This window comes from Thermobaculum sp. T2p, from assembly GCF_059335935.1.
On the sequence record NZ_JANZYQ010000006.1, the window covers coordinates 57,672 to 107,159 of the forward strand.

At 46.7% G+C, this 49,488-nt stretch carries 42 protein-coding genes, 1 other RNA gene and 2 pseudogenes; 27 read left to right on the forward strand and 18 right to left on the reverse strand.

Annotated features, from left to right (window positions below):
- The first annotated feature begins 30 nt into the window (after positions 1 to 30).
- The 4 genes from leuB to leuD are packed head-to-tail and all read left to right on the forward strand — an operon-like array spanning position 31 to position 4,812.
- A complete protein-coding gene (gene leuB / locus N2245_RS03175; protein WP_494535282.1) occupies positions 31 to 1,152 on the forward strand; it encodes a 3-isopropylmalate dehydrogenase in 1,122 nt (373 codons plus the stop codon).
- A gap of 23 nt (positions 1,153 to 1,175) precedes the next feature.
- Positions 1,176 to 2,774 (forward strand): citramalate synthase, encoded by a 1,599-nt coding sequence (cimA, locus tag N2245_RS03180; RefSeq protein WP_494535283.1) that lies wholly within the window; start codon positions 1,176 to 1,178, stop codon positions 2,772 to 2,774.
- A 31-nt stretch (positions 2,775 to 2,805) separates the two neighbouring features.
- Entirely contained in the window at positions 2,806 to 4,215 is a 1,410-nt protein-coding gene (leuC, locus tag N2245_RS03185; RefSeq protein WP_494535284.1) for a 3-isopropylmalate dehydratase large subunit, read from the forward strand.
- 3 nt (positions 4,216 to 4,218) lie between these two features.
- A complete protein-coding gene (gene leuD, locus N2245_RS03190) occupies positions 4,219 to 4,812 on the forward strand; it encodes a 3-isopropylmalate dehydratase small subunit (RefSeq protein ID WP_494535285.1) in 594 nt (197 codons plus the stop codon).
- A 75-nt stretch (positions 4,813 to 4,887) separates the two neighbouring features.
- On the opposite strand, the gene ilvD is transcribed toward leuD, so the two are convergent.
- On the reverse strand, positions 4,888 to 6,588 hold the full coding sequence (gene ilvD / locus N2245_RS03195; protein ID WP_494535286.1) for a dihydroxy-acid dehydratase: 1,701 nt from the start codon (positions 6,586 to 6,588) through the stop codon (positions 4,888 to 4,890).
- Positions 6,589 to 6,750: 162 nt separating this feature from the next.
- Here ilvD and N2245_RS03200 point away from each other — a divergent pair, with 162 nt between their 5' ends.
- The 10 genes and pseudogenes from N2245_RS03200 (at position 6,751) to N2245_RS03245 (ending at position 15,277) form a co-directional block, all read left to right on the forward strand.
- Positions 6,751 to 7,269: a hypothetical protein gene (locus tag N2245_RS03200; RefSeq protein WP_494535287.1), complete on the forward strand. Its 519-nt coding sequence runs from the start codon at positions 6,751 to 6,753 to the stop codon at positions 7,267 to 7,269.
- Between the two features lies 1 nt (position 7,270).
- On the forward strand, positions 7,271 to 7,765 hold the full coding sequence (locus N2245_RS03205; protein ID WP_494535288.1) for a DUF421 domain-containing protein: 495 nt from the start codon (positions 7,271 to 7,273) through the stop codon (positions 7,763 to 7,765).
- Positions 7,766 to 7,785: 20 nt separating this feature from the next.
- Positions 7,786 to 8,121, forward strand: coding sequence for a cupin domain-containing protein (locus N2245_RS03210; RefSeq protein WP_494535289.1), 336 nt, complete (start codon positions 7,786 to 7,788; stop codon positions 8,119 to 8,121).
- A 2-nt stretch (positions 8,122 to 8,123) separates the two neighbouring features.
- Entirely contained in the window at positions 8,124 to 8,309 is a 186-nt protein-coding gene (locus N2245_RS03215) for a C2H2-type zinc finger protein (protein WP_494535290.1), read from the forward strand.
- A gap of 81 nt (positions 8,310 to 8,390) precedes the next feature.
- Positions 8,391 to 9,364: pseudogene (locus tag N2245_RS03220) on the forward strand (acetylxylan esterase).
- Between the two features lie 17 nt (positions 9,365 to 9,381).
- On the forward strand, positions 9,382 to 10,326 hold the full coding sequence (locus N2245_RS03225; protein ID WP_494535291.1) for an LLM class flavin-dependent oxidoreductase: 945 nt from the start codon (positions 9,382 to 9,384) through the stop codon (positions 10,324 to 10,326).
- A 150-nt stretch (positions 10,327 to 10,476) separates the two neighbouring features.
- Positions 10,477 to 10,881: pseudogene (locus N2245_RS03230) on the forward strand (PAS domain-containing protein); the annotation flags it as partial.
- A 72-nt stretch (positions 10,882 to 10,953) separates the two neighbouring features.
- A complete protein-coding gene (locus tag N2245_RS03235; RefSeq protein WP_494535324.1) occupies positions 10,954 to 12,633 on the forward strand; it encodes a putative bifunctional diguanylate cyclase/phosphodiesterase in 1,680 nt (559 codons plus the stop codon).
- A gap of 110 nt (positions 12,634 to 12,743) precedes the next feature.
- Entirely contained in the window at positions 12,744 to 13,805 is a 1,062-nt protein-coding gene (locus tag N2245_RS03240; protein ID WP_494535292.1) for a glycoside hydrolase family 130 protein, read from the forward strand.
- 38 nt (positions 13,806 to 13,843) lie between these two features.
- Positions 13,844 to 15,277 (forward strand): MptA/MptB family glycosyltransferase, encoded by a 1,434-nt coding sequence (locus N2245_RS03245; RefSeq protein WP_494535293.1) that lies wholly within the window; start codon positions 13,844 to 13,846, stop codon positions 15,275 to 15,277.
- Here the strand turns inward: N2245_RS03245 and N2245_RS03250 are convergent.
- From N2245_RS03250 to N2245_RS03300, 11 genes are all read right to left on the reverse strand, one after another.
- The gene (locus N2245_RS03250; protein WP_494535294.1) at positions 15,257 to 16,102 is read right to left on the reverse strand and encodes a carbohydrate ABC transporter permease; all 846 of its coding nucleotides are present in this window, start codon (positions 16,100 to 16,102) and stop codon (positions 15,257 to 15,259) included. The two genes, N2245_RS03245 and N2245_RS03250, sit on opposite strands and share 21 nt — an antisense overlap.
- Positions 16,099 to 17,106, reverse strand: coding sequence for a carbohydrate ABC transporter permease (locus tag N2245_RS03255; protein ID WP_494535295.1), 1,008 nt, complete (start codon positions 17,104 to 17,106; stop codon positions 16,099 to 16,101). The genes N2245_RS03250 and N2245_RS03255 overlap by 4 nt, the downstream gene beginning before the upstream one ends.
- 52 nt (positions 17,107 to 17,158) lie before the next feature.
- Positions 17,159 to 18,523 (reverse strand): ABC transporter substrate-binding protein, encoded by a 1,365-nt coding sequence (locus N2245_RS03260; RefSeq protein ID WP_494535296.1) that lies wholly within the window; start codon positions 18,521 to 18,523, stop codon positions 17,159 to 17,161.
- A 220-nt stretch (positions 18,524 to 18,743) separates the two neighbouring features.
- Entirely contained in the window at positions 18,744 to 19,691 is a 948-nt protein-coding gene (locus N2245_RS03265; protein ID WP_494535297.1) for a U32 family peptidase, read from the reverse strand.
- Positions 19,688 to 20,539, reverse strand: a complete 852-nt coding sequence (locus N2245_RS03270) for an MBL fold metallo-hydrolase (protein ID WP_494535298.1) — start codon at positions 20,537 to 20,539, stop codon at positions 19,688 to 19,690. Before N2245_RS03270 ends, N2245_RS03265 begins: the two co-directional genes overlap by 4 nt.
- An 18-nt stretch (positions 20,540 to 20,557) precedes the next feature.
- Positions 20,558 to 22,993, reverse strand: coding sequence for a GH116 family glycosyl-hydrolase (locus tag N2245_RS03275; RefSeq protein WP_494535299.1), 2,436 nt, complete (start codon positions 22,991 to 22,993; stop codon positions 20,558 to 20,560).
- Between the two features lie 6 nt (positions 22,994 to 22,999).
- Positions 23,000 to 24,454, reverse strand: a complete 1,455-nt coding sequence (locus N2245_RS03280) for an aldehyde dehydrogenase family protein (RefSeq protein WP_494535300.1) — start codon at positions 24,452 to 24,454, stop codon at positions 23,000 to 23,002.
- Positions 24,455 to 24,586: 132 nt separating this feature from the next.
- Positions 24,587 to 25,126: an HdeD family acid-resistance protein gene (locus N2245_RS03285; RefSeq protein ID WP_494535301.1), complete on the reverse strand. Its 540-nt coding sequence runs from the start codon at positions 25,124 to 25,126 to the stop codon at positions 24,587 to 24,589.
- A 70-nt stretch (positions 25,127 to 25,196) separates the two neighbouring features.
- Positions 25,197 to 26,573, reverse strand: coding sequence for a dipeptidase (locus N2245_RS03290; protein WP_494535302.1), 1,377 nt, complete (start codon positions 26,571 to 26,573; stop codon positions 25,197 to 25,199).
- A gap of 18 nt (positions 26,574 to 26,591) precedes the next feature.
- Entirely contained in the window at positions 26,592 to 26,981 is a 390-nt protein-coding gene (locus tag N2245_RS03295) for a hypothetical protein (protein ID WP_494535303.1), read from the reverse strand.
- Positions 26,982 to 27,050: 69 nt separating this feature from the next.
- A complete protein-coding gene (locus tag N2245_RS03300) occupies positions 27,051 to 28,376 on the reverse strand; it encodes an alpha-glucosidase/alpha-galactosidase (protein WP_494535304.1) in 1,326 nt (441 codons plus the stop codon).
- 149 nt (positions 28,377 to 28,525) lie between these two features.
- Between N2245_RS03300 and N2245_RS03305 the strand changes: the two genes are divergently transcribed.
- Together N2245_RS03305 and N2245_RS03310 are read left to right on the forward strand one after the other, a co-directional pair.
- Complete coding sequence (locus N2245_RS03305; protein WP_494535305.1) at positions 28,526 to 29,560, forward strand: Gfo/Idh/MocA family protein; 1,035 nt, start codon at positions 28,526 to 28,528, stop codon at positions 29,558 to 29,560.
- A 132-nt stretch (positions 29,561 to 29,692) separates the two neighbouring features.
- Positions 29,693 to 30,235 carry a nitroreductase gene (locus N2245_RS03310; protein ID WP_494535306.1) on the forward strand — a complete coding sequence of 181 codons (543 nt, stop codon included), beginning with the start codon at positions 29,693 to 29,695 and terminating at the stop codon, positions 30,233 to 30,235.
- A gap of 41 nt (positions 30,236 to 30,276) precedes the next feature.
- On the opposite strand, the gene N2245_RS03315 is transcribed toward N2245_RS03310, so the two are convergent.
- Positions 30,277 to 32,376 carry a glycosyltransferase family 39 protein gene (locus tag N2245_RS03315; protein WP_494535307.1) on the reverse strand — a complete coding sequence of 700 codons (2,100 nt, stop codon included), beginning with the start codon at positions 32,374 to 32,376 and terminating at the stop codon, positions 30,277 to 30,279.
- 260 nt (positions 32,377 to 32,636) lie between these two features.
- Here N2245_RS03315 and N2245_RS03320 point away from each other — a divergent pair, with 260 nt between their 5' ends.
- The 3 genes from N2245_RS03320 to N2245_RS03330 are packed head-to-tail and all read left to right on the forward strand — an operon-like array spanning position 32,637 to position 36,263.
- Positions 32,637 to 33,698: a DUF2304 family protein gene (locus tag N2245_RS03320; RefSeq protein ID WP_494535308.1), complete on the forward strand. Its 1,062-nt coding sequence runs from the start codon at positions 32,637 to 32,639 to the stop codon at positions 33,696 to 33,698.
- Between the two features lie 28 nt (positions 33,699 to 33,726).
- Positions 33,727 to 35,022, forward strand: coding sequence for a lipopolysaccharide biosynthesis protein (locus N2245_RS03325; protein ID WP_494535309.1), 1,296 nt, complete (start codon positions 33,727 to 33,729; stop codon positions 35,020 to 35,022).
- Positions 35,023 to 35,078: 56 nt separating this feature from the next.
- A complete protein-coding gene (locus N2245_RS03330; RefSeq protein WP_494535310.1) occupies positions 35,079 to 36,263 on the forward strand; it encodes a site-2 protease family protein in 1,185 nt (394 codons plus the stop codon).
- Positions 36,264 to 36,267: 4 nt separating this feature from the next.
- On the opposite strand, the gene murA is transcribed toward N2245_RS03330, so the two are convergent.
- The 4 genes from murA to N2245_RS03350 all read right to left on the reverse strand — a co-directional run bounded on the left by murA (position 36,268) and on the right by N2245_RS03350 (position 39,385).
- The gene (gene murA, locus N2245_RS03335; RefSeq protein WP_494535311.1) at positions 36,268 to 37,599 is read right to left on the reverse strand and encodes a UDP-N-acetylglucosamine 1-carboxyvinyltransferase; all 1,332 of its coding nucleotides are present in this window, start codon (positions 37,597 to 37,599) and stop codon (positions 36,268 to 36,270) included.
- Between the two features lie 193 nt (positions 37,600 to 37,792).
- Positions 37,793 to 38,020 (reverse strand): putative signal transducing protein, encoded by a 228-nt coding sequence (locus tag N2245_RS03340; RefSeq protein WP_494535312.1) that lies wholly within the window; start codon positions 38,018 to 38,020, stop codon positions 37,793 to 37,795.
- Positions 38,017 to 38,418 carry a hypothetical protein gene (locus N2245_RS03345; RefSeq protein WP_494535313.1) on the reverse strand — a complete coding sequence of 134 codons (402 nt, stop codon included), beginning with the start codon at positions 38,416 to 38,418 and terminating at the stop codon, positions 38,017 to 38,019. Before N2245_RS03345 ends, N2245_RS03340 begins: the two co-directional genes overlap by 4 nt.
- A gap of 16 nt (positions 38,419 to 38,434) precedes the next feature.
- Entirely contained in the window at positions 38,435 to 39,385 is a 951-nt protein-coding gene (locus N2245_RS03350; protein WP_494535314.1) for a tetratricopeptide repeat protein, read from the reverse strand.
- A gap of 212 nt (positions 39,386 to 39,597) precedes the next feature.
- Between N2245_RS03350 and N2245_RS03355 the strand changes: the two genes are divergently transcribed.
- Positions 39,598 to 40,605 (forward strand): threonine ammonia-lyase, encoded by a 1,008-nt coding sequence (locus tag N2245_RS03355; RefSeq protein WP_494535315.1) that lies wholly within the window; start codon positions 39,598 to 39,600, stop codon positions 40,603 to 40,605.
- Here the strand turns inward: N2245_RS03355 and N2245_RS03360 are convergent.
- On the reverse strand, positions 40,547 to 41,608 hold the full coding sequence (locus N2245_RS03360) for a GntG family PLP-dependent aldolase (RefSeq protein WP_494535316.1): 1,062 nt from the start codon (positions 41,606 to 41,608) through the stop codon (positions 40,547 to 40,549). The two genes, N2245_RS03355 and N2245_RS03360, sit on opposite strands and share 59 nt — an antisense overlap.
- A 160-nt stretch (positions 41,609 to 41,768) precedes the next feature.
- On the opposite strand from N2245_RS03360, the gene N2245_RS03365 reads away from it, so the two are divergent.
- From N2245_RS03365 to N2245_RS03395, 7 genes are all read left to right on the forward strand, one after another.
- Positions 41,769 to 42,944: an ABC transporter substrate-binding protein gene (locus tag N2245_RS03365; RefSeq protein ID WP_494535317.1), complete on the forward strand. Its 1,176-nt coding sequence runs from the start codon at positions 41,769 to 41,771 to the stop codon at positions 42,942 to 42,944.
- Positions 42,944 to 43,771, forward strand: a complete 828-nt coding sequence (locus N2245_RS03370) for an ABC transporter ATP-binding protein (protein WP_494535318.1) — start codon at positions 42,944 to 42,946, stop codon at positions 43,769 to 43,771. The genes N2245_RS03365 and N2245_RS03370 overlap by 1 nt, the downstream gene beginning before the upstream one ends.
- Positions 43,761 to 44,576 carry an ABC transporter permease gene (locus N2245_RS03375; RefSeq protein ID WP_494535319.1) on the forward strand — a complete coding sequence of 272 codons (816 nt, stop codon included), beginning with the start codon at positions 43,761 to 43,763 and terminating at the stop codon, positions 44,574 to 44,576. The genes N2245_RS03370 and N2245_RS03375 overlap by 11 nt, the downstream gene beginning before the upstream one ends.
- Before the next feature lie 101 nt (positions 44,577 to 44,677).
- Positions 44,678 to 44,941, forward strand: an RNA gene (gene ffs, locus N2245_RS03380) — signal recognition particle sRNA large type.
- A gap of 36 nt (positions 44,942 to 44,977) precedes the next feature.
- The gene (locus N2245_RS03385) at positions 44,978 to 47,416 is read left to right on the forward strand and encodes a YfhO family protein (RefSeq protein ID WP_494535320.1); all 2,439 of its coding nucleotides are present in this window, start codon (positions 44,978 to 44,980) and stop codon (positions 47,414 to 47,416) included.
- A 239-nt stretch (positions 47,417 to 47,655) separates the two neighbouring features.
- Positions 47,656 to 48,339, forward strand: coding sequence for a class I SAM-dependent methyltransferase (locus N2245_RS03390; RefSeq protein ID WP_494535321.1), 684 nt, complete (start codon positions 47,656 to 47,658; stop codon positions 48,337 to 48,339).
- Positions 48,340 to 48,361: 22 nt separating this feature from the next.
- Positions 48,362 to 49,321, forward strand: a complete 960-nt coding sequence (locus N2245_RS03395) for a YihY/virulence factor BrkB family protein (RefSeq protein ID WP_494535322.1) — start codon at positions 48,362 to 48,364, stop codon at positions 49,319 to 49,321.
- Positions 49,322 to 49,488: the final 167 nt, after the last annotated feature.

The window sequence follows — 49,488 nt, forward strand, 5'->3', positions numbered from 1 at the left end:
CAAAACATAAATGCAAATCGGAGTTGAGAGTTGAGCGCAGCTTATAACATAGCAGTTCTACCAGGGGACGGAATAGGACAAGAAGTTGTGCCCGAAGCTGTCAGGGTTCTCCAGGCCATAGCTGATATATATGGGCACAGTTTCCAGTTTGAGGAGATGCTCGTAGGTGGTGCAGCCATAGATGCGTACGGCACACCGCTAAGAGACGAAGATCTAGAGAAGTGCAAGCAGGCCGATGCAGTATTGTTTGGGGCAAACGGGGGTCCTAAGTGGGATAACCCTAAAGCAGAGGTTAGGCCCGAGCAGGCATTACTCTGGCTTAGAAAAGGCTTGGAACTATTCGCCAACCTGCGCCCAGTAAAAGTTACTGACTCTATGCTCGATGCTTCTCCACTCAAGCCCGAGTTGGTAAAGGGAGCAGACTTAATCGTCGTCAGAGAGCTGACTGGCGGCATATACTTTGGCCAGCCATCCAAAAGATGGGAGGAAAACGGCCAGAGACATGCTGTGGATACCCTCTACTACAGCGAAGAGGAAATACGACGCGTCGTACGTACGGCGTGTGACATAGCCATGACTAGGCGCAAGAAGGTGACCAGCGTCGACAAAGCAAACGTACTGTCCAGTTCCAGGCTGTGGCGAGAAGTAGCTGCTGAGGTAGCCCAGGAATACCCAGAGATAGAGATGGAGCACATACTAGTAGATGCGATGACTATGCATATAATGCGCGCCCCTAAGAGCTTCGATGTAATAGTAACCGAGAATATGTTCGGTGACATCCTTACGGATGAGGCTGCAATGCTTACCGGCTCTATAGGACTGCTGCCATCTGCAAGCTTGGGGGCACGAGTCAAGGAAAATGGCGTACGCCCTGGGCTCTACGAACCTATTCACGGCTCTGCCCCAGACATAGCTGGGAAAGGCATAGCCAATCCGACAGCTACCATTCTTAGCGCTGCCCTAATGCTCAGATACTCGTTTGGTCTTGAAACCGAGGCCTCATCTATAGAACAGGCTGTGGCCAAGGCCTTGTCAGAAGGCAAGGCAACAGCAGACATCGTACGTGATGGCAAAGCACTCTCAACCCGAGAGATGACCGACGTAATAATCAACTACATCTACGAGAACTCCAAGTCTACTACAGGAGTATAAGCCTCTTTGAAGGAGATCCAGAATTGAGACAGATAAAGATCTACGACACTACTCTAAGAGATGGCTCCCAAATGGAGGGGATTTCCTTCTCCGTCGAGGACAAGTTGAAGTTGACAAGGCGTCTTGACGAGCTTGGAGTTCATTACATTGAGGGTGGCTGGCCAGGCTCCAATCCTAAGGACGCCGAGTACTTTGAGAGGATGAAGAACATTCCTCTCAAGAATGCTAAGTTGGCAGCTTTCGGCTCAACGCGAAGAGCATATGCATCTGTTGAGGAAGACCTGAATCTGAGGATGCTGCTCGAGGCTGGCACCCAGGTTATAACTCTGGTAGGCAAGAGTTGGGACATGCAGGTGCATGTAGTGCTAGGTTGCTCATTAGAAGAGAACCTGGCTATGATCAAAGATTCCGTAGCATTCTGTAAGTCCTACGGCAAGGAGGTGTTCTTTGATGCAGAGCACTTCTTTGACGGATACAAAAATAATCCCGACTATGCTATGCGATGCATACATGCAGCGATAGAGGCTGGGGCAGATGCCGTAGTGCTATGTGATACCAACGGGGGTAGAATGCCCGAGGAGATAGCACAGGCCGTTGAGAAGGTCGTAGAAGAGACAAGAGCAATAGCAGCGACAAGGCCATTTGACGTCGGCATACACACACACAACGACTCTGAATTGGCAGTAGCCAACACTTTGATAGCCGTACAAAAAGGCGCTACTCAGGTCCAGGGAACCATAAATGGTTATGGTGAGCGTATAGGCAACGCTAATCTCTGCTCTGTTATAGCTAACTTGGAGCTGAAATATGGTTATCACACTATTGGCCGAGAAAAGGTAAAGGAGCTTACATCTGTCTCGAGGTACTTTGCTGAAGTAGCCAACATGGCTCATGATGAAAGACTACCCTATGTCGGGGCAAAAGCCTTTACACATAAAGCTGGGCTGCATGTCAACGCTGTAGCCAAATCGGCTGAAACTTACGAACACCTACCACCTGAGCTAGTCGGAAACACCAGGCGAGTAACTATATCCGAGCTGGGCGGTAGATCCAACGTACTTATGAAGATGGCTCAGTTCGGACTGGAGGCACACACCTCCTCGGAACAGGTAAGACAGGTGCTCGAAGAGGTAAAGAGGCTTGAAAAAGAGGGGTTTCAGTTTGAGGATGCTGAAGCCTCATTCGAGCTGCTGGTTCTTCGAGCACGACCAGATTATGAACCACCATTTAGGCTACTGGATTTCATGGTCGTATCTGAGAGTCGTAACGGCGGCGAGTTTTTGTCCGAGGCCACTGTGAAGATCAAGGTAGGTAGCGAAGTCATGCACACAGCAGCAGATGGGGACGGTCCCGTAAATGCCTTGGACAGGGCTATGCGTAAGGCACTTGCGCCATTCTATCCAGAACTTGATCCAGTACACCTTACGGATTACAAGGTACGAGTACTGGATAACGAATCTGGAACTGCTGCTACAGTACGTGTATGGATCCAGTCCACCGACGGTAAGAGCACTTGGAATACTGTCGGTTCTTCAACCAACATTATTGAGGCTAGCTGGTTGGCGCTTGCTGATAGCTTGGAGTATCCACTCCGATCAATCAGCAAGCGTAGGCCAAGATAAGCAAAATTATCTTCTGGAATCGGGGGACGCTATGGCACCAAGGACACTTGCAGAGAAGGTTTGGGAAGATCACGTAGTACGTAGATCACCAGGAGAACCCGACCTGCTTTATATTGATCTGCATCTCGTGCATGAAGTTACATCTCCTCAAGCATTCGAAGGGTTAAGGCTCGCGGGGCGTAAAGTCCGTAGACCGGATCTAACTCTGGCTACGATGGACCATAACGTGCCCACAACCGGTCTGCAGTTTGGAATAACAGACCCTATTTCTAGAGCTCAGGTAGAGGCTCTGAAGAAAAACTGTGCAGATTTTGGAATCAGGTTATTTGGGATGGGAGACCCCAGGCAAGGCATAGTCCATGTCATAGGACCTGAACAAGGACTGACACAGCCTGGAATGACTATAGTTTGTGGAGATAGCCACACTTCCACACACGGAGCTTTCGGCGCACTAGCTTTTGGAATCGGGACCAGTGAAGTTGAACACGTACTGGCCACACAATGTCTCTGGCAGCGAAAACCCAAGATGATGGCAATAGAAGTAAACGGAGAGCTGCCTATAGGCGTTACCGCTAAGGATATTATCCTTGGCATCATCGAGAAAATTGGCGTAGATGGTGGCAATGGTCACATAATCGAGTATAGAGGCGATACCATTCGCTCACTCTCGATGGAACAGAGAATGACCATATGCAACATGTCCATAGAGGCTGGTGCAAGAGCTGGGATGATAGCGCCTGATGATACTACCTTCAAATACATCGAAGGGAGACCCCATGCTCCTAAGGGCAAAGCATGGGAGAAGGCGCTCGAGTATTGGCAATCCTTGCCTACAGATGAGGGAGCCCAGTTCGATAAAGTGGTGAAGCTGGATGCAAGCCAGCTTGAGCCGTATGTAACGTGGGGTACAAATCCAGGACAGTCAGTAAAGATCACTGGGAGAGTACCTGATCCTAGTGAAGCTAAGACGCCCGCAGAGAGGGAAGCTATGGAGCGAGCGCTCAAATACATGGGGCTTGAGCCTGGCACTCCCATGACGGAGATCAAGATAGATACGGTCTTCATAGGTTCTTGTACTAATGCACGTATAGAGGATCTAAGGGCTGCAGCTAAGATCCTTCATGGACGCAAGGTGGCCAAAGGCGTACGAGCAATGGTTGTCCCCGGCTCTATGCAGGTCAAGGCTCAAGCTGAAAGAGAGGGGCTTGACAAGATATTCAAAGAAGCAGGGTTCGAGTGGAGAGATTCTGGATGCTCTATGTGTCTCGGTATGAACCCAGATATACTAGAGCCTGGCAAGAGAAGCGCCTCCACCTCCAACCGAAACTTCGAGGGAAGACAGGGACCAGGCGGTAGAACCCACCTCATGTCTCCGATTATGGCTGCGGCCGCAGCTGTTGCTGGCCACCTGGTTGATGTGCGCGAATGGGAGGTTAAGTAGCCGATGAAAGCTATCAACAAAGTAGAGGGCATAGTAGCACCTCTCGACAGACCTAACATAGATACTGACCAAATAATGCCTAAGCAGTTCCTGAAGAGAATCGAGCGTACAGGCTTTGGTCCGTTTACATTCTATGACTGGAGAAAAGAGCCTGACTTCATTCTGAATAGACCAGAGTACCAGAACGCTAAGATTTTAGCTACTGGGCCAAACTTTGGATGTGGTTCATCTAGGGAACATGCCCCCTGGGGACTACAAGATATGGGTTTTGATGTGATTATAGCTCCAAGCTTCGCGGATATATTCCGAAACAACTGCACCAAGATTGGGCTACTATGCGTAGAGCTTCCTGAAGATCAGGTCAGGGAGATTATAAAATTTGCCCTAGATAATCCGGGAATAACTGGTAAGGTGGACCTGGAGGCTCAGACTGTCGAGGTTGGGAACCTGAGGGCTAACTTCAATATAGATCCCTTCGTCAAACATAGACTTCTCAACGGCCTGGATGATATAGGGCTAACTCTGCAGCATGTAGCTGATATAGATGCTTACGAAGCCAGAAGACCCGAGTTCAAGCCTGTTACTGTATTGAGCTAACATTGAATTTATAACTAAACCTAGTCCAAACATGAGGCAGGGGAGATATCTCCCCTGCCTCATTATGTAAGGAGTCTAGAGAAAGGCTTTGGTTACGGCACCCTCGGAGGCCGAAGATACCAGCGCCGCATACTTGGCAAACACACCAGATGTGTAACGAGGGGCAGGTGCTTTCCACTCCTGCATTCTAGCCGTGATCACCTCTTGAGGTAGGTCTACCTCAAGCTTCTTATTATCGAGGTCTATGGTCACCATATCTCCTTCTCGCAGGGCAGCTATGGGTCCGCCTACAGCCGCTTCCGGAGAAACATGTCCCACCATCAGTCCACGAGTAGCTCCACTAAACCTTCCATCAGTAAGGAGCGCTACCGAATCTCCAAGCCCTTCACCTACTATCGCGCTAGTGACACCTAGCATCTCTCGCATTCCAGGACCACCTTTTGGTCCTTCATATCTAATCACTACAACATCTCCAGGATTTATCTGCTTGTTGATTACTGCCTCCATGGCATCTTCTTCACAGTCAAATACTCTTGCTGGGCCCTTATGATACGTCCTACCACTTGCAGCTATCTTTACCACTGCGCCTTCAGGTGCGAGATTGCCCTTGAGTATCACTAGCCCACCCACTGGGCTCTTAGGATTATCCAGGCTCAATATAACTTGCTGGCCAGGTTTCTTCTCCTGAACGTTTGCCACTTCCTCGGCAAGTGTTCTGCCTGTGGGTGTTAGCTGACTGCCATCTATCTTACCGCCCTCGATAAGCCTCTTCAGTATCAGCTCTATACCGCCAGCCTCATAGACATCGACTGCTGTGTACTTACCAGATGGCCTCAAGTCGGTGATAACTGGAGTATTCTCGCTTATCTCATTGAAGTCATCTATAGTCAACTCTACACCGGCCTCTCGCGCTATAGCCAATAGGTGTAGCACTGCATTAGTAGATCCCCCAGTTCCAGTAGCAGCTGCGATACCGTTAAGGAAAGCTTGCCTAGTGAGTATATCGCTCGGTTTCAGCCCCCTCTTGAGTTGATCAACCACCAACTTACCTGCCTCATAGCAAATCCTCTTCTTATCAGGGTGAGGCTGAGGAGTGGATCCGGACCCTACAGGAGCTATACCTAAGGCTTCTATAACTGTAGCCATAGTATTGGCAGTATATTGCCCCCCACAGGCACCAATACCCGGACAAGCTACCTTTTCAAGCTCCGTAAGTTCTTCATCCGTAATCTTGCCAGCAGCCGCTGCTCCTATAGCTTCATAAACATCCTGGATGTTTACGTCTCTACCTTTGTACTTGCCTGGATAAATAGTTCCCGTATAGATAAGAAATCCTGGAATATCCAGTCTTGCCAAGGCCATAGCCCCTGCAGGAATCGTCTTATCACAGGCCACAAGGATGACTATGGCGTCAAACATATGCCCTCGACCCACCAGTTCTATGGAGTCAGCAATCACCTCGCGGCTTATCAGGGAGGCCTTCATACCTTCTGTGCCCATAGTGATGCCATCGCTTATAGCGACAGTGTTTACCTCTACAGGTACAGCTCCGGCATCTCTAATCCCTCGCTTGACATGTTCTGCAAGCTCTCTATGACCATAGTTACAGGGCATTGTCTCTATCCAACAGTGAGCTACTCCGATAACGGGCTTACGGAAATCTTCATCGGTCCATCCTATGGCCCGTAGCATGGACCTGGCACCTGCCCTCTCACGCCCCTCAACTATGGTTCTGCTTTTGTGTCTAGTATCAAATCCGGTCGATGCGTCGCTCATATGCAGCCTCCGAAGATCTTAGAAATTTGAGGTACAGGCTTATTGTACAAGTTTTACTCTATTTGAAGACTAAAAGTCCAAACTTCACACCCCGCAACTTCCATATGATGCAAACTGGACAGGCAGAGACTATGATCTACCAAAAAGGAATACTTATTGTCTATGAGTTCTCCACCTGATGGTATAGAGCTGTCTCATTGGGAAGAGCGCAGAGGTATACATGGTCGTGCTAATCCGACACCGCTGATCCTGCTCTCATTGATCGTGATAGCGAGCTTATCTGGAATACTAGGACCAATGCGCCACATGGCGACTTCCCAAAATAACACCTCGGTGCTGGAGATCGAAGGCCCAAGGTTCATACGCACAGGAGAGATCTTTGAGATGAGGATACACATAATTCCGAAGACAGAGTTGAAGAACACTGTGCTAGGTGTATCTGCTGATTTATGGAAGGATATGACCATAAACACAATGTCTCCAGCTCCACAGGAAGAGTCCTATGAAAACGGCGATTTTAGATTTTTGTTTGGCAACCTCAGCAGTAATGAAGAGTTCCTAGTAAAAGTAGATTTGCAAATAAACCCCAGCTTGAGAGGGCAAAATCATGGCGCTATTAGGTTGCTTAGCAATGGGGCAGAAATCAACAGAGTTGACTACTCCATAATGGTGTGGCCGTAAGATGGACATAGTCATTAGGGCAACAGTCATATTCTGGGGACTTTATATCCTCATAAGGCTACTTGGGAAAAGAGAGCTTGCACAGATGACTCCCTTTGAACTTATAGTACTGGTCGTGATGGGAGATCTTATACAACAAGGCATAACTCACAATGATTTCTCATTAACTGGGGCTCTTATAGCTATCACGACATTCGGCTTTTGGGCCGCAAGCATCTCCTGGGCAACATATCTATCTAGAAGGTTTGAGCAACTCTTTGATGGTAAGCCTATAGTTATAGTTAGAGACGGTCAATATATAGAACCTAACATGCGAAATGCCAGGGTGACCCGATCAGAGGTAGAGTCCGAGATGAGGCTAGCCGGTATAGCTAACATATCTAACGTAGCGTGGGCCATAATAGAACCTAAAGGTAGAATAAGCTTCATACAAAGCCAGGGCGATCAACGGCCACAACAAAGCCAGTCAGAAGAGGATACGGCAGGTACAATGTGACAGTCAACAGGAGGTATCTCATGAACAGTAACCCCAAAGTCACTAGGTGGTCAAGTGATACTCCTCCAACAGACGATCAGATACAACAGATTATGAGAAAGGAAAACCTCCAATTTTATACTTGGTCGAATTCTCCTGGAGACGTATATGCTCCACACTCTCATTCTTACCATAAGGTATTGTATGTGGCTAAAGGTTCCATAACATTTGGTTTCCCAGAAACACAAACTAAGATTGAGATGCATCCAGGTGATAGACTCGATCTACCTCCAGGCATCGTACATGATGCGATCGTCGGGCCCGAAGGAGTAGTATGCATCGAGGGCCATAGATACGATACCGGTAAGGAGAGTTAGGCATGCGGCAGGACTATAAGTATAAATGTGATGTCTGTCACGTCACGTTCCGCACCCTCGAAGAACTTGAAGAGCACGGACGACAAGCTCACGAGGTCTCTAGTCCCGACTATCCCTGCCCTAGCTGCAACAAGAAGTTTGCAACCTTGGAGGAACTAGAGAAGCATCGCAAGCACTACCATCCGTAAACCTCTCTAGCAGTCCATCCATACTTTCTGATAACCTGCTGACAGTAGATGCTGTATAACCTAATTACGGAGGATTCGGGCATGCCCTTCTTTGATCTGTCACTAGATGAGCTACAGAAATACTTACCACCACGACAAGAACCTTCAGACTTTGACGATTTCTGGAATAACACCCTGCAAGAGGCCAGAGCTATTCCCATCAACGCCAGGTTCGAGGCTGTAGATTATGGCCTGCGCAACGTAGAAACTTATGATGTAACTTTCAAAGGTTACGGCGGTCAGGATATCAAAGGGTGGCTGCTAAAGCCCAAAGGGCAAACTGGAAAGATCCCATGTGTAGTGGAATTTATAGGCTACGGTGGAGGACGAGGATTCCCTATAGACTGGCTAACATGGAGCAGCGTAGGATATATCCATCTGGTAATGGACACCAGAGGGCAAGGCAGCAGTTTCCTGAAGGGTGATACTCCCGACGATCCAAACGCTGCTATTGATCCTCAGTTTCCAGGATTTATGACAAGAGGAATCCTTAGCCCTACAACATACTACTACCGCAGGGTATTCACCGACGCTGTCAGAGCAGTCGAGGCCGCAAAGCAATACCCAGAAGTAGACTCAGATAAGATCATAGTCACAGGTGGAAGCCAGGGCGGAGGTATAACACTCGCAGTTGCGGGCTAGTGCCAGACGTGTTTGCTGCAATGCCCGATGTTCCATTCCTATGCCACTATCGAAGAGCTACTGAGATCACCGACTCAGCACCCTACATAGAGATATCAAAGTACTGTGCGGTGCACAGAGACAAAGTCGATCAGGTGTTTAGTACACTCTCTTACTTCGATGGAGTCAACTTTGCAGCAAGAGCAAAATGTCCTGCACTGTTCTCAGTTGGCTTAATGGATGAGGTATGTCCACCGTCCACTGTATTTGCTGCTTATAACCATTATGCTGGCCCTAAAGAGATCAGGATCTATACATACAACCACCACGAAGGTGGAGGTAATTATCAGACTCTAGAGAAGATTAAGTTTCTACACAACTTGCTTGACGAATAAAAGCAGGAGTGAACGCCTTGGATGTTATAGGGTTTGGATGGAGATTTCCAGATTTTCCTACAGATGGTAGTAGCTTCGCTGAGTTCACTCGGCAGGTACGTGAAAACCTAGATGTGCTGGTCAGCTACAACTACGACAGCGTCTGGGTTGCAGACCATTTCATCCCCTGGCCTGATTGGCAAGAAGAAGACACGCCTACTATAGAATGCTTTACTACGATCTCCTATTACTCAGCACTATATCCTCAGATTAAGTGGGGGTCCACTGTATTCTGTCAATCTTATAGAAACCCAGCATTGCTAGCTAAAGCCTTCGCACAGCTGTGCGCACTCAATCCGGGAAAATATATATTCGGTATAGGGGCGGGCTGGAAAGAGAAGGAATACATCGAATACAATTTCCCTTTCCCCAAACCATCAATTAGGATAGCCCAAATGGCGGAAGCTATACAGATCACCAAATTACTGTGGACCCGCTCCAAAGCAACTTTTGAAGGCAAATACTATAGTGTTCGCGAGGCTACAGTCAATCCTAAACCAGATCCGCTACCACCAATTATGGTAGGCGGAGCTGGAGAGAAACTTACTATGAGGGTAGCTGCTCAGCACGCAGACTGGTGGAACCTTTCCGGGGGAAGCATAGAAACCTTCAGGCATAAACTAGAGGTGCTACGAAGACATTGTGAGGATGTTGGTAGGAGTTACGATAATATAGTAAAGAGCTGGTCAAGCTCCTGCGTGGCTGTAGCAGACAGCTCTAGCCAAGCTGAGAGAATAGCTAAAAGCAGCCCATTCTACAGCGAAGACAGCGCGATCTTTGGCACTCCCGATGAAGTAGCCAGGCAGGTGGAGGCGCGCATAGCATCCGGAGTGCAGCACTTTCAGCTAAGGTTTGCCGATTTCCCAAGTACCAGAAGCATGGAGCTCTTTGGTAAGGAAGTTATACCCCGCTTCCTATCATGAATTACTAATTAAATACTCAGCACTTTATAGCTCTGGAGTGTTAGCTAATACTTCAGAGCTATAGTTTGCATTTTGCAGTAATTATAATTATTAGACCTTATTGACTATTTGGTGCATAATTAGCCATAAACCCAGGTTTACAAAAACAGAATGTTACAGAACGAAGTCCTGATTATAATCCTGCTGACAGCATTAGGAATAGTCACAATATTAGTTATAGCGGCAAGTAATAGAACGAGGACCTCGAATAAAGAGAGCTCGAAGTTAGTATCATCAACCGCCTTAACTCACTTAGAAGCATGCCTAGATGCAGCAACCATACCCATGCTGATAATAGATCAGGACCTCAGTATATCTTACGCTAGCAAGTCGTTACAAAGCTTGATCAACTTCGTTCCCAAAGCCTTAACGGGAGCAAGTTTATTAGAGCTAATCCATAAGGAGGATCAAGAATCCGCTAAGAAGCTAGTACTTCAGCAGAATCAAGCTCACAAGGTCTCACAGGCTGACCTAAAGCTACGTAGGGCCGGAGATGGCTGGGTTAAGGTTAGAGCCTACTCCAGCAGGCTGTCTTCCAATCTCACATTGCTGCTAATGCAGGATGTCTCGCTAACAGAATCTCTGAGAGTGCAGCTAGAGATCGAGCGTGCAAAGATAGAGATAGCAGAAAGAGTTGCAAACCTGGGTCTATGGGAAAGAGATACATCTACAGGTCAAGAGGTATGGTCCGATCAGACCTTCAGGATTTATGGACTCAAACCTGGATCCCTAGAGCCAAATTATGAGTATCTACTCAGCATAGTACATCCGGGTGACAGGGCTCGCGTCGACAGTACATATAGGGACTCTATAAAGGCGTTAAAAGAATACAACGTTTCTTACAGAATATTACTTCCCGACAACAGCGTCAGAGTAGTACACAGTAAAGCTCAAATAGTAAAAGGAACTGATTCACGCCTGCTACTTACAGGCACGGTTCAGGATGTGACCGAGCAGAAGGTAAACGAAGAGAGTTTACTTAGGCAAGCTCTCCATGACCCCTTGACTGGTCTTCCAAACAGGGTAATGCTAGGGCAGCAACTCGAGAAGCTCCTTGCTTCCAACAGAAGCCGCAGCATTGCCGTCTTGTTTCTGGACCTAGATAACTTCAAAGCAGTAAATGACAACCTGGGACACCAAGCAGGGGATTCTCTGTTAGTTGCAGTCGCTCGTAGGCTCAGTGCTAATCTACGCCCAACCGACTTTGCAGCGCGATTTGGAGGGGACGAATTCACTGTAGTGGTTACAAAGGTGAAGAGCATCGACTATGTCGTATCAATAGCCAAGCGGATCATCGAATCCATCAGTCAACCCTTTGATATAGCTGGGGAAAGCATATATACATCCATAAGCATAGGGATAGCACTATGTTCCTCTTCCGAAGATTCAGCCTCATCACTACTAAGAAAAGCTGATATTGCTTTATACAAGTCAAAGTCATTGGGAAGAGGCACTTATGTCATCTTTGATCAATCCATGGAAAAGGAAGCCTCAGAGATACTGGAACTAGAACGCAACTTGAGAACGGCTATACAAAACGATCAGTTCGTAGTGTACTACCAGCCAATAGTGAATGCTACCACCGACAAGGTAGAAATGATAGAAGCTCTGCTCAGGTGGAACTCTCCTAAGGGGATTTTAAGTCCCGATAAATTTATACCTATTGCTGAGGAAGTTGGATTAATAAACACACTGGGAGAAATAGTACTCAACAAAGCATGCGAGCAAACAGCCTATTTGAAAGCAGAAACTGGCTCTAGTTTCGTGATCAGTATAAACCTCTCAGCAAAACAACTTAGGCAACCTCACTTCATCAATAATCTAGAATCCATTCTTCACAAGTATGACTTACAGCCAAAAGAGGTACAGCTAGAAATCACTGAAAACGCGCTGGTAGAAGAGGTAGAGTGCATAACAAATGTGCTTAAAGAACTCAAGGCGCTAGGAATAAGGATAGCAATAGATGATTTTGGGACTGGATATTCAAGCCTAAGCTATCTCAGAAAATTGCCAATTGACCTCATCAAGATAGATCAATCGTTTATAAAAATGCTACCTAATGATGAGGAACATAGAGCAATAATTCACACAATTATCTCCTTAGCTCACTCCCTCGAACTGGAAATAATCGCGGAAGGCGTAGAGGAAAAGTTACAGAGGGAGATCTTATTATCCATGGGCTGCAAGCTCATACAGGGAAATCTAATATCTCACCCAGTTGACCTAGAGAGCATCAAGCTAATATTAGGCCACACATCCTCCAAGTGAAGCATATTAATCTCAAGACTCATAGAAGAAGCAACTCGTGCTGTGAGTATCCTCAGCAGAATGTACAATAATTTCGATGCGCCAAATAAAATCTCACTTTGGAGCTCCACATGTTGGAAGAAGAAACACTGTTCAAGGTTGAGAGACTAGGCATTATCATGTCTCCAGACCCCAATATCCCTGAGGAAGTGGAAGGAGTACTCAATCCAGCTGCTATACGGGGCAGGGATGGCGAGTTGTACTTATTTCCGCGCGTAGTAGGAAGAGGAAACTACTCTCGCGTGGGGATAGCACGGGTGATATTCGACGATAATGGTTTACCCTCGTCAGTCGAAAGACTAGGATACGCATTGGAGCCCCAAGAATGGTATGAGCTCAGACCCGAAGAAAACACTGGAGGATGCGAAGATCCAAGGGTCACTTATATACAAGCCATAGACACGTTCGTTATGGCTTACACAGCTTGGGGGCCAGGAGGGCCGAGAATAGCCGTTGCTATAAGCGAGGATCTCTTTCACTGGGAAAGGCTTGGGTTACTGAACTTCGAACCAGACCCAGACCCCGTGTACCTAGTCGACTTTGATGACTACCACAACAAAGACGCAGCTTATTTTCCAATGCCGGTACTAGACCCTGACGGAAAGGAATCCTTAGCCGTACTTCATCGTCCAGTATATGACGAAGAAGATGTACCTAAGACTATTTTAGATCCTAGACCTAGCATATGGGTTTCTTTTTGCTCCCTGGAAGAAGTTCGTAAAGACCTCAAAGCACTCCAAGTAGTGCGTAAGCATAAGGTAGTAATTGACCCCGAGTACGAATGGGAGAGTTTGCGAATAGGAGGAGGCACTGTGCCGGTAATGACTAATTTCGGTTGGATGCACGTGTATCATGGGGTCTCGGAGTCCGCAGATTCAACAACTGGCAGAAAGTATTGTGCAGGATTATTATTCCTAGACAAGGAACATCCTGAAAAGACGATTTTCAGAACTGATCACCCTATATTGGAACCTCAAATGGATGAGGAGAGAAGCGGAGTCGTACCCCACGTAGTATTCCCGACAGGTATTGATGATAGGGGTAATGGGCAATACGACATCTACTATGGTATGGCCGACACACGTATAGGAGTAGCAAGGCTGACTCTACCAGAGAGATTACCTACAAACTAGAGGCATGAAAGCTGCTAAAACTGCTACTATAAAGCAGCATGTTTGTAGATACAAGTCGGGAATTACTAAGAGAATCTAGATTTCCTAGAATCAGTTCTAGATTTGGGGGAGATAGTGTAACTACCCTCCTAAGCAGGACGCTGCTCCCTACGTACTTCTTCCTGCTACTGCTCTACTCCAATACTCCGTCAGGGCATCCCGCTGCCCAAATATCCGAGATGTACAGGGCTGTTCTGCATACTCCTTACATTCCAATGACGACCATGCTGTTCCGAATATCGCATATCTTGATCATGCTGTGTCTTTGGAGCAGCTATATAGCTAAGATAAGGACTCTCAGTTACGAGAACAGCAAGGAGAACTGGATACTTGCGATTGCCATAACATTACTAGCCGTTCTAACTCCACCTGTGACATCCAGAGATGTGTTCTACTACTCCATATCTGGAGAGGTGACATCTATTTACAAGATGAACCCCTATGCAACCCCCCCATCAGCTCTACCGGCAAGCCCTCTATACGGTTATGCTGATTGGAAATTCCTTACTTTTCCATATGGGCCTATCTGGACAGTAATATGCGGTGCTGTAGTATTCGTATCTGGTACAGGTCCATTCGCCTCGACATTTACATTTAAGATTCTGTGTGGCGGCACTGTTCTCCTAACAGCGTTCCTAATTCAGAAAATATCAAGCAAGATCTCGTTACAGCCTTCACACAAGGCTGCCATGTTATATGCGATGAACCCAATAGTGCTCGTAGAAGCAGCGGTAAACGCCCACCTAGATGCTTTCATGGCACTGCTACTGGTACTTACAGTGTTGCTGCTGATCAGTAACAGGAAGCTACCAGGATATTTGGCGTTATGTACATCGGCCTTGATAAAGCCCACTACAGTTCCCCTACTAGGGTTCTTTGTAGCGGCACGCATGCAAGAAGAATCCAAGTTACTCAGCAAAGCATTCCAGCTAGCTAAGTACCTAATTGTAGCCGCTATATTAGCATTCATCACTTACTATCCTTTCTGGCATGGAACTGAAACCTTTGGTTTTCTATCCTCACAGAGGTTTAGTCCATCGGGACTCATACCCTTGGCAGTAGTAGCGATAATGCTCTTTAGAAAGTTCGCTTTACCTTGGGCAGCAGCCACCTCCGCATTGGCCAGCTTGGCACTAGTGTACTGGAGCCTTAGAAAGGGTTTTGAATTACTGCTAGGAAAAGCAAGGGGCTACAGAAAAGAAGTTCTGATATGGGGTACTTTCATGTTCTTGCTGCCCGTATGCTTCTACACAGCATACCCGTGGTACTTACTGCCCGCCTTAGCATTGCTGTCTATAACTCAGCTCTATAGCCAAAGATACAGCAGGCTGCTTTTCCTGATAGCAGCCTGCTGGTTTACGGTCTGGACGGTAGGTACCCTGTTCTTCATGAGCTTACCTTGCTGCCAAGGATCACCCCTTCAAGGCACCTGACAGCAGACCTCTCAGGAAGTAACGCCCCAGAAGCACATAGACTACCAAAGTGGGAATAGCTACAAGTAGAGCTCCTGCCATCTGTACGTTCCAAAGTGTATACTGACTTCCTGCTATATTCTGCAAAGCTACGGTCACAGGCCGTTGCTCTGGGGAATTGGTGATTATTAACCCAAACAGGAACTCATTCCATATAGATGTAAACTGCCATATCGCTACCACTACGAAGCCAGTCACGGATAGCGGAAATATAATATGTCGATATATACCAAAAAATCCCGCACCATCTACCTTGCCAGCCTCAACCAACTCGCCAGGTATACCTGCATAGTAGTTGCGAAATATTAGCGTAGTGATCGGTATTCCATACACCACATGCGTAAGTATCAACCCAGGGATAGAGCCATAAAGTCCTATCTTCTGAAGGGTTAGGACCAAGGGTATTAATATGCTCTGATAAGGAATAAACATCCCGAAAAGTATGGCAGTAAATATAGTATCTGATCCCCTGAATTTCCACTTAGAAAGCACATAGCCATTCATGGAGCCCAAGATGCTAGAGATAACAGTTGCAGGTACGACGAGCTTTATGCTGTTTAGGAAGCTTACATTAAGCCTCTCCCAAGCAGCGGCAAAACTATCAAAGCTAAGGGAAGACGGCAGAGCCCACATACGGCTTATGCTAACTTCCTCAAAGCTTTTCATTCCAGTGATAAGCATCAAATACACTGGCAACAGGTAGAAAATCGCAAATGCAATCATGACCAGGTAGATAATGATTCGCGAATATCTAATTCTTGGCAACTGCATGGACTTCGTACTCATCTCTCAGTCTCCGATCGCATGTTGTATATCAAGTAGGGAATGATCAACACTGAAACCAGTAGGAGCATAATTATCGCAACAGCTGCACCCTCAGCATACTTGTTGCTCTTGAACGTAGTTTCGTACATGTATATGCCCGGTACATCCGTGGCGAAACCAGGACCACCACCAGTCTGGGTGATTATAAGGTCGAAGATCTTGAGAGATATATGACCTAGGACTATCACTGCACTCAGAGTTATGGGCTGCAGCAGAGGAAGAGTTATCTTTCTAAAGATCTGCCATTCACTAGCTCCATCCACTCTCGCAGCTTCTTTCAGGTCCTCGGGAATGCCTCTTAGTCCTGCAAGGTACATGGCCATGGTAAATCCAGACATCTGCCATATGGCAGCTACTATAACCGGAATCATAGCTACAGGAATACCTATAGGTATCCTTAGCCAGTCCGGTCTCCAGCCGCCTCCCGGCCACACATAAGATGTAGTGCTCCAATTTTGGTATATGTGTAGACCAAACATATGGAACAGCTGATTCAAACCATGAGGCTCCTGTGGAGTACCAGGAGAGAAGAGCCACTGCCAAGCGGTACCTGTTACAACAAACGATAGAGCCATAGGGAATAGGTATACCGTGCGAAAGAAAGACTCCCCTTTCACCCTCGAGTCAACTAACATGGCAAGCGAAAGCCCTATTACTAGAGATCCGAGCAGGAAAAATAGGGTAAAAACTATTGTATTTCTGATATCCGTTTGGAACCTGTAAGATTTGAAGACATTTATATAGTTCTCGAAGCCGGCATAACTGAGATCAGCTACAATACCTCTCCATCTACTGAGCGATACCCAACCAGTCCAGGCGATAAAACCATAGACAAACACCGCAATAGCGATAACAGATGGAGAGATCATCAATATGCCAATCAGCCTCTCGTTGAGCTGAAGTGACTTCCTAGGTGCGGCCCTCTCTGCAGCCTTCTCTACGACTGAAGTTGTAGCTTCTGCCATACTCACCTCCTGAACAAGGGGCTGGGATAAACTCCCAGCCACTATCTACCAACTACTGAGACTGTAGCTCGCTTGCAGCATCCAAGAGCATTCCCTTCAACTCTTCCTTATCCCTGTTAGCGGAGAATAAGTTTAGAGCATTGTCATAGTCAGTCATGTAAGCCTCGTTTGCCGCAGCTCCGTGGACTATGCTCGGAACAAGCTTATCTCTCTTGAACTCATCAATTGACCAACGCAGGTAGACATCGTACTTACTCTTGTCAGCATCTGTGCGAGCGGGGATAGACCCTTTCTTCGGGTTGAAAGCATCCTGGCCTTCCTTGGAGCCACAAACCTTGAGCCACTCTATGGCATTCTCTCTATGAGGAGCCCCCTTTGGTAAACCGAAGCTATCGCTTAGCCAGAGGAATGAACCGCTGGTACCGGGAGCAGGAGCCCAGCCGAAGTCCTTATTGGGTTTAGCTCCCTTGTTGATAAAGTAACCCTCAGCCCAGTCGCCCATTATAGTCATTGCAGCCTCACCATCTATAACGCGCTGTGCGGCATCAGCCCAACTCAAAGAGGCCCTATCTTCGTTAGCATAGTCCAGCATCTTGTTGAGGGTATCTATGGCTTTATCAAGTCGAGGGTCATTCTCCCACATGCTGGGATCCTTGAAAAGTTTAGGATAATCTTCTGGTCCGAATGTGGCCAGCAGCACACTCTCAAAGAGGTGAGGCACTTCAAACTTATCCTTGCCACCCACCGAAAGAGGAGTAATACCCTTAGCTTTGAGCTTCTCTGCCACCTTGAAGAAATCGTCAATGGTCTTTGGGGGCTGCAGATTATTCTTCTTGAATATCTCGATGTTGTACCACAACATATTCGACCTGTGGACGTTCACAGGTACGGAGTATATCTCCCCTTTGTATGTTATCTGATCTAGCAGGGTCTTAGGCATTACCTTATCCCAACCCTCCTGCTTGAAGAGGTCGGTAATAGGCTCCATCTTGTCTGCAACTACCCATGTACCGATCAGTTCCTGTCCTGCATGAACCTGGAAGCTATCTGGAGGATCACCACCCCTCATACGTGTAACGAGCACAGCCTTCGCGTTGGTACCCGCACCACCAGCAACCGTAGCATTGATTACCTCAACACCAGGACGACGCTCCTTAAAGATCTCAAATAGGGCTTTCAAGCCATCGGCTTCTCCTGGATTAGTCCACCAGCTGAATATCTCAAGCTTGTTCTCTCCAGCACTACCTCCTTGATTGGCAGGTTGCGTGGGTTGTGCTGAAGCTGCGGGGGAAGGACTTGGAGACTGAGAAGCGCCTCCTGTGCTAGCAGTAGGAGTACCTCCTTGTCCACCACAAGCAATAAACAGAAGGGATGTAAATATAAGGAAAATACTTAAGATAGATATCTTACTGCGCACACCTACACCTCCTTATGAAAATATAGAAACTACAGCATCAAAAGTCCGCAGCAATATAGCACTAAAATCTGTCCAAGTAAATAGGTCAGCAATTCTTTTGCCCAGATATATAAGGAGATGATTTTTATTTATCTATAAACCAGATGGGATGGCTATATATGGACAGCGTAGGTGAGTTAGAGGTCCTCGGGCTGATTAAATACTAATTCTTGCGGAGAGATTAGGATTTTCTAGGGACAGGTACCGCCAATCCCTTAGCTCCTGCAGCAGATTGCACGGCATCTGGATAGTACCGATGGATTATATCTACAGCTATCTTGGCTCTTCTTACCCTTTCCCTGCTCATTAGCACAGCTACGGATTCCAGATGCTTGCCTACGGGATATATATTTGGGGCATTTCTTAATCCTAGCTTGATATAAACCGGAGATGCGATCCTTATCAACTCAGGAATCTCGTACAACCTGACAAAGCCTCCCACATCATCAGGTACCTCTACGTATATGTCAAGCGGTATATCCACGGCTGCACGTATACTTGCTATCTGAGGAAGAGTCAAGTCTGTGGGAATGTTATAGGTGTTAGCTCCTAGATCCTGCATGAGACGGATTGATACTGGATTGGCCGCAGCCATCATCACACTCATTTTAAACTGCATGTCTGCTGGAAGTTCACCCCTAGAGCGCATCTTAGCTGCGACCCACAGCACGCCCTCATCAGCCAACAGGACGCTTCTTATTCCGTGGTCTGCAGCCCTTTTGATATCCTCCAGGCAATAGATAAGCTGATCCTGACCTCTCGCGCGTGGAGATACCACGCCACCTGCACTAGCAAGACTCATGGCACTGGTATCCCAACTAGCGTTAGGTCTGGCAAATAGGCTTACCTCAATACCTCTAGCAGAAGCCAATGAGGCCATATCATCTATCTCATCATCAGTTAGCATTAGAACCCCGCTACCCTGAGATACCCTATGTATGGTTACTCCAAGACGCTCAGACTCCTCTATTACTGCGCGCAAACACGCTGGACCCTCTGTACTTGGAATCTCAATTCTATATTGGGCCCCATCGGGGAACCTCTTAGTGCTAGTAGGGAGGTCGTAAAGGTCACCTGGAGGCAGATCCAGACTTCTGAGAAAAAGGCGTGCGTCGTCTATAGAGCTCATGCGCCCTGCACCTCAGATAACTTTTGTGGGGATTTGACGTAGTCGAACCTCTTGAATCTGGCAAGGAATATACAGGTTATCTCAGGATGAAACCTCTGCAGGTAAGATATCAGAGCATCTGGCCTGCCAAGGTTTGTTTCAAACATATCGTAATGCATGGGGATTATCGTGCTTATATGCGCCTCAGCCGCGAGCTCCACTGCCTCGCGCTCATCCATATTCCCTACCAAGTTATTCTTTTCCCTAAAGTAGTTTCTCCCATTTATAGGGAGAAGTCCCACGTCAACGTTCAGTTTTCTGAGCATATCCGATAAGCCATCGAAGACTATGGTGTCGCCAGCATGATATATACGCGTATCACCATATTCCAGCACGTAACCTACAAACCTATAGCCTTCTTGGGGATCTCCAAAGGTATAGGCATAAGGGGGAAATGACTCACCATGCATAGCAGGCGTCACATGAACAGCTATAGAGCCCAGAGATACGTTATCTTCTGGTTGAACGCCTATTATCTGCTCTGACGGGACACCTATATCTAACAGTTGGCTGGATATAGGATTTGGAACAAGAAACTTGGCTTCAGGGGAGTTTTTTATCAACCCTGGGATAGTTTCAGGATCCAAATGATCTATATGATCGTGTGTTATCAAGACAGCGCTAGCTGGTGGAGCCTCCTCTGGCAAGAATGGAGGTGGGATAAGCCTACCTTCAAATTCCGACAGAAAAGGGTCTATATAGATAGTCTGATCATTGGTCCGTAACACAAAGCTGGCCTGGCCCAACCACCATATAGACACCGTACCATCCGGTACTATGGCTTCCCTTATCTCCTCCGACAGCCCCATTACTGTACTCCTCCACATCTACAAGGTTATTTCCTGACCACATGCTAACACCTTCATGCCTTGGGCATCACCGTATAACACCTCTACATGAGGAATTATATTGCCAGTCTGTGGATCAGTTCTCTGGCTGAAGATCCCCCAAGCCTTAGAAGTACTCCAAAAGCAGGCAAAGTTTTCCTTATTGATCTTAGGATCAAAAGTCATAGTATTACTATGTCCATCATAATAAAAACCACTAAGGGCTATAAGTAATCCCCAGCTTGCCATTGAACGGGCATAGTGATGACCACACTCTACCTCGTCCCATGGATTTCTCTTGAAGCCGTCGTATCTATCCCTCGTAGCCCTGACGATCGTTAGCGCTTCATCAAGAAGTCCTTCGTATATCATGAGAGTAGCAACTTGGTACTCCGTCCCTGACCAAACCTCGTCGGAGTATGGGAACGGGAAAGACGGTCTGTCGCCCAAAGGCCAGGTACACATCACCAATCCAGCATCATCTCCAAGAGCGTATACTCTTTGTGTATTTGTGTGGTTCCAGAAGTTAGGCTTGAAATTATAAGCAAATATGGATTCTAGAGCTCTTCTAATGTGTTCCTTGGGAAGCAAATATCCTAACCCAGTCAGGCTAGCCAACGTCTGCCCAAAAAGCTGATCAGAAAGGCAACCGCTAGCATGCTGATAACGATACTCATCAGGATCATCCAATTTCTGGATGTAGTATTCTCCATTCCACAGCAGTTGATCCAGCTTTCTAGAACTAGCCTCAAAAGCCTGCTCATAGGACTTTGCAGACTCATCACCTAGATACTTTGCCATCTCCTCGGCTGCTCTAAGGGCTCCTAGAAACAATATCCCGGTAAGTGGATTAGGCCCGTAGAACTCTATATCGTAAGTGTTATGTTGTCTACCTTCGAGGATGAAGTCCCGGTCTTTATCCCAATATAGGGAAGAATAACTGACAGCAGACTTAACCTTAGGCCATAGTTCCCTCAGGAAAGCATCATCTCCTGAAAACTTCCATTCCCTGTATACTCTTATCACCGTACCTAGTTGACCGTCAGCTGCCGCCTCGTGGTCCCAAATCTGGCCTAAGGAAGTCAAACCCCGAAAGTTCATTTTACCTTCCTGATTGGTCTCAGCTAAAAGCTCGCTACGCCTCATAGCCCTTTCAAGATCAGGGAACAAGAAGGCTACAGTTTGAGCATAGTTCCAGACATGGGTACAGGTCCCAGCACAACACCCAGCATCATCAAAACACCCCTCCCATGCCATGAAGCTACCATCCTCAAGCCAAAAGCAAGTAGGGCTACGCAGAACAGTGATGTTACTAGCTATTGCATCTATGACATGAGTAGGAAGGGTACTATTAAACAGAGCATCATGAAAGCTGAAAGTAACAGATCTTAACTCGTCATACCTCCTGGCAAGATGCATTGCTACATCCCAGGAGCTGGAGAATCTTCTAGAATAGTGATTTCTAACTATCTCTACGTCCTCAAGGCCTTCAGCATCACCCTCCCAACTCCTCATCCTGTTAGGGAAAAACCATGAAAGTATGAAAACGAAATCCTTTACTTCGCCTGAAGCTATTGTCTCCATAGCGGCAATCGAGCCAGTATAGGTTTGTCCCTCCTCGGATGGATCTTCTATACCTAGATCCTCCAGCTTGCCATCAATACTAAAATCCCTCCAGAACTCCTCAACGGAATCGCAAGCCCATCTGGAGGGGAGCCAGACTCGCTTGAAAGTCACGCGGCTATTCATAGTTACCAGAGATAGGTCTCCATACCTAAGGTCGTATAGAGGGTAGCTGTTAGAGCGAAGAAACAGACCTAATATACGGCCCTGACGTCGAAAGTCGTTGGCATTACCTCCTCTCTCTACAGAGAAACCACCAAATCTATCTCGCCTTACTTCACCTACAGGATTAGTAATAGATGCAGCTATGGCCACATCTATCCTCTTAGGAGATATATTCTCTACCCTGTAGATCAAGTACGCTCCCGGTATGCCAGAATCCTCAGCGTTCAGAGGAACAAAAGGTGTGAAGGCCTCCAGAGTAACCTTTATAGGCAGATCAGCATCCTCGAAATCGACCCAAGCTATAGGATACTCGCCTCGAAACAGCGTGGAAGCAAAATGTGGAAGCCCTAAGCCACTAGTAGGATGGTAGCCATGCGACTGAGTATGAGGCGGAGGGGGAAGAGATTGCAAGACTTTGGTAACTGGAGATTCGTCCTCCAGTCTTGCCCACAGAGCAAAATAAGTATTGGGGAGAGAGAAGCCCTTAGCGGGCCTATTAAATATCTCCCAGTCTCGTAGCTCTCCCCTAGCTCCTAGTGAGACGTTGCCTGTACCAATGCCCCCAAGTGGGAAAGCCACAGCCCAAGCACTTCCTGGGAATACCCTCTGAGGGTGCATACCGTAAATCTCATCCTCTGAATAAACCATGACTCTCTATCCGGTTATTGGATTTATCTGTACAGTTTTTGTATCTGTAAAGAATTCAACTGCAGCAGGCCCTTGTTCTCTAGAATGTGAGCTTGAGGACTTCATCCCGCCAAATGGAGCATGCGGATCTACACCAGTTGTATCTGCGTTAACTCTCACCATCCCAGCCTCTATATTCGGTATGTAGGAAAGTATAGCGTTTATGTCCCGAGTGAACATAGATACACTCAGCCCATATCTGGAGTTGTTGGCAATATTTATTGCGTCATCCAGATCCTTGGCCTCATGCACCACAAGTACAGGTCCGAAGATCTCCTCCTGAGCAACTTTTGCATCAGGGAAGACGTCGCGAATTACCGTTGGCTCGAAGAAATAACCTCTATCCAGGAGGGGACCTTGAGCTCTCTTCCCACCTAGAACTACCTCACCAGACTTTGCCCCCTCATCAGCGTAGTAACTGACCTTGGAAAGAGCATCTTCTGATATCAGAGGTCCAACCGCACTATTTGCGTCTATTGCTGGGGCAACGGGCAGAGCTTTCACCTCGTCAATCAAGTGCTCAATGAAACTATCGATCACATCGGCCACAACTACTGCCCTGCTAGTTGCAGTACACTTCTGTCCCGCATACCTCATAGCTCCTGAAGCTATCAGCCTTGCTGCCAATCGCAGGTCTGCATCAGGAAGCACGATAGCTGCGTTCTTGCCTCCCATCTCAAGCTGGTATTTGATGTTGCGTTGAGCGGCCTGCTGAGCTATACCCATACCAACACCTTCTGAGCCAGTAAATGTAATAGCCCTTATCCCATCAGAGGCTACCAGTGCTTTGCCTATCTTCGAGCCACTGCCTAGCACAAGGTTGACTACTCCCTGAGGGAGGCCAGCTTCAGCAAATATTTTCATCAAGTGCACAGCCACCATCGAGGACATTTCCGCTGGCTTCCACACCACGGTGTTCCCAAAAGCAATAGCGGGAGAAATCTTCCATAAAGGTATGGCTACCGGGAAATTCCAAGGAGTAATCACTCCTAGTGGGCCCACTGGGTCACGCACTGTAAGCTGGAGACTACCAGGGACCTGCGCCGGGATTACACTCCCCATTGGATGCACCGCTTCTTCTGCATAGTAGCGTAGTATAACTACGCCTCTATCTACCTCTGCTAGGGCCTCCCCTATAGGTTTGCCAACCTCTAAGGCCACAACTCGTGCAACATCCTGTCGATGCTGCGCTAACAAGTTAGCCACCCTGTGCATAAACTCTGCCCTACCAGGGCCAGGCGTATGCTTCCAGCCTTTGAAGGCATTATTAGCCGCCTCTACGGCCCTCTGCACGGTAGAATCATCCCCCAGAGGAATCTTTGCCAATACCTGACCGAAATCAGAGGGATTTACATCATCCTTATATTCCTCAGAGGTACCACTTATCCATTCACCAGCTATGTAATGGGCTAGAATCTCCATCACTCTCTCCTCTTAGGCAAACTTATCTTTATGCACTTTTCTAATCAAACCACCATAAACACTAAGACTGCATTAGGGCTCTCCGCAAACATGAGGGTAACAGGAAGCCCCGGTTATAGGCAAGAGGTCGCACTAAGCTGTTCGTAGGGACTTGTATATGCTCCTGAGTCTTAGGCCTAGTGCTATCAGCAGTATGCCAAACAGTATCGCATACGATGCTATAATCCAGACCACCGCCAGCGCACCAGAACCAGGGAATAAGAAGAGGATTATCCCAAAAACTATAGAGAACAGTCCAGCTAAACCAAGCAACCATTCATTGGAAATCTCTCTACGAAGGCGTATCGCAGCTGCTATCTCAAAAATACCTGTGACCACTGCCCAAGCTGCTATAAGATAAAGCAGAGCCAAAGCTGTTATCCCAGGCCACAAGATAGCAACTATACCAGCTGCCAATCCCAAAATGCCTTCTATTACAAGGGCTAACCAATTTCGAGAGTCACGAAGAGCCCAGATGATAGCCAGGATACCATCTACGATGGCATAAGCAGCAAACAAGGCAACAAACACCAGAACTGTTATACCTGGCCAAATAAAGGCTAATATCCCAAATAGAATAGCGATGACACCTCTCAGAACAATAGACCACCAGTTCCTGGCCAAGATCAACATAGAAAAACACCTCCTTAGATAATTGTCCTAAGGAGGTGTTAGCTGATTCTATGCCATGACAATAGTTATTTCAGACCGTAACCGTACCTAGATCTAGCCATAGAGCTGCAACGCTCTTAATACCTCCATAGAAGTTATCTAGCAAGAACCACTCATTAGGGGCATGAGCGTTTTCATCAGGCAGCCCCATACCCATAAGGATAGATGGTAAGCCAAGTATCTCCTTTAGGCTAGCCACCACCGGTATGGTGCCACCTGCCCTGATGAAAACTGCTTTCTTACCGAAAGCCTTCTCTAGAGCTCTAGCAGCTGCCTGGTTAATAGGGTGATCGATAGGCACTATAGCTGGTTTACCTCCATGCATCCTCTGGATCTCAACGCGCACCCCTGGAGGAGTCATCTTACGTATGTACCTCTCCAGGAGGTCTGAGATCTCTTCAGGATCTTGATTCGGTACCAAACGACAGCTTATCTTAGCATGGGCCTCAGCAGGTATAACCGTCTTGGAACCCTCTCCAGTAAATCCACCCCATATACCATTTACATCCAGAGTTGGCCTTGCCCATAGCCTCTCAAGTGTGCTGTACCCTTCCTCACCATACAGCTGATCTACACCAAGAGATTGAAGGAATGATTCTTCATCAAAAGGTAATTTTGAGAATTCTTCTCTCTCCTGCGGAGTCAAGTCAACTACCTTATCATAGAATCCATCTATCTTGATCCTTCCTTTATCGTCCTTAAGCGAGGCTACTATACGTGCTATTGCCTCAGCAGGGTTCATAACAGCTCCACCATAAGAGCCAGAATGCAGATCAGACTTGGGACCATAGACATCGACTTGAATATAGGATAGTCCTCTCAGAGCGTAAGTGATAGACGGTACTCCAGGGGCTATCCATCCAGTATCGCTTATAACAACTGCTTCGGATGCTAATCTGTCTTTATTTTGAACCAGGAACTCATCCAAGCTGGGGCTTCCGATCTCCTCCTCTCCCTCAATAATGAACTTCAGGTTGACAGGAAGCCTCCCATACTCCTCCAAAAGGGCCTGCACTGCCTTCAGGTGCATCATGACCTGTCCTTTATCGTCGACAGCTCCCCGCGCATAAACCCTACCCTCTCTTACTGAGGGTTCAAAAGGAGGAGTCTGCCAAAGGTCGAGAGGATCTGGAGGCTGAACATCATAATGTCCATACACTAGTATCGTCCTTCCAGAGTCGCTTCCTAACCATTCGCCATATACAACCGGATGCCCTGAGGTAAGGATGACCTCTGCCTTCTGGAGTCCAATCTTGATCATATGCCCCTTCAACCACTCGGCACATCTAGCAACCTCAGCCTTGTATTCTGATAAAGCACTTATACTAGGTATCCTTAGGAAATCCTTGAGATCTTCGAGGTACTGGTCTCTGTTAGCATCTATCCTAGAAAACACTTCGTCGCTCATGGATATGACTCCCACCAATTACGATTCTGTTTTCTGATCATAATACTCGTTTATCTGTTCGTATACTTCCTCAGGAAAATTTAGATCTTTATAGACGTTACAAGAATCAGGATCCTCTGGATTAGGACATATAGGGAAATACTGCTGATCTTGCCACTCCAGTACCCTTTCCCTCTTCGGAGGGTTATAGCCCTTTGATACAACCTGTTTATAGAGGCTCCTGGCATCCTCCTCTGAGAAGTCAGGATCCTTCTTAAGCAGCCCCACTATCTCATCCTCAGATAAGAAGTATCTTGCTACCATGACAAAGACCAATCTCCCATAATGTCCTATATCCTTCCCCGATTCCAGCGAATCTATCAAATGTGCCATCATATCACTTTTACGTAGCTCTTCTATTCCAGGCATTGAACATTCTCCTAACTTGTTAGTCAATCCTAGAGTTCGCAACCTGGATGCCACTCTGATGTCTTCCTACTAACTAAACTGGGGCAGCCATTCTCTCTGAGCATCAAACAGCTCATCGACCATGTTATCGATCTCCTCCAGTGAGCACACAGCTGCAGTGAGGGGATCCATCTTGATCGCCTGTTTCACAAGGGTTTTATCCCGATGTATATGGCCCAGAACCGCAAGCTCTTGCAGATTGACGTTTGTACGTATCAAACCTGCCAACTGAGGTGGTAAATCTCCTACATAACATGGGTTGATGCCCGTGTTATCCACCAAGCATGGGACTTCCACACAACAACCATAAGGCAGGTTGGTTATCAGATCGTAGTTGGTAACGTTCCCATTGATTCTTCTCGGGGTATTAGTTTCTATAGAATGGATTATCTGTGCTCCATACTCTCTGGATCTCTTTATCTCTATCTTGTCAGCTTTGAGCTGGGACTCTATGTCCTCGTAGTAATGATCTGCAACTTCAAAGCAATGCTTGAGATAACCTCCCGTCTGACCAAATTTGAACCAGCCATGCCTAGGGTGAGTGAACTTGGCTAAGGTTTGCTCCAACAAATCCTGTCTCTTACGGAAGTAAGGATAATACTCGGAAGCATGCCCACTGGACTCAGTTACGAAATAACCAAAGTGCTTCATCAGATCGAACCGGATAGGATCCAGAGCATAGATATCCGGATCTTTCATCTTCTCAAAAAGTATCGGATACAGATCAAGTCCCCTGTGCTCTAGCCTCAGAAACCAGGACATATGGTTTATACCGGCTACCCAATAAGACAACTCTTCGTAGGGCACCCCTGCTATGTGCGCCAGCTCCTCCGAAGTGCCTTGCACACTATGACAAAGCCCTACGAACCTAATAGATGACATAGAGCTAATACCCCAACATAATATAGCCATGGGATTGGTGTACTGAAGTATCAAGGCATCAGGACTTAACTCTTCCAGATCGTTACATATATCCTCTATCACCGCCAAGTGGCGTAGCCCTCTAAATACACCCCCAGGGCCAATAGTATCTCCCACGCACTGCTCCACCCCGTATTTTCTGGGAATCTCTATGTCTAGCTCGTAAGCCTTGAGCCCCCCTACCTGTATAGTTATTACCACGTAATCCGCGTTTTGAAGCGCCTGGCTGCGGTCCGTAGTAGCCTCTATCACCATCTTAGAGCCTTCTTGCTCAACCATCTTCTTGGCTAGGGATTCTACCGCTTTCAATCTATCAGCATCGATATCCATTAACGATATGGTGCTGCCATCAAGCTCCGGATAGGTTAGTAAGTCCCCCAATAAATTGCGCGTAAAAACAGCGCTGCCCGCCCCTATGAAAGCAATCTTTGGCACTTGGCCCCTCCTCTCTAATGGTCTTCAAGCACATTATCTCAAAGACTTACCTGCAGGAACAGTATATGCAGTCCAGGCTATTGACCATCACATCAAAAAACTTGCAAACTTTGAGGTAATACCATCTTATAAAAATAAGGAGGATCCAATTGCCTGAACGTACCTTGGGATTCGGCATTATAGGGGCAGGAATGATTGCCGAATATCACAAGAAAGCGATAGAAGCCAACTCGGATCTGGGGGCTAAACTGATAGCCATAGGCCACTATGATCCTTACAAATTCTCGCATATAAGCACCAGATTTGGTGTACACTGCATGTCTGTACAAAACCTGCTAGCAAATCGCGATGTAGATGTAGTAACTATCTGTACCCCTAGCGGCCAACATGCATCTCAGGCTTTAGATGCTATGAGGGCAGGAAAGCACGTGTTGGTAGAAAAACCAATGGCTCTAAACCTGGAAGATGCTGACTCAATGATAGACATGGCTCGATCTCAGGGAGTGAAACTAGGAGTAATACTTCAAAGGCGTATGGATCCTATTTTTCAAGCAGTCAAGCAGGCTATAGATGCTGGTGATCTCGGAAGGTTGACCTTAGGATTAGTCAAGATCCCATATTTCCGCCCTCAAACCTACTATGATCAAGCTGCCTGGAGGGGCACATGGGCTCTCGACGGAGGTGGCGTTATCATGAACCAAGGTATACACCTTGTTGATCTACTAGTTTGGTATATGGGAGATCCCCAGCAGGTAAGCGCCTTTGCCGATACCCTAAGCAGGGATATAGAGGTGGAAGATACACTCGTAGGCATTCTAAAGTTCGGCAATGGGGCAATGGCTACAATAACAGCCACAACCACCACCTCTCCGGGATTTCCTCATGCCGTAGAGATATACGGTACCCAGGGCGGTATACAGCTTGAAGGAGAAGGCATACGCCGATGGGAGCTAGCGGAGCCTAATAAGGCTCGGGTCAAAGCCCCGGAAGTTGTAGAGAACGCCTCTGCAGGTGCAGCAGCAGATCCAAGAGGAATAAGCACAGAGAACCATACGAGGCTCTTTAGAGATTTTATTCTTGCAATCCAAGAAAATAGAGAACCTTCTATAGATGGGCTGGAGGGAAGAAGAAGTCTTGCCTTGACATTAGAGCTATATAGATCTGCAGGACTGCTAAGCAAATAGGATCTAGAAGAAAATAAAATCCCAGAGGTTAACCCCAGACTACAGCGCAGTGAGACGATGTTGCTCTCAAGCAAAAGTGTTGGAAGTTCTATTCTGGAGATCAAATAATCATGTTGAAAGGAGGATCCATGTATGTCCACAGCTTCTGACAAAATAAGCTTTCTCAAGAGCCTGAGAGCCATAAGGGAGTTTACACCACAGCCGATACCAGACGATGTTATAGACGATGTACTGGAAGTAGCAAGATGGTCCGGCAGCGCAGTGAATAGGCAACCCTGGGAGTTCATAGTAATAAGAGACAAAGATACATTGAATAAGCTGGCTACTGTTGAAGGACACGCTAGACATCTAGCTGGAGCTGCCACCGGTATAGTACTGGTCATGGCTGGAGAGAGTTTCGAACACGAAACATATGATGAGGGAAGGCTTGCTGAGAGAATAATGCTCGCAGCCTGGGCACACGGAGTAGGAGGATGCATAGGATGGTTCGGCGAAAACGGTAGATCCGAGGTGAAAGCCACCTTGGGCATACCAGATAATAAATTTGTTAGGACAGCTATATCTCTCGGCTACCCCGACTACGAGGCCAGGAAGAATAGGCCCAGAAGAGAGCAGCCCAGGAAACCTCTATCTGAGATCGTTCATTGGGAGAGGTACGGCCAACACAATAGATAGCCTAAATTAAGGCAAGCACGGGCTATACTACCCGTGCTTGCCTAGCTATTCTGTGAGGGTGGATTAGGAATGTAGCCATATATGGACTGTATTATTTCCCTAGCCTGCTTTATATTTGCGGCCGAATTAGAGGTGTTGTCGTTAGGATCAATCACTAGCCATATACCATAAGGCAGCGCAGACCTGATGGACTGCACGTACTTATCCTCCCCTACTCTACGCATTTCGCATTGGGCTAGGTTTATAACACTCTCCGCGCTCATCTGAGTAGGCAGATTCCTCGGCTCCCTCCCAGTTAGCCTCAACATAGAGAGGGATATTTGGTTAGCTGGAGAGCCTCTTCTCACAAAGGTCTGATATACCAGCTCAAAAGCTCCACTTGAAACTAATGCCGGAGTCCAAGAGTTAGTTGCCGTAAAATCCTGTTGCCTAGTCATAAGGAGATAAGAAGCTCCATCCTTCTTCATCTCCCTGATCAAATCAGAGAAAGTAACCATAGTTGGCCTGCAGGCATTATCCATATGCATCCAGAAGGGCACTTGTGAGGGTGGCCAAATAGGAGTTATCTGGATATCCAATCTGCACGAAGATGCGGATATAGACTCTGGACCAGAAGCACAGTTCATCTTGAAGGCCTTCCACTTATGCTTGAAGTCATCCTGGAAAGCCAACTGATATGAGTACTGCCAGGTCGCAAGTATAGTAGCGCCTCGAGGGATGTTCTGATCGATCCAGTTCTTCATATCCAACACAGCAGGATTTACATCCGTGGCTACGGGGTTACTATTTGGTGTATTGGAAGCTATGCCGTTAGCTAATACTCGGGTTTGTACTCCGGTTCCCCATATAAGGAAAAGTATAAGTAAGCTGGTAAGAGCATAGTTGAGTAGGTAATGCGAACTCACGAAAGCTATAACTTGCGATCTAGAAGGTATACCCTTCAGTACTATCTTCCAGTCCCAAGCCTTCAGCTTAGAAAAGAATTCTGGAGCAGCTACGTACAGCCCGGCTAGGGCAGCATAACCTAACGCTTGCTGGATCATCCACTGCCTGATAGATATCTCCATCACAAGAGCAACCAGAGAAACCGGCACCCATAGAATCCCCATCGCAAGCAAATATGCCCAGTTTCTGCTGCCTTTTATCGCCTTCCATAAGGCGAATAACCCACCTAGTGGAAGGACATACCATAGAGGTGTACCACGCATTACCTGGGTGACAAGGTACTTTGCAGTAGACTGATCTATTCTCAAATCATTCACCTGAGATAACATGGCAAGAGAAGCTACAATTGTCCATCCAATTACAAGAATCCAGGTGCACCATTCTCTATTGACTTGCACGTATATTGCTAGCTTATGAACCATCCCCAGCCTGTAAGCCAGGTAGAACGCCATAACAGCAATTAGAGATACTGCTCCCACTAGATACAGAAAGTAGACCGGAACCTTACCTAACAGGAACACGCTTTGACTTACATCCCACACCCACACCCACCATGGGGTACATATAACTAGCACCCCCAAGTAGTGCAGCAGCACATCCTTTAGAGCCCACCCTAGAAGAAGAGCAGTTACCACAGCTGTGGGGACAACCACTATGCTAGTTTCCTTAGTAAGGACCATTAGCCCGAGCATGAAGCCCGAAAGCAGACTTAGCCAGCTAGATCTGCGATCAACGGCAGTCAGTATCAAGTACACGGTAAGCAGGTACTCGGTAAGAAGGAAGGCATCTATGTTGAAAGCCTGAGATAAAGTACTTGTATACCCAAAGTAAGCTAGGAAGAGAGCAGCCACTAACGCCTCTCTGCTCCCAAGTAGCCTCTTTATCAAAAGATAGAGAAGCAACGGGTTCAGCAGTGCAAACAATCGGGCCGCCCAAGCCAGCTGGTCTATATCTTTGCCCAACAGAAGCATGAGAAGCCCCAAAAAAGCAGGAAACACAGGGCCACGAACAGTTTGCGGATCGCCCTGAATATCTACATACCCCTTACCGCTTACGATATTCAGTCCATGTACCAAGTACCATGAAGCATCAGGCGGTACCCTCCAGGAGTGGGCAAACCAGAGCAAAGGCGGTAATGAGAGTACTAATACCCCCAGAAAAACCAGTTTGTTGTAGTTAGGAGAGACCCTAGCCACAGTCCAGGGATTGCGAACTCTATCGTACTTGTCCCTCTCCTTGATAGTTTCAGTCTTTCCTAACAGCTTCTCACCCCCATAGAAAGCTCAAATACTTAACGCCATTATAAGCAATCAAGTTCATCTGAAAGAATGTACAATAAATAGATTATAATAGTTACGTAAATTAACAATCTGCATTACTGGTAAGGCCAAAACATTAACTGATAATATTAGCTCGACATATTCTTTTGTTACCACAAGGGGGATTTCTATACAGGATGTTATACAGCGTGAGAATAGTAGGAGTACTAGTAGCTGTACTGTTCGCCTACTATGGCATATCTAAATATCGCAATGGGCGATGGACCAGATTTGATCTAACCCTAGCGCTATTAGTTTCTGCGGGAGTAGCTACCGTTTCGATATTCCCTCCTGTAGGCAATATCTTAATGTCAGCGTTTGGGCTGAAGAATAGGCTATTTGCCATACTAGTATTCACTAACCTCCTATTGTTTGGGCTCTTCTTCTACGCTCTGAACCAAATAAGATACATAAACATGCGCAATATAGATACTATTAGGGCTTTGGCAAAGCAAAAGTATATGGAAGAGTTTGGCTTTGCCAATCGAGAAACGGGCAATGCCGCTTCCGGCAATCAAGGCAAGATACTTGTAACTATCCCTGCCTACAACGAGGAAGTGGCCATACAAACTGTGTTACCGCGAATCCCATCTGAGTTACTAGGTTACAGGCTAGACACCCTAGTCATAGTAGACGGAGCTACAGATAGGACTGAAGAGGTCAGCCGCAAGGCCGGAGTCAGCGTAGCTACGCACATAATCAACTGTGGTGGAGGTGCTGCGCACAAGACAGGCTTTGATATAGCCAAGATGATCGGTGCAGATATTGTGGTCAATATGGATGCAGACGGTCAACATAGGCCAGAAGAGATAGAACGCTTGGTAACACCGATAATCAACAACCAAGCAGACTTCGTATGGGGCTCGCGCTTCTATGGGTACTACGAAGAGAGAGGGAGCATACGGCATGCTGGAGTAGTTTTCTTCTCACGCATGATCTCTATACTCATAGGCTTCAAGGTTACCGATTGCACTAACGGATTCAGGGCTATTAGAGTGCGTGACCTTGAGAGGCTACATCTCAAGGAGGAGCAGTTCCATACTACGGAGATGATAATAGAGGCAGCCAAGAAGGGGCTGAGGTTAATGGAGGTTCCAATCTCCGTACTCAAGAGGGCAGAAGGAGAGAGCAAGAAACCAAAGAGATTAAGATATCCTCTTGGCGTACTACGTGTGATAGTGCAGACTTGGTTGAGATAGTATATTCTGGAGGTTCCTAAACATTCAATTGAGCGTACCTATAGTAGAGAAGATACGAGGGCAAAAGCTTATCTCTTCGCGCCAAGGGGTAGGAGCAGGATCAATCTACCTGGCGCTTTCTCTGGGAATAACTGGTGTTTTCACCTATGGATTTCAAATACTATCCGCTTATTTCCTCAAGCTAGAGGACTACGGAGTTATAGCTACTTTATGGTCAGCAACCTTTCTGGTGGCTCAGATACTTTGGATAGGTATCACTCAGACTTTGGCTAAGTACATACCAGAAAGAGAAGCTAAAGCCGAAAGCTGGCTGCCAGTACTACGAAGTGTTAGACACCTTCAATACATAATTTTGACTATCTTCGTGCTTGTAACCCTTGTTACATTTCCGCTACTGACGGAGAGAATATTTGCCCACGAGCCGATAATTACCGCTGTATTCATAATGGCAGTAGCTGGGTATTCTTTTAGCTACTTCAAAAGAGGCGTGCTTAGTGGTTACAAGAAATTCTCCCATGTAGGGCTGATGTTCATTACTGAGTCCTGTAGTCGGCTACTGCTTAGCGTAGGGTTGCTGTTGATAGGATTAGGGCTAACAGCTCCCGGCGTAGGAATAGCCATAGCTCCTTTCCTCAGCGTGCTACTGGTCAGAACAAAGATAGACGTCCCACAAGCCAGTAGCTCAGAGCACTTTAGTATTGGTAAGGCGTTCAGGTTTGCTACTCCAGTATTGATCTGCATGGCATGTGCCCAATTACTGGCTAACGGCGGACCTATAATGATCAGCGCTCTTGGAGGATCTAACGCTCAAGCACAGGCAGGATTACTGCTTGCAGGTTTGGTTCTGACCAGGATTCCTCAGTACGTATTAAGCCCTGTAATGAGCAATTTGCTCCCCCACTTGAGCGAGATGATAGCCAAGGGCGATCATAGAAAATTCAATAATTTCGTAAAGATAGCTGCTTTAGCACTTGGAGCAATAGGTGGTATTCTTGTAGCAGGATTCTGGCTACTGGGAACATTTGCTATGTCCCTTATGTACAAGCCAGAATACAGACTCAGCAGAGGGTTGTTGACTGTATTAGCGCTGGGAGCTGCATGCTACCTGTTCAATGAGTTCATGAATCAGGTGCTTTTTGCTAAATCCAGAACCAGGCTTGCATCCATGAGCTGGATACTTGGTATAGTGGTCACTCTAGCCACCACCTTAGTGATAGGCGCCGATCCTCTACATAGGGTGGCATATGCACTAGCTATAGGTACCCTCTCTACATCTATACTTCTAGTTCTAAGCCATCTAGTCACACGTCCATCGCAGATATAAAGTATTCTTGGCACACTTCGTGTTGAAGGTTATACTCATACATCAAAGGAGTTCTAATGCTAGGGCCAGGAATACCAATAGGTCGCATATTCGGTATAAGGATATACATAGATCCTAGCTGGATATTCATCTTTCTACTTGTCACTTGGAACTTAGCCGCCGGTGCATTAGCCGTCGTACATCCTGAATGGGGACCTACTACTATATGGTTAGTGGCAATTGTAGCTTCTTTGCTGTTTTTTGGATCGGTGCTTGCTCACGAGCTTGCGCACTCACTCGTTGCGAGATCTCAAGGAGTCCCGGTCCGAAGAATAACCCTCTTCATGTTCGGTGGAGTAGCAGATATAGAAAGAGAGCCTCCATCCCCTAAAGCTGAATTCCTGATCACGGTGGTGGGGCCACTAACAAGCTTGGTGATAGGTATCATATGCCTGGTGATAGGCACAGCTATAGCAGGAATATCTAACCTGTCGATATATGACCCAGAGGGCTTACTGGCCCAGCTTAATCCATTATCAACCATATTCCTGTGGCTAGGGCCCATAAACATAGTTCTTGCGGTGTTCAATTTGGTCCCAGGCTTTCCCTTGGATGGAGGTAGAATACTAAGATCTATCATTTGGGCGGTATCCGACAACTTAAGACTGGCTACAAGGATTGCGTCACTCATAGGTCAAGCAATCGGATGGCTAATGATATTAGCAGGCGTAGCGATGATATTTGGGGCGCACATACCATTTTTCGGGACAGGACTGGTTAGCGGCTTGTGGTTGATCTTTATAGGATGGTTTCTTAGCAGCGCGGCATCTCAAAGCTATAGACAGTTGGTCATACACCATATATTAGAAGGCGTACCAGTTAACAGGATCATGCGCACGGACATCCCTACGGCAAGTCCCTATATGACTATAGAAGATCTTGTGAGACTTCTGCTTATTAACTCAGACGAAAGATCTTTCCCTGTAGTTGAGGACGGCAAGCTCGTAGGACTAGTATGCATTGAGGATCTGAAGAAGGTGGCCAGGGAAGAATGGCCTATAGTGCCTGTAAGTCGAATCATGACTCCTAAGGATAAGTTAGTAACGATAGGGCCTAACGACGACCTAGCCAAAGCCTTTGAGCAACTTGCAAGAATTGACGTCAACCAACTTCCAGTAGTTGTTGGCGACACTCTTGTGGGGCTACTGCGTAGGCGTGACCTATTACGTTGGTTACAGATACATGCTCAAATAGCCAGATAATCCACTAGGCTGTTGCTTCTGCAGGTAAGCTTTCCTCTATACGTGCCCCCAAAGATCTAAGCCTCTCCACGAAGTGCTCATAGCCACGCTCTACCCACTGCACACCACTAACTTTACTTACTCCCTCAGCACACAGAGCCGCTATGATAAGTGTCGCACCAGCCCTAAGATCAGGTATGGTGAGGTTGGCAGCTCTTAGAGGTGTAGGCCCGTAGATCCGAGCTGCGTGAAAATAGTCTGGAGAATCGTCCTTCTCATTCCACTCATATCCACAATCGGGTACCGGGGGATTAAATAACTCTATATGAGCTCCCATAAGATTTAGCTGCTCTGTATATCCAAGCCTATTGGGGAATATAGTCTCATGTACTAAACTGACTCCTCTTGCCTGAGTCAAGAGGACAACAAAGGGAGCTTGCCAATCGGTCATAAACCCAGGATGAGGTCTTGTGATTACATTAACCGCGCGAAGACTCTCACCACGACGCACGCGAATGCCTTCCGGGTCTGCTTCAATCCTGCACCCAGCTTCTTTCATCTTGTCGAGTAAAGCCTGCATATGAGCAGGGTTTGCTCCTGACAGGTACAGATCGCCATCTGTAGCTGCTGCCATTATGGCAAAGGTCCCAGCCTCTATCCGATCTGGCATTACCGTGTGATGAGTGCCACCGAGCTTGCGTACTCCATCTATGACTATTGTCCTAGGTTCAACCCTCTTTATTCTGGCACCCATAGAATTCAGCATATCTATCAGATCATCAACTTCTGGCTCTTGTGCAGCATTGTATATAACTGATCTGCCTTCAGCCAACACAGCTGCCATTATCTGATGCTCTGTGCCCATATGTGAGTTCTTGTTAAATCTGTACTCGCATCCCCTCAACCTATCACAAGTAGCGTTATAATAGGCGCCATCATAATCTATACAAACACCAAAGTGCCTAAGCCCCTCTACAAGTCTATCAACTGGTCTATGCCCAATCCTGTCACCACCTGGATTAGGCACACTAGCTTCTCCACATCTAGCTAGCAAAGGTGCCATTACCACAAAAGAGGCCCTTATTTTAGCAGCTACATCAATACCAAACCTGACAGGGCGAATATCCTTAGCTCTGATCCTGAGAGTATTAGGACCATTCCAATTCACCTCTACCCCTAATGTTTGAAGCAGAGCCGACATGACGTATACATCGCTGATATGAGGCACATTAGAGAGATGTACCTCCTCCTCAGTTAGTAAAGCGGCTGCCATCATCTTAAGAGCAGCATTCTTAGCCCCTGCTATCCTAATCTCTCCTCTAAGGGGTACTCCCCCTTCTATCAGTAGCGTGTGCAAAGTAACCCCCTTTTATTAGCATGAACAATAACCTGGCTAGTTTGTCATATTATCACTATCGCGGTCAACCTAAGTAGACTATTCGCAATTTTTGCACCTAGCTAATACGTTAGCATATATCTTAGTATTCTTCCCTTAAGCCACATTCACTATGTAAGGTAAAACCCAAATTTATAACTGATTTCTTAAGTTATTAACTCTCTTCATCTCCTGCAAGATACTCTAGAAGTATTCGACTGGCACGGTCAAAATAATCTTCAGGCACCAGCAGTCGATGTATAGAGGCTACCCCTACAGCCCATCCACCTAGATGAGCTCCTACTGGCTGCACCATTACTGGTACGCCTTGTCGTCTGAGCAGCTCAGCATACATCTCGGCTAGAATGGCGTCTGGAAACGTACTGACAGCAACCAGCTTCACTTGCCTTGCTCTAACATGCTAATAAGCTCTTTAGCCTTAGAAAACTTATCTACGGAGACAAAATTAGACTGATCATAGATATAGCGAAGCCAAGGGGCACATTTCCTACCTGAAACACCAACCCATATAAGTCCTGATTTCAGATTCCTAGGAGGTATATATCTGCCCACAACTGCCCAAATACGCTCAGAGATCCAGAAAGCTAAATCCAAGCTATCAACTACCAAGCTGGCTACAGGATAACCTCCTAGATTTAGGCCGATAAATCCTTTACCGTCCCACAGCCCTCTTATAACGTGCCTGGATTCGTCATGAGATAACCCGGATATTAGCTGTATGTCGATAGATGCAGAACTACCTAAGAGGTATAAATCTTTCTCGTTCCAATGTGTGGACATGTACTAAAGCCCGGAATCAGGTCTCAACAAGATGCGGAGGAGGCATACCCGCACGCAGGTTACGCAGGTAGTTACGCACCTTACGATTTGCAGGGTCTATATCTAAAACTCGAAGGAACAATTTCTCGGCTTCGTCTCGACGCTGGTCTCGCCAAAGTAGTAAAGCCAGGCTAGTCATTATCCAAGGCTCTTCAGGATCCAAATCCAAGGCCTTATGCCAAAACCCCTCAGCTGCCTCCATCTCTCCTTTACGAGCCAGCAGTGAGGCTAATTCATGATAGGCATATGTACTCTCTGGATCTAATTCCACTGCCCTGGCGAAAGACTCTATAGCATCACTGATCATCTCCATCTCACGACAAGCCAGGCCACGCCAGAACCATGCTTCATACCAATCTGGTTCTTCCTCGAGAATCTCGGAGAGTATCTCCAATGCTCTTTCAGGATCTCCATGATTCACCAGGTAAGAAGCTTCTTCAAACATATAGTGAAGGTTCTGTACACGATCCAGCTCTTCCAGTGCAGCTCTAACTTCAGAAGAGTAGGGGCCGTTAGGATCCATCTCAAGATAGAAGTTCCACATCTCTTTGGCACGCCAAGGAGCATCCATAGCCTCATAAACGTAGCCCAGCACCCTATAGGATGGGGCATACTCCGGATCCAAACGCACTGCTTCCATGAGATGGCTATATGCCCTCTCAAGAAGTGCTTCTACCATCTCAGGCTCGCTTACAATACCTGATTCAATTAGGTTGCGATAAGCAGACGCCAGTTCAACTCTATATTCTGCCTTTTTGGGGGAAATCTCTACTGCTTGCTCAAAAGCTCGAGCTGCTTCTTCAAATCTGCCCTCGTTAGTATGTCTACGACCTGCCCTGATAAGTCTTTTGGCACGCGATTCACCATCTCTAAGATCAAAAATGGTTACCTCGCCTGAGTCGCCGTTATCAAAATAATTGTCTGACATGTTGCTCTCCAAAGGCATGAACCCTTCTCTCACGCATTATACTCTTGCTGTAACCCAAGCTCAATTGTGTAATCCAAAATGATCTGTAATGATTTTGTCGTCTTTTGGGCAAAGATACCAGCTTTGTTTGCAAAAGACACTACATGATACTCAAACTGATGTATACTGCTTCGGACTCAGGAAAAGAAGTGCTCTGTGGAGATGAAGACGGGATGCTAACACTAGATGACATACTAGAGGCTAGGGATCGTATATCTCCCTATATTGAACGAACCCCTTTGAGAGCAAGTCATACTCTAAGCAATAGATTAGGAGCAAACGTCTACCTTAAGCTTGAGATGTTCCAAACCACTGGGGCGTTCAAGGTAAGAGGAGCGTTCAATAAGATGCTCTCGCTCAGTCCTGAAGATAAGAATCGCGGAGTAGTTGCAGTTAGTGGAGGCAACCATGCTCAAGCTGTGGCTTATGCAGCTTCGAAATTAGGCATTAAGGCCACAGTTTTTATGGCTAGAAATACCCCAGAAAACTACGTAGAAGCCACCGAACACTATGGCGCGCAAGTAGTACTGACCTCTGATATATCTGAAGCATTCAAGTTGGCTGCTGAGAGACAAGCGCATGGAGAAGTCATGATACATCCGTACGCTGATAAACAGGTTATGGCCGGACAGGGCACGATAGGTTTGGAAATACTTGAGGACCTACCCGATGTCACAGATGTAATCATCAGCATAGGCGGAGGTGGTTTGATTTCTGGCGTTGCAACCGCCATAAAGAGCCAAAAGCCACATGTGCGTATCTGGGGAGTTGAGACAGCGGGAGCAGACAGCATGTCGCAAGCGCTCAAGGCGGGACACCCCGTAGAGCTACCTGCCATTACCTCTATAGCTAAGACGTTGGGAGCCCCATCGGTCTCGGAGGACACGCTCGCTATAACTCGAAAGCTTGTAGAGTTAGTGACTGTAGTAAGTGACAAGGAAGCTTTCCAGGCTTTGGAATTCCTGCTAGAAAGGACGAAAGTGCTTACAGAACCTGCAGCCTCATGTACACTTGCAGCTGCAGAAAGGCTTCGTAGCTCTTTTACACCTCAAAGCAAATTAGTATTGCTGCTATGTGGTGGTAATGTGTCCTTGGCCGATCTATGCCACTATAGAAAGATGTTCAGTGTTGAGGATAAGAAACATAGGCCCCAGTTAGAACATCACGAAATATCTTTATAGCCTGATCGTACTCACCATCGCTGATTCCATAGTGGGTTACTATACGCATCCTCCGACCACCGTAGCTGCTTATACGCAATCCTCGGCTTTCTAGCTCGGAAATAAGTTTAGGTGGAGTCCAATCAGGCGATACAAGATCAAAAGCCACCATATTAGTCTGTACCGTTTCTAGGTCCAGGCGTATACCATCAAGATCTACTATACCTTCAGCAATTTTACGTGCATTTACATGATCCTCATGAAGACGGTCTATCATCTTCTCCAGAGCTACTATGCCTGCAGCAGCAATTACCCCAGCTTGACGCATAGCTCCCCCAAGTAACTTTCTTACCCTTCTGGCCTCTCTTATGAAGTCCTCGCTACCTGCTACAATACTGCCGACAGGCGCTGACAATCCCTTAGAAAGGCAGAACTCTATGCTATCTACCGGCTTTGCCAACTCCTTTGCGGGGACTCCCAAGTAGATAGCAGCATTGAATATCCTGGCACCATCCATATGCACGGGCACATTACGTCTATGAGCTACGTCGACTACACTCTCTATCTGCTGCAAGTTAAGCACCGTCCCTCCACACCTGTTATGGGTGTTCTCAAGGCATACAAGCCCAGTTCTAGGGAAACCAAGTCGCTCGGGACGTATGGTTTCCTCCACTTCGGATGGATTTAGCTCCCCGAACCTACCGTTGCGCACAGATCGATATACTAATCCCCCAAGAGCAGCCCCACCACCACTTTCGTACCAGAGAATATGGGATTGATCTCCCATTATCACTTCTTGTCCCCTCTCACAGTGCACTAGCATTGCACATAGGTTACCCATAACGCCGCTAGGTACAAATAAAGCTGCTTCCTTACCTACAATCTCAGCAGCTAACTCCTCCAACTTGTTGACCGTAGGGTCTTCTCTGCTCTGATCATCGCCGACTTCGGCTTCCGCCATGGCCTTCCGCATCTCCTCTGTAGGTAGAGTGACAGTATCACTCCTAAGATCTATTACATGCATCTATGTCTCCTTCGAGGCATAAATTATAAACATCTCACATCATATAACTACTTTTTATGATTCCCGTTATCCCGCGCTACATTCCGTCATGCTTCTATCTTATTAGATATCCTAATAGATAGCACAAGCATCATGAATAATTGATGAGGTGAAGAACGGCATGTCCGATTGTTGCGACAGAAATACCATGAAGGGGGATATTTGCCCCTGTGATGGTATAGATCTGCTAGATGATTCTCAAAACGCTCCCCAAATTCAAACTCATCCAATAACTCGTAGACAAGTCTTAAAGTACATGGGAGGCTTCCTCCTCACGGGGTTTATTGCTGCTTGCGGGCAGGCTAGAGGGCCACAAGCACAGAAGAGCCCAGTCCCCACAAGTATAGTCAGCAGTCAGCCAACTGCTCCTTCCAGAGAAGGACTGACGAAGCTAGATCTAGCGTTTTGTAGTCAGGTGCTGTGTATACTGCCCTTCGAAGTGGCAAGACAGCAAGGATACTTTGCGGATGAGGGTTATGATGTAAACCTAATATACATGAAGGGTGGTGCACTGGCTATAAATGCTCTCATTTCAAAGAGCGTCGACTTTGTGGGTACTCCGATGGATCTAATCGTTAGATCGGTGGATCAAGGCCAGCCAGTAATGATGGTTGCTTCAACCTCCAGGTTGCCATTCTTCGCATTAGTAGTATCGCCTGGTAAGTCTTCAGAGATCACCAAGATTAGCGACCTGCAAGGCAAGAGAGTAGGAGTTAATAACCTCGGTACTACAGACGATCTTCTATTGAAGGCGCTACTAGCAAAGAACAATCTGGATCCCAATAGTACAGATAGCGTGGCACTTGGTCCAAATCTATACGACGCCCTGCTCCGGGGAGAAGTGGATGCAGGGATGGTCCAGGAACCTGCACTAACTTTACTCTCCCAAAAAGGTGCCAGAGTACTAGTAAATTTCATGGACAGGCAGCAGACAAATGAAGTGCTAGGTGGCGACTATCAGTTTATGGGGCTAAACACAAGGCCGGATGTACTTGATTCCAAACCAGATGTGGTCGAAAAGCTAGCCAGGGCGCTGGTAAAGGCTAATCAGTGGATACTGAATCACACAGGATCTGAAATCGTAAAGGCTGCCCCACAAGAGCTAGCACCTGGGGATGACATCCAAATCTTTGCAAAGGCTCTTGATAAATATAAGGAGAGCCTTTACCCAAGAGACGGCGTAATAGAAGAACAGGCAGTGAGAAGAGTAGTAGAAACCCAGAAAATCTCTGGCCTGCTAAAGAATGAGAATATAGATATAAACACACTTTATACCAATAAGTATGTGGAGGGCTAATGCAAGCAAGCACCGCCGCTACTAGAGCGGAGTTACAACCTCCTAGAGTGGTTTTCAAGAACATTACCAAGAACTTCAGGTCCAAAAATGGTGATATTTATACAGCTCTCGACGGTGTCGACCTTGAAGTGCCTGCTGGAAAGTTCGTGGCAATAGTGGGCCCATCGGGCTGTGGTAAATCTACACTGCTAAGAATGCTCTCTGGACTGGATAGGCCAACTTCTGGAGAGGTAATGATTAACGACCAAAGAGTAGCAGGCGTCATGCCCCAAACAGTAGGTTTTCTACAGCAACAGGACACTCTTCTACCATGGAAGACTGTCTTCGAAAACGTAGCTCTAGGACTTAGATTCAGAAAAGTCCCTGCTGAGGAGATCAAATCAAGAGTAGAGGATTGGCTTCGGAAGGTAAATCTGTATAGGTTTCGCAATCACTATCCAGCCCAGCTTTCTGGGGGTATGCGCAGGAGAGTGGCTATAGCCCAGACACTCATTCTTGATCCTCCCTTGCTCTTGATGGACGAGCCTTTTTCGTCGCTAGATGCGCAAACTAGATATATGATGGAGATGGACCTACTGTCATTGGCTGGATCTGGAGAACGAACTATCGTGTTCGTAACTCACGATCTAGATGAAGCCGCATCCATGGCAGACACTGTAGTCGTTTTGGCCGCTGGCCCTCACAGCAGAGTCAAGGCAATCGTCGATGTAGATATAGAGAGGCCAAGAGACCTACTTGCTATTAGATCAGATCCAAGGTTCGGTCAGATAACCCGCTTCCTATGGGATCAACTTTACGAAGAGGTGAACAAATCCTATGGCAAGTGAGCAGATATCTAACATAAGTGTCGCACAGAAGCAGGAAAGCGGGGAAAGTAAGTACCTATCTGTACACCTCCTTAGATGGGGATTGCTGCTAGTATTTTTGGCACTATGGGAGCTAGGCGCCAGAACAGGTTTTATAGATACCTACTTTTATAGTTCCCCTAGCAGGATAATAGAAACTCTCATTCAACAGTTCAGCAGTGGAGCCATATGGAAACATTTGGCAGCTACCATGCAAGCAGCTATCTTTGGGCTTATATACGGCTTCATAGCTGGCGCAGCTCTAGGGTGGCTTGCTGCCAGATTCAAGACGCTAAGCCAGATAGTAGAGCCTGTAATGACTCTCTTCAACTCAGTGCCACGCATCGTGATTGCGCCTATGATCATAATGTGGCTAGGAATAGGGATCGCCTCCAAGATAGCTGTAGCTTTTATATTGGTGTTTGTAGTGCTTTTCTTCGCCGTCTACACAGGTATTAGAGAAGTGAATAAAGATCTGATCGATCGAATCAGGCTTCTAGGAGGAAACGAGAGAGACATTATACTCAACGTCTATGTCCCCTCTGTTGCGGCATGGATCTTCTCAAGCTTGAGACTTACAGTAGGATTTGCCTTCACGGGAGCTATCGTTGGTGAGTACATGGCATCTAGTAGAGGTCTGGGCTATATGCTCAACTTTGCACAGAACAGTCAAAACGCTGACCTAATGCTGTCGACAGTAGTTCTTATAATGGCCATTATCATGCTTATATTCGCCCTTTTAGGTCGGCTTGAAGCCAGAGCCCTCATCTGGCGTGAAGATAGGTAGAAACTTTGCAAATGCAAAGTTTTATATGAGCTAGTACTTACCAGCTCATGCAGGATCTTGGGCTTGACGCTTTATTAGATTGCTTACTATTATGTTAGTGGTCGTGCTAGACGGGGAACTAGCGGTGCCCTGTACCCGCAATCCGCTATAGCGGGGTCGAATTCCCCTTCGCGGTCCGGCCCTTTAGGACTGGCTCCGCCGAGCGGTGATGATGGTTGGGTCCCACACGGCGGAAGCCCGCGAACCCCGCCAGGTCCGGGAGGAAGCAACGGTAAGCGGTCACTTCCGGGTGTTGTGGGGTAGCCTAACCGGAGCTAGCTAGCGAGAGCTAAGCTGGAGGGTCGAGATCAACAAGGGGTGCACGACCTATTTTTTTGTCCTTCATGCTCTCGTACAAATTCATGAAAGCTTTAAGGTACGTTCGGGCATATCAAAGAACTTTACCTTCAGCCTTTAGTCTGGAGCTAAGAAAGCTTGACGTTCTAGGAGCTCTAGGTGCTGTATCCTTGACTCTACTTGCGGTAGCCCACATGGTAATCAAAGGCACAGCTGTAGGGTTGGATTCAGCAGTCTTCTTCTACCCTATGTATCATTACCTAGGAAGCTCTCTAAGATCCGGAGAGATACCTGTTTGGAATCCGTTTCTCTTCTCCGGCTTCCCGTTCGCTGCAAGTCCACAATCAGGCTGGATGTACTTGCCAGCTATGGCATTTTTCACACTACTATCTTTATCAGAAGCAGCCAAAGCATACATCCTATTTCATTGGATGGTTTCCACTATCGCCATATACGTCCTCGCTCGTGAACTAGAATTATCCGTATCGGGTAGTGTACTAGCATCTATAGCCTACGCCATAAATGGCTTCAGCTATGAAAGAACAGTGTGCTGTTTTGCCTACAGTGGTATATACACATGGGTTCCTGTGGCCCTCATTGGCTGTGAGCGTGCAATCAAGACTAGAGAGCTTTTGAGTAAGTGGATTTGGATTGCAATCTCCGGCTTCTCTCTAGCACAAATCTTCTCCGCATGGCCAGGGCAAGGTTTCTACTACGGATTCCTATTGATAGCAAGCTATCTGACATTTAGGATCTTGATCTTCCCAGAACACAGAGCGGGCATTACAGCTCGCATCACACAACTAATATCAACTGGAATAATTATGGCGATATTGGCCTTTGGGCTGGGAGCCGCGGATATTCTCCCCAAGCTAAGCTTCCTAAATCAATCTAACCTTGCAAGCGGCTACACCCTACAACAATCTGGTGTACATAGCGGATGGACAGTGCTTGAATCTCTGTCCTTGCTGGGACCCACTACATGGTATTTAGGGGTTACCGTATTTTCGTTAGCATTGGCCGCCCCCTTCTTAGTGCGCACTAAGTACATGACTCCATTCTGGATAGTATGGATGTTCGCTTGCCTAGTCTTAGCCAATAGACGCCAAACTCCATTGCACCTAATTCTATACGAGCTTCTACCGATGTTCAGATCGCTCCACCCCCACGACCCTGAGCGGATAATGATGACTTTCTATATAGCGCCTTCATTACTCGCAGGATCAACGATAACGTACTTATTACACTTAGATAGGAATCGGATCAAGCGAAAGGTTTACTGGCTAATCTTGGCTCCACCGGTTCTATTAGCGCTCATAACTGCTTATGCAGCTTCACAGATGACAATATACACTTCCATCATATTGCTCGTATTCTCAATAGGGATCGGGGTGTATATAGCAAATCCGAGCGCTCAAAATAAAATACTTCTGACTTTACTAGTTTTAGCCTGCGTGTTCGCAGATCTATACATGGTTAACAACCACGTACAAGCACAGCGCCTGCAGACCCATATGGTCTATGCACTCCGAAAGGTTAATCTAGAGAATTACTATAGCCCTCCGAAAGCTGCTAAGTTTTTGAGGTCTCAAGGACCCAATTACACATTTAGGTTTTTCGGATACGACCCAAGACTGCGATGGTCCCCCGACAAAGCTGATCCAAGTATTCCTCCTCCTGGGATCCTGTATAGATATCAGTGGATGGACTACAGAACCAAAATTCTGCTAGTTAACAACCGAGCTCTCATGGTCGGTATTCAAGATCTCCAAGGATACAATCCTCTACAGCTATCGAGTTATGACTCCTTTTTGGGAATAATAAATGGCCAATCACAGGAATATAGAAGCACTTATGTCTTACAGAAAGGACTCTCTTCACCTCTACTGGATCTGCTTAACGCAAGGTATGTGATCACCCTAAGGAGCCTCGGCCCCAATTTTCCAGAATATGAATCCCTAGAGAAAAGCTCGAGATTGATATATGAGGATTCAACGATCCGTATATGGGAACGCCAGACCACATTACCTAGAGCATGGATAGTACATTCCTGGCAAAATGCCTCATACGAAGAGGTTTTGCATATATTGGCAAACAATGCTCTAGATTTCAGGAAGATAGCATTAGTAGAAGGGCTTGAAAGCCACGTACAAGACTCAGATTCTTTAGATGATGCCGTAACTATAGATCACTATTCGCAATCTAGAATAACACTAACCACTAAGTCTCACTTGCCAGGAGTGCTTATACTGAGCGAAGTTTACTATCCTGACTGGCGAGCTTATCTAGATGGAAAACCTGTAAACATCTACCGAGCATATGGCTTACTACGCGCAGTAACCATCCCAGCAGGGGAACATAAAGTAGAGTTCAGGTATGAATCTAAGTCGTTGGAGTACGGACTTATAATCTCCATAAGCTCTTACTTACTAGTAGCTTCCTTGCTACTATCGAAATTGTTAACATATGCAAAACCCAAGACTATGGTTAACCATAAGAGGTAGGAGTATTGATATTAGAAACTAGTGATCTTGAATATATCGATTGCAACTTATGTGGAAGCATTAGTCACACACTGTTTCTGCCAGCAAACACAAACTTCTCACAGATCTCAGCTAACACTCTAGCTTGTACAAGCATCTACCATAGCAAACATGGACCTATTGTGAGGTGCAATAATTGCGGCCTAATATTTGCCAATCCCAGACCGTCTCCACAGAAAATAATCGAGATCTACTCACAAGTGGAGGATCATGTATACCTTGCCGAAGAAGAGGGACGAGTAGCTACTTTCAAGAATAACCTTGCTGAGATTTCCAGATATAAAAGAAAAGGCAAGTTGCTGGATGTAGGATGCCACATCGGCACATTTTTGGATATAGCTAAAGACTATGGCTATGAGGTCTACGGGCTTGAACCATCAAAGTGGGCAGCTGAGTATTGCAGGAATAAAAGAAACATAGAAGTACAGGAATGCGGACTTTCTGAGGCAAAGCTGGAGGATAGTAGCTTTGAAGTAATAACCATGTGGGATGTGATAGAGCACCTTACAGATCCTTACAAGGAACTCATGAGAGCGAACTCACTGCTAAGAGACGGCGGCATTTTGGCAATCACCACTATAAATATAGATTCCGTGTTCGCCAAGTTATTGGGAAGGCACTATCCTTGGTACATGCTAATGCACTTGTATTACTTTACACCCGACACAATGGAGAAAATACTCGGAAAATCAGGTTTCAGAATTCTGGAAATCAAGCATCACATTAGGGTCGTTAGCCTAAGATATCTCTTCTCCAAGATGAAAGCTTACAGCCCAGCAGCTTATAGAGCTGCTCACACCGTTGCTCATCTCCTAAAAATACATGACCTTAAAGTTCCTTTGAATTTTGGAGATATCATGACGGTCATAGCCAGAAAGATATAAGTACATTGGAGAGCAAAATATTATGTCATTTCTGGTTCCGTATCTAAACAAGCTGGAACAGCTGGGAAACAAGATTAGGGTTCCGCTTGCAAGACACATGGGATTGGCAGATCTGCTAAAGCAAGCCTGGAAGGAAGCCTCGGAGGATCACCTAGGAGATTTTGCAGCCAGTCTTACATATCATGGCATATTTGCCATCTTCCCCTTTCTGACGTTTCTAATATCTATGCTTGGAATATTTGACAAAGTGCTGGGCATATTCGATACTTCTCAGCTCATAGAAGACTTCTTATCACGTCCCCAGATCAGGCAAGCCATACCAGTAGAGGTTATAGATTTCGTACAGCAACAGATAGATAGACTTATAGGTAACATAAGACCTGGAACTTTTACTACAGGTGCCGTAGTATCTATACTCCTAGCCCTGTGGGGAGTATCAGGGGCTTTTAGGTCGATCATGGAATCTCTCAATGTAGTGTATGAGATAAAAGACTCAAGACCAATCTGGAAGAAGTATCTTATATCGATAATGCTATCCATTATCGCTGTACTGCTCCTGCTGAGCGCAGGCATACTAGCGGTCTTTGGCCCTAAGATAGCAGATTGGCTGGCCCGTACCACTGGTTTAGGAACACTATTTGCTTGGACTTGGAAGATAGCTCAATGGCCCTTGCTTATACTTATAGCTCTATTAGCCTTTGCACTTATCTATCACTATGGTCCAGATATCAAGCAACCACTCAGGCTCGTGACACCAGGCTCGATCTTAGCCCTTCTTGGCTGGCTAGTTTTCACACTTATATTCTCTCTATACGTAAACAACTTCGGTAACTACAACAAGACCTACGGAACGTTGGCCGGAGCCATACTAATGATGCTTTACATGTATTACTCCTCTTACATACTCCTCATGGGTGGCGAGGTCAACCATGTCGTGGAGACCTACAGCAAGAACAGCGAGGGAGTTAAGCAACATGTATAAATAACAGTCCTCTCAGGTTTCTGCCTCCATGTGGTATACTGCCAAGGGAATGGCACAAGCTGTAGCAGTAGACACCACGAGGAGAAGAAACCTGGGACTGCTGGTTGTGGGACTGGTGGCAGCTGCCGCCATCCTCTACCTGGTGGTCTCCAACTTCTCGGCCAACA

Coding starts and splice junctions, on each gene's coding strand:
- N2245_RS03275 (WP_494535299.1), bottom strand. CDS start 22,993: ATGGTTTATTCAGAGGATGAGATTTACGGTATGCACCCTCAGAGGGTA.
- N2245_RS03270 (WP_494535298.1), bottom strand. CDS start 20,539: ATGGGGCTGTCGGAGGAGATAAGGGAAGCCATAGTACCGGATGGTACG.
- N2245_RS03370 (WP_494535318.1), top strand. CDS start 42,944: ATGCAAGCAAGCACCGCCGCTACTAGAGCGGAGTTACAACCTCCTAGA.
- N2245_RS03375 (WP_494535319.1), top strand. CDS start 43,761: ATGGCAAGTGAGCAGATATCTAACATAAGTGTCGCACAGAAGCAGGAA.
- N2245_RS03365 (WP_494535317.1), top strand. CDS start 41,769: ATGTCCGATTGTTGCGACAGAAATACCATGAAGGGGGATATTTGCCCC.
- N2245_RS03215 (WP_494535290.1), top strand. CDS start 8,124: ATGCGGCAGGACTATAAGTATAAATGTGATGTCTGTCACGTCACGTTC.
- N2245_RS03210 (WP_494535289.1), top strand. CDS start 7,786: ATGAACAGTAACCCCAAAGTCACTAGGTGGTCAAGTGATACTCCTCCA.
- N2245_RS03255 (WP_494535295.1), bottom strand. CDS start 17,106: ATGGCAGAAGCTACAACTTCAGTCGTAGAGAAGGCTGCAGAGAGGGCC.
- leuC (WP_494535284.1), top strand. CDS start 2,806: ATGGCACCAAGGACACTTGCAGAGAAGGTTTGGGAAGATCACGTAGTA.
- N2245_RS03355 (WP_494535315.1), top strand. CDS start 39,598: ATGCTAACACTAGATGACATACTAGAGGCTAGGGATCGTATATCTCCC.
- N2245_RS03395 (WP_494535322.1), top strand. CDS start 48,362: ATGTCATTTCTGGTTCCGTATCTAAACAAGCTGGAACAGCTGGGAAAC.
- N2245_RS03280 (WP_494535300.1), bottom strand. CDS start 24,454: ATGGAGATTCTAGCCCATTACATAGCTGGTGAATGGATAAGTGGTACC.
- N2245_RS03330 (WP_494535310.1), top strand. CDS start 35,079: ATGCTAGGGCCAGGAATACCAATAGGTCGCATATTCGGTATAAGGATA.
- N2245_RS03245 (WP_494535293.1), top strand. CDS start 13,844: ATGTTTGTAGATACAAGTCGGGAATTACTAAGAGAATCTAGATTTCCT.
- N2245_RS03285 (WP_494535301.1), bottom strand. CDS start 25,126: ATGTTGATCTTGGCCAGGAACTGGTGGTCTATTGTTCTGAGAGGTGTC.
- N2245_RS03360 (WP_494535316.1), bottom strand. CDS start 41,608: ATGCATGTAATAGATCTTAGGAGTGATACTGTCACTCTACCTACAGAG.
- N2245_RS03350 (WP_494535314.1), bottom strand. CDS start 39,385: ATGTCAGACAATTATTTTGATAACGGCGACTCAGGCGAGGTAACCATT.
- ilvD (WP_494535286.1), bottom strand. CDS start 6,588: ATGAGCGACGCATCGACCGGATTTGATACTAGACACAAAAGCAGAACC.
- N2245_RS03240 (WP_494535292.1), top strand. CDS start 12,744: ATGTTGGAAGAAGAAACACTGTTCAAGGTTGAGAGACTAGGCATTATC.
- N2245_RS03310 (WP_494535306.1), top strand. CDS start 29,693: ATGTCCACAGCTTCTGACAAAATAAGCTTTCTCAAGAGCCTGAGAGCC.
- N2245_RS03320 (WP_494535308.1), top strand. CDS start 32,637: ATGTTATACAGCGTGAGAATAGTAGGAGTACTAGTAGCTGTACTGTTC.
- N2245_RS03385 (WP_494535320.1), top strand. CDS start 44,978: ATGAAAGCTTTAAGGTACGTTCGGGCATATCAAAGAACTTTACCTTCA.
- N2245_RS03250 (WP_494535294.1), bottom strand. CDS start 16,102: ATGAGTACGAAGTCCATGCAGTTGCCAAGAATTAGATATTCGCGAATC.
- N2245_RS03290 (WP_494535302.1), bottom strand. CDS start 26,573: ATGAGCGACGAAGTGTTTTCTAGGATAGATGCTAACAGAGACCAGTAC.
- N2245_RS03265 (WP_494535297.1), bottom strand. CDS start 19,691: ATGAGCTCTATAGACGACGCACGCCTTTTTCTCAGAAGTCTGGATCTG.
- N2245_RS03295 (WP_494535303.1), bottom strand. CDS start 26,981: ATGCCTGGAATAGAAGAGCTACGTAAAAGTGATATGATGGCACATTTG.
- leuD (WP_494535285.1), top strand. CDS start 4,219: ATGAAAGCTATCAACAAAGTAGAGGGCATAGTAGCACCTCTCGACAGA.
- N2245_RS03345 (WP_494535313.1), bottom strand. CDS start 38,418: ATGTCCACACATTGGAACGAGAAAGATTTATACCTCTTAGGTAGTTCT.
- N2245_RS03205 (WP_494535288.1), top strand. CDS start 7,271: ATGGACATAGTCATTAGGGCAACAGTCATATTCTGGGGACTTTATATC.
- N2245_RS03200 (WP_494535287.1), top strand. CDS start 6,751: ATGAGTTCTCCACCTGATGGTATAGAGCTGTCTCATTGGGAAGAGCGC.